This window comes from Achromobacter sp. Root565 (assembly GCF_001427425.1).
In the GTDB taxonomy this organism is placed as follows: domain Bacteria; phylum Pseudomonadota; class Gammaproteobacteria; order Burkholderiales; family Burkholderiaceae_B; genus Achromobacter; species Achromobacter spanius_D.
This window is the reverse complement of the sequence record NZ_LMGO01000005.1, coordinates 736,076-791,016: the sequence shown is the minus strand read 5'-3', so window position 1 is coordinate 791,016 and position 54,941 is coordinate 736,076. Positions and strand designations below refer to the sequence as shown.

At 65.1% G+C, this 54,941-nt stretch carries 54 protein-coding genes and 4 tRNA genes (1 of these 58 cut by a window edge); 23 read left to right on the top strand and 35 right to left on the bottom strand.

The window, feature by feature from the left end:
• From ASD71_RS20280 to ASD71_RS20260, 5 genes are all read right to left on the bottom strand, one after another.
• Window positions 1–507: the 5' portion of a quinone-dependent dihydroorotate dehydrogenase gene (locus ASD71_RS20280; protein WP_056568780.1), read on the bottom strand. 537 nt of this gene lie to the left of the window's left edge; only the first 507 of its 1,044 coding nucleotides appear in the window; it begins with the start codon at window positions 505–507; the stop codon falls past the left edge of the window.
• A gap of 62 nt (window positions 508–569) precedes the next feature.
• Window positions 570–1,307: an arginyltransferase gene (locus ASD71_RS20275; RefSeq protein WP_056568777.1), complete on the bottom strand. Its 738-nt coding sequence runs from the start codon at window positions 1,305–1,307 to the stop codon at window positions 570–572.
• A gap of 108 nt (window positions 1,308–1,415) precedes the next feature.
• On the bottom strand, window positions 1,416–2,162 hold the full coding sequence (gene aat, locus ASD71_RS20270; RefSeq protein ID WP_056568774.1) for a leucyl/phenylalanyl-tRNA--protein transferase: 747 nt from the start codon (window positions 2,160–2,162) through the stop codon (window positions 1,416–1,418).
• Window positions 2,159–2,740, bottom strand: coding sequence for an NUDIX hydrolase (locus tag ASD71_RS20265; RefSeq protein ID WP_056568771.1), 582 nt, complete (start codon window positions 2,738–2,740; stop codon window positions 2,159–2,161). The genes aat and ASD71_RS20265 overlap by 4 nt, the downstream gene beginning before the upstream one ends.
• A 10-nt stretch (window positions 2,741–2,750) precedes the next feature.
• Window positions 2,751–3,683, bottom strand: a complete 933-nt coding sequence (locus ASD71_RS20260) for a LysR family transcriptional regulator (protein ID WP_056568769.1) — start codon at window positions 3,681–3,683, stop codon at window positions 2,751–2,753.
• 132 nt (window positions 3,684–3,815) lie between these two features.
• Between ASD71_RS20260 and ASD71_RS20255 the strand changes: the two genes are divergently transcribed.
• Together ASD71_RS20255 and ASD71_RS20250 are read left to right on the top strand one after the other, a co-directional pair.
• The gene (locus tag ASD71_RS20255; RefSeq protein WP_056569512.1) at window positions 3,816–4,217 is read left to right on the top strand and encodes a DoxX family protein; all 402 of its coding nucleotides are present in this window, start codon (window positions 3,816–3,818) and stop codon (window positions 4,215–4,217) included.
• A gap of 100 nt (window positions 4,218–4,317) precedes the next feature.
• Entirely contained in the window at window positions 4,318–4,773 is a 456-nt protein-coding gene (locus ASD71_RS20250) for a nuclear transport factor 2 family protein (RefSeq protein ID WP_082579003.1), read from the top strand.
• A 15-nt stretch (window positions 4,774–4,788) separates the two neighbouring features.
• Here ASD71_RS20250 and ASD71_RS20245 read toward each other — a convergent pair whose 3' ends face one another.
• From ASD71_RS20245 to ASD71_RS20220, 6 genes are all read right to left on the bottom strand, one after another.
• Complete coding sequence (locus ASD71_RS20245) at window positions 4,789–5,388, bottom strand: DUF2946 family protein (RefSeq protein ID WP_056568766.1); 600 nt, start codon at window positions 5,386–5,388, stop codon at window positions 4,789–4,791.
• Between the two features lie 4 nt (window positions 5,389–5,392).
• On the bottom strand, window positions 5,393–5,728 hold the full coding sequence (locus tag ASD71_RS20240) for a hypothetical protein (protein ID WP_056568763.1): 336 nt from the start codon (window positions 5,726–5,728) through the stop codon (window positions 5,393–5,395).
• 100 nt (window positions 5,729–5,828) lie between these two features.
• A tRNA-Cys gene (locus ASD71_RS20235) sits at window positions 5,829–5,902 on the bottom strand.
• A 55-nt stretch (window positions 5,903–5,957) separates the two neighbouring features.
• Window positions 5,958–6,033: transfer RNA gene (locus tag ASD71_RS20230), tRNA-Gly, on the bottom strand.
• 132 nt (window positions 6,034–6,165) lie between these two features.
• Window positions 6,166–6,241, bottom strand: a tRNA-Gly gene (locus tag ASD71_RS20225).
• Between the two features lie 212 nt (window positions 6,242–6,453).
• A tRNA-Gly gene (locus ASD71_RS20220) sits at window positions 6,454–6,529 on the bottom strand.
• Window positions 6,530–6,734: 205 nt separating this feature from the next.
• On the opposite strand from ASD71_RS20220, the gene murB reads away from it, so the two are divergent.
• Entirely contained in the window at window positions 6,735–7,778 is a 1,044-nt protein-coding gene (gene murB / locus ASD71_RS20215) for a UDP-N-acetylmuramate dehydrogenase (protein ID WP_056568759.1), read from the top strand.
• Between the two features lie 84 nt (window positions 7,779–7,862).
• Here the strand turns inward: murB and dapB are convergent, their stop codons facing one another.
• Together dapB and ASD71_RS20205 are read right to left on the bottom strand one after the other, a co-directional pair.
• Window positions 7,863–8,654, bottom strand: a complete 792-nt coding sequence (gene dapB, locus ASD71_RS20210; protein WP_056568757.1) for a 4-hydroxy-tetrahydrodipicolinate reductase — start codon at window positions 8,652–8,654, stop codon at window positions 7,863–7,865.
• Between the two features lie 15 nt (window positions 8,655–8,669).
• On the bottom strand, window positions 8,670–9,206 hold the full coding sequence (locus ASD71_RS20205) for an outer membrane protein assembly factor BamE (protein ID WP_056568755.1): 537 nt from the start codon (window positions 9,204–9,206) through the stop codon (window positions 8,670–8,672).
• 154 nt (window positions 9,207–9,360) lie between these two features.
• Between ASD71_RS20205 and fur the strand changes: the two genes are divergently transcribed.
• Window positions 9,361–9,780: a ferric iron uptake transcriptional regulator gene (fur, locus tag ASD71_RS20200; protein ID WP_056568752.1), complete on the top strand. Its 420-nt coding sequence runs from the start codon at window positions 9,361–9,363 to the stop codon at window positions 9,778–9,780.
• Between the two features lie 132 nt (window positions 9,781–9,912).
• On the opposite strand, the gene recN is transcribed toward fur, so the two are convergent.
• Both recN and ASD71_RS20190 read right to left on the bottom strand, forming a co-directional pair.
• Window positions 9,913–11,574, bottom strand: a complete 1,662-nt coding sequence (gene recN / locus ASD71_RS20195) for a DNA repair protein RecN (protein ID WP_056568749.1) — start codon at window positions 11,572–11,574, stop codon at window positions 9,913–9,915.
• A gap of 13 nt (window positions 11,575–11,587) precedes the next feature.
• Window positions 11,588–12,487 carry an NAD kinase gene (locus ASD71_RS20190; RefSeq protein ID WP_056568746.1) on the bottom strand — a complete coding sequence of 300 codons (900 nt, stop codon included), beginning with the start codon at window positions 12,485–12,487 and terminating at the stop codon, window positions 11,588–11,590.
• A gap of 141 nt (window positions 12,488–12,628) precedes the next feature.
• On the opposite strand from ASD71_RS20190, the gene hrcA reads away from it, so the two are divergent.
• The 7 genes from hrcA to dnaJ all read left to right on the top strand — a co-directional run bounded on the left by hrcA (window position 12,629) and on the right by dnaJ (window position 19,374).
• Window positions 12,629–13,633 (top strand): heat-inducible transcriptional repressor HrcA, encoded by a 1,005-nt coding sequence (hrcA, locus tag ASD71_RS20185; RefSeq protein ID WP_056568743.1) that lies wholly within the window; start codon window positions 12,629–12,631, stop codon window positions 13,631–13,633.
• A gap of 45 nt (window positions 13,634–13,678) precedes the next feature.
• Window positions 13,679–14,794 carry a ferrochelatase gene (gene hemH / locus ASD71_RS20180; RefSeq protein ID WP_056568740.1) on the top strand — a complete coding sequence of 372 codons (1,116 nt, stop codon included), beginning with the start codon at window positions 13,679–13,681 and terminating at the stop codon, window positions 14,792–14,794.
• A complete protein-coding gene (locus tag ASD71_RS20175; protein ID WP_056568738.1) occupies window positions 14,784–15,020 on the top strand; it encodes a hypothetical protein in 237 nt (78 codons plus the stop codon). Before hemH ends, ASD71_RS20175 begins: the two co-directional genes overlap by 11 nt.
• A gap of 127 nt (window positions 15,021–15,147) precedes the next feature.
• The gene (gene grpE / locus ASD71_RS20170; RefSeq protein ID WP_056568733.1) at window positions 15,148–15,705 is read left to right on the top strand and encodes a nucleotide exchange factor GrpE; all 558 of its coding nucleotides are present in this window, start codon (window positions 15,148–15,150) and stop codon (window positions 15,703–15,705) included.
• A gap of 14 nt (window positions 15,706–15,719) precedes the next feature.
• Complete coding sequence (locus tag ASD71_RS20165) at window positions 15,720–16,124, top strand: thioredoxin family protein (protein WP_056568729.1); 405 nt, start codon at window positions 15,720–15,722, stop codon at window positions 16,122–16,124.
• 84 nt (window positions 16,125–16,208) lie between these two features.
• Complete coding sequence (gene dnaK / locus ASD71_RS20160; protein ID WP_056568727.1) at window positions 16,209–18,134, top strand: molecular chaperone DnaK; 1,926 nt, start codon at window positions 16,209–16,211, stop codon at window positions 18,132–18,134.
• A 109-nt stretch (window positions 18,135–18,243) separates the two neighbouring features.
• Window positions 18,244–19,374: a molecular chaperone DnaJ gene (dnaJ, locus tag ASD71_RS20155; protein WP_056568724.1), complete on the top strand. Its 1,131-nt coding sequence runs from the start codon at window positions 18,244–18,246 to the stop codon at window positions 19,372–19,374.
• A 129-nt stretch (window positions 19,375–19,503) separates the two neighbouring features.
• Here the strand turns inward: dnaJ and ASD71_RS27760 are convergent, their stop codons facing one another.
• The 3 genes from ASD71_RS27760 to ASD71_RS20145 all read right to left on the bottom strand — a co-directional run bounded on the left by ASD71_RS27760 (window position 19,504) and on the right by ASD71_RS20145 (window position 24,305).
• Window positions 19,504–19,680 (bottom strand): DUF4148 domain-containing protein, encoded by a 177-nt coding sequence (locus tag ASD71_RS27760; RefSeq protein WP_082579002.1) that lies wholly within the window; start codon window positions 19,678–19,680, stop codon window positions 19,504–19,506.
• Window positions 19,681–20,883: 1,203 nt separating this feature from the next.
• A complete protein-coding gene (locus ASD71_RS20150) occupies window positions 20,884–21,273 on the bottom strand; it encodes a DUF4148 domain-containing protein (protein ID WP_056568721.1) in 390 nt (129 codons plus the stop codon).
• A 284-nt stretch (window positions 21,274–21,557) separates the two neighbouring features.
• On the bottom strand, window positions 21,558–24,305 hold the full coding sequence (locus ASD71_RS20145) for a pitrilysin family protein (RefSeq protein ID WP_056568718.1): 2,748 nt from the start codon (window positions 24,303–24,305) through the stop codon (window positions 21,558–21,560).
• A gap of 91 nt (window positions 24,306–24,396) precedes the next feature.
• On the opposite strand from ASD71_RS20145, the gene ASD71_RS20140 reads away from it, so the two are divergent.
• The 3 genes from ASD71_RS20140 to ASD71_RS20130 all read left to right on the top strand — a co-directional run bounded on the left by ASD71_RS20140 (window position 24,397) and on the right by ASD71_RS20130 (window position 26,291).
• Window positions 24,397–24,996: a GNAT family N-acetyltransferase gene (locus ASD71_RS20140; protein WP_056569506.1), complete on the top strand. Its 600-nt coding sequence runs from the start codon at window positions 24,397–24,399 to the stop codon at window positions 24,994–24,996.
• Between the two features lie 248 nt (window positions 24,997–25,244).
• Window positions 25,245–25,625 (top strand): hypothetical protein, encoded by a 381-nt coding sequence (locus tag ASD71_RS20135; RefSeq protein WP_056568715.1) that lies wholly within the window; start codon window positions 25,245–25,247, stop codon window positions 25,623–25,625.
• Between the two features lie 108 nt (window positions 25,626–25,733).
• A complete protein-coding gene (locus tag ASD71_RS20130) occupies window positions 25,734–26,291 on the top strand; it encodes a GNAT family N-acetyltransferase (protein ID WP_056568710.1) in 558 nt (185 codons plus the stop codon).
• A 44-nt stretch (window positions 26,292–26,335) separates the two neighbouring features.
• Here the strand turns inward: ASD71_RS20130 and ASD71_RS20125 are convergent, their stop codons facing one another.
• Both ASD71_RS20125 and ASD71_RS20120 read right to left on the bottom strand, forming a co-directional pair.
• Window positions 26,336–27,508: a VWA domain-containing protein gene (locus tag ASD71_RS20125; RefSeq protein ID WP_056568707.1), complete on the bottom strand. Its 1,173-nt coding sequence runs from the start codon at window positions 27,506–27,508 to the stop codon at window positions 26,336–26,338.
• A gap of 25 nt (window positions 27,509–27,533) precedes the next feature.
• Complete coding sequence (locus ASD71_RS20120; RefSeq protein ID WP_056568704.1) at window positions 27,534–28,415, bottom strand: MoxR family ATPase; 882 nt, start codon at window positions 28,413–28,415, stop codon at window positions 27,534–27,536.
• A 175-nt stretch (window positions 28,416–28,590) separates the two neighbouring features.
• On the opposite strand from ASD71_RS20120, the gene ASD71_RS20115 reads away from it, so the two are divergent.
• Entirely contained in the window at window positions 28,591–28,944 is a 354-nt protein-coding gene (locus ASD71_RS20115) for a cytochrome c (protein ID WP_056568700.1), read from the top strand.
• Window positions 28,945–28,956: 12 nt separating this feature from the next.
• On the top strand, window positions 28,957–29,319 hold the full coding sequence (locus tag ASD71_RS20110) for a cytochrome c (RefSeq protein WP_056568697.1): 363 nt from the start codon (window positions 28,957–28,959) through the stop codon (window positions 29,317–29,319).
• A gap of 62 nt (window positions 29,320–29,381) precedes the next feature.
• Here the strand turns inward: ASD71_RS20110 and ASD71_RS20105 are convergent, their stop codons facing one another.
• Window positions 29,382–29,807, bottom strand: coding sequence for a DUF1841 family protein (locus ASD71_RS20105; protein ID WP_056568695.1), 426 nt, complete (start codon window positions 29,805–29,807; stop codon window positions 29,382–29,384).
• A 205-nt stretch (window positions 29,808–30,012) separates the two neighbouring features.
• Between ASD71_RS20105 and icd the strand changes: the two genes are divergently transcribed.
• From icd to ASD71_RS20090, 3 genes are all read left to right on the top strand, one after another.
• Window positions 30,013–31,269 (top strand): NADP-dependent isocitrate dehydrogenase, encoded by a 1,257-nt coding sequence (gene icd, locus ASD71_RS20100; RefSeq protein WP_056568692.1) that lies wholly within the window; start codon window positions 30,013–30,015, stop codon window positions 31,267–31,269.
• Between the two features lie 155 nt (window positions 31,270–31,424).
• Window positions 31,425–32,696 carry an O-antigen ligase gene (locus ASD71_RS20095; RefSeq protein ID WP_056569503.1) on the top strand — a complete coding sequence of 424 codons (1,272 nt, stop codon included), beginning with the start codon at window positions 31,425–31,427 and terminating at the stop codon, window positions 32,694–32,696.
• 214 nt (window positions 32,697–32,910) lie between these two features.
• Window positions 32,911–34,467, top strand: coding sequence for a methyl-accepting chemotaxis protein (locus ASD71_RS20090; protein ID WP_056568689.1), 1,557 nt, complete (start codon window positions 32,911–32,913; stop codon window positions 34,465–34,467).
• Here ASD71_RS20090 and ASD71_RS20085 read toward each other — a convergent pair.
• From ASD71_RS20085 to kdpF, 9 genes are all read right to left on the bottom strand, one after another.
• On the bottom strand, window positions 34,430–35,329 hold the full coding sequence (locus ASD71_RS20085; protein WP_056568686.1) for a 4-hydroxy-tetrahydrodipicolinate synthase: 900 nt from the start codon (window positions 35,327–35,329) through the stop codon (window positions 34,430–34,432). The genes ASD71_RS20090 and ASD71_RS20085 overlap by 38 nt on opposite strands.
• Before the next feature lie 3 nt (window positions 35,330–35,332).
• Window positions 35,333–35,659 (bottom strand): hypothetical protein, encoded by a 327-nt coding sequence (locus tag ASD71_RS20080; RefSeq protein ID WP_235512262.1) that lies wholly within the window; start codon window positions 35,657–35,659, stop codon window positions 35,333–35,335.
• A 140-nt stretch (window positions 35,660–35,799) separates the two neighbouring features.
• On the bottom strand, window positions 35,800–36,561 hold the full coding sequence (locus ASD71_RS20075; protein ID WP_056568684.1) for a TorF family putative porin: 762 nt from the start codon (window positions 36,559–36,561) through the stop codon (window positions 35,800–35,802).
• Window positions 36,562–36,678: 117 nt separating this feature from the next.
• Window positions 36,679–37,371 (bottom strand): two-component system response regulator KdpE, encoded by a 693-nt coding sequence (gene kdpE / locus ASD71_RS20070; RefSeq protein ID WP_056568681.1) that lies wholly within the window; start codon window positions 37,369–37,371, stop codon window positions 36,679–36,681.
• A 9-nt stretch (window positions 37,372–37,380) separates the two neighbouring features.
• Window positions 37,381–40,176, bottom strand: coding sequence for a sensor histidine kinase KdpD (locus tag ASD71_RS20065; RefSeq protein ID WP_056568679.1), 2,796 nt, complete (start codon window positions 40,174–40,176; stop codon window positions 37,381–37,383).
• A 51-nt stretch (window positions 40,177–40,227) separates the two neighbouring features.
• Window positions 40,228–40,836 carry a potassium-transporting ATPase subunit KdpC gene (gene kdpC / locus ASD71_RS20060; protein WP_056568676.1) on the bottom strand — a complete coding sequence of 203 codons (609 nt, stop codon included), beginning with the start codon at window positions 40,834–40,836 and terminating at the stop codon, window positions 40,228–40,230.
• Between the two features lie 49 nt (window positions 40,837–40,885).
• Complete coding sequence (gene kdpB, locus ASD71_RS20055) at window positions 40,886–43,069, bottom strand: potassium-transporting ATPase subunit KdpB (RefSeq protein WP_056568673.1); 2,184 nt, start codon at window positions 43,067–43,069, stop codon at window positions 40,886–40,888.
• 21 nt (window positions 43,070–43,090) lie between these two features.
• Complete coding sequence (gene kdpA, locus ASD71_RS20050) at window positions 43,091–44,869, bottom strand: potassium-transporting ATPase subunit KdpA (RefSeq protein WP_056568670.1); 1,779 nt, start codon at window positions 44,867–44,869, stop codon at window positions 43,091–43,093.
• The gene (gene kdpF / locus ASD71_RS20045; RefSeq protein WP_056568667.1) at window positions 44,869–44,958 is read right to left on the bottom strand and encodes a K(+)-transporting ATPase subunit F; all 90 of its coding nucleotides are present in this window, start codon (window positions 44,956–44,958) and stop codon (window positions 44,869–44,871) included. The genes kdpA and kdpF overlap by 1 nt, the downstream gene beginning before the upstream one ends.
• Before the next feature lie 736 nt (window positions 44,959–45,694).
• Here kdpF and ASD71_RS20040 point away from each other — a divergent pair.
• Both ASD71_RS20040 and ASD71_RS20035 read left to right on the top strand, forming a co-directional pair.
• A complete protein-coding gene (locus tag ASD71_RS20040) occupies window positions 45,695–45,973 on the top strand; it encodes a DUF4212 domain-containing protein (protein WP_056568664.1) in 279 nt (92 codons plus the stop codon).
• Window positions 45,973–48,063, top strand: a complete 2,091-nt coding sequence (locus ASD71_RS20035; RefSeq protein WP_056568661.1) for a sodium:solute symporter family protein — start codon at window positions 45,973–45,975, stop codon at window positions 48,061–48,063. The genes ASD71_RS20040 and ASD71_RS20035 overlap by 1 nt, the downstream gene beginning before the upstream one ends.
• Here ASD71_RS20035 and ASD71_RS20030 read toward each other — a convergent pair.
• From ASD71_RS20030 to trxB, 5 genes are read right to left on the bottom strand one after another with little or no spacing between them, the layout of a single operon-like run.
• Window positions 48,060–49,190 carry a hypothetical protein gene (locus tag ASD71_RS20030; RefSeq protein WP_056568658.1) on the bottom strand — a complete coding sequence of 377 codons (1,131 nt, stop codon included), beginning with the start codon at window positions 49,188–49,190 and terminating at the stop codon, window positions 48,060–48,062. The genes ASD71_RS20035 and ASD71_RS20030 overlap by 4 nt on opposite strands.
• Window positions 49,177–49,890 (bottom strand): hypothetical protein, encoded by a 714-nt coding sequence (locus ASD71_RS20025; RefSeq protein WP_235512261.1) that lies wholly within the window; start codon window positions 49,888–49,890, stop codon window positions 49,177–49,179. The genes ASD71_RS20030 and ASD71_RS20025 overlap by 14 nt, the downstream gene beginning before the upstream one ends.
• On the bottom strand, window positions 49,887–50,216 hold the full coding sequence (locus tag ASD71_RS20020; RefSeq protein WP_056568656.1) for a multidrug efflux SMR transporter: 330 nt from the start codon (window positions 50,214–50,216) through the stop codon (window positions 49,887–49,889). Before ASD71_RS20020 ends, ASD71_RS20025 begins: the two co-directional genes overlap by 4 nt.
• Window positions 50,213–50,887, bottom strand: coding sequence for a Smr/MutS family protein (locus ASD71_RS20015; RefSeq protein WP_056568653.1), 675 nt, complete (start codon window positions 50,885–50,887; stop codon window positions 50,213–50,215). The genes ASD71_RS20020 and ASD71_RS20015 overlap by 4 nt, the downstream gene beginning before the upstream one ends.
• Window positions 50,874–51,833: a thioredoxin-disulfide reductase gene (gene trxB / locus ASD71_RS20010; protein WP_056568650.1), complete on the bottom strand. Its 960-nt coding sequence runs from the start codon at window positions 51,831–51,833 to the stop codon at window positions 50,874–50,876. The genes ASD71_RS20015 and trxB overlap by 14 nt, the downstream gene beginning before the upstream one ends.
• A 42-nt stretch (window positions 51,834–51,875) precedes the next feature.
• Between trxB and ASD71_RS20005 the strand changes: the two genes are divergently transcribed.
• Window positions 51,876–54,257 carry a DNA translocase FtsK gene (locus tag ASD71_RS20005; RefSeq protein WP_156395235.1) on the top strand — a complete coding sequence of 794 codons (2,382 nt, stop codon included), beginning with the start codon at window positions 51,876–51,878 and terminating at the stop codon, window positions 54,255–54,257.
• The gene (gene lolA / locus ASD71_RS20000) at window positions 54,257–54,892 is read left to right on the top strand and encodes an outer membrane lipoprotein chaperone LolA (protein ID WP_056568645.1); all 636 of its coding nucleotides are present in this window, start codon (window positions 54,257–54,259) and stop codon (window positions 54,890–54,892) included. Before ASD71_RS20005 ends, lolA begins: the two co-directional genes overlap by 1 nt.
• Window positions 54,893–54,941 lie beyond the last annotated feature (49 nt).

The window sequence follows — 54,941 nt, the reverse complement described above, 5'->3', positions numbered from 1 at the left end:
GCCGTCCAGGCCGATCAGGTAGTCGTCGGCGGCCCGTTCGATGGGCGTGTCCGCGTTCTTGCCGATGTTCAGGCCCAGGATCCCGCCTTGCTTGCGCCACGTGCTGCGCTGCACATTGGCCAGGAACGCATCCAGTCCCTGGTTGTTGAATCCCAGCCGGTTGATCAGCGCATTGGCGCGCGGCAGGCGGAACATGCGGGGCTTGGGATTGCCGGGCTGCGCGCGCGGCGTGACCGTGCCGACCTCGATGAAGCCAAAGCCCAGGTTGCCCAGCGCGTCGATATAGGCGCCGTTCTTGTCCAGGCCGGCGGCCAACCCGATCGGGTTGGCCATCTGCATCCCCATCAGCGTGCAGGGCGCCTTGGGCTGCGCGTGCATGAGCTTGCGCGTGGCGCCGCATTCGTAGGCGCGCTGCAGGCCCGACAAAGTGACTTCGTGGGCGGTTTCCGCGTCCATGGCGAACAGCGCCGGGCGGGCCAGGGGGTAGGCGTGGAAGAGAATAGACATGGGGCGGGATTGTAGAGCGATTTGATCCGTCCCCACCGATCCCGATCGACGCCGAAGCGGATTCAGAGGGGCGGACGCTCCGGACTGTCGCGCCATTCCCCGTCGACCAGGAACTGCGCTGGACGGAAGGCGGATTTGTAGGACATCTTGCGGCTATCGGCGATCCAGTAGCCCAGATACAGCCACGGCAGGTTCAGTGCGCGGCACTGTTCGACCTGCCACAGAATGCTGTACGTGCCGAGACCATCGGCGATGTCCGGGTCGTAGAACGTGTAGACCGAGGACAGGCCGTCGTCCAGCACGTCGATGATGGAGACCATCACCAGCACGCCCTCGGCGTTGCGGAACTCGACCAGCCGGGTGTTGACGCGGCTGGTCAGCAGGAACTGGGCGTATTGCGTGCGGCTGTCTTCGTCCATGCCGCCGCCCGGATGCCGGCCCTGCTGGTAACGGGTGTAGAGCCGGTAGTGTTCGGGCGACCACGCCAGCTCCGCCACGAACGACTGCAGATACTGATGGTCGCGCCACGCGCGGCGCTGGCTGCGGTTGGGGGCGAAGCCGGCCGTATCTACCCGCACGGGAATGCAGGCCTGGCAACTGTCGCAATGGGGACGGTAGGTAAAGAGACCGCTGCGGCGAAAGCCTTGTTCCACCAGTTGGGAATACGTGCCCGCGTTGATCAGATGCCCGGGCGCGGCGACCTGCGACCGGGCCTGGCGACCCGGCAGATAGCTGCAAGGGTAGGGGGCCGTTGCATAAAACTGCAGCGTGGAGAAGGGGAGTTCTTTCAGCTGGCTCATTGGAGCTGGCTCATGGGAGCGGGCGTATCGGATATCCCGCGTGAAAGCGGCAAACCCGGGACGGGAGTGGCTCAATATTAACGCTTAACGCAGGCTGCAATCCGTCCCCTAGGGTGTATCCGGATGCAGCTGTCCACGCGTGTCCAGCCGGCCGCGCGACCAGGGAATGCCGGGCTGTTGGGTGGCTTGGCGGACGTGCCGCAGAAAGCGTTCCCGAGGCACGGGAGCAGCGCCCATGCTGGCCAGATGGCGCGTCTGCTGCTGGCAGTCGATCCATTCGACGCCCTGCGCATCCAGGTAGCGAACCAGATGCGCCAGCGCGATCTTCGACGCATTCGGGACGCGGGTGAACATGGATTCGCCGAAGAACATGCGGCCGAGGCTGATGCCGTACAACCCGCCCGCCAATTCGCCGTCGATCCAGGTTTCGATGCTGTGCACGACGCCGGCGTCGTGCCATTGCCGGTAGGCCTCCTGCATGGCTGCGGTGATCCAGGTGCCCGGCTGGCCCTCGCGCGGCGCCGCGCACGCGGTCATTACCTGCGGAAATACGGTGTCGACCCGCACCTGTACGCTGGGCGTCGCTTCGTATTCCCGCGCGGCGATCTGGCGGAGCAGCTTGCGCAGCGAGTGCGACGGCGCGAAGTCCTTCACGGGCAGCACCATGCGCGGATCGGGACTCCACCAGAGTACGGGCTCGCCTTCCGAGTACCAGGGAAAGATGCCGTTGGAATAGGCCTGGGTCAGGCGTTCCAGCGACAGGTCTGCGCCCGCGGCCAGCAGGCCGTCCGGATCCGTCAGCGCAAATTCCGCAGGCGGAAACGGGGTGTCGGCGGCAAGCCAGGGCAGTTTCAACGGTGGGATTCTAAGGTGTAGTGATGCGGGCCGAAGGTGCCGCGTTTGCGGTCTTCGAAGAACAGGCGCAGGGTGCTGGCGACGGTGCGAAACGCCAGATCGTCCCAGGGAATCTCGGCTTCGTCGTACCAGCGGGCTTCCAGGCTTTCCGGGCCGGGGTCCAGTTCGGGACCCATCGCCTGGGCCAGGTAGAACACGTGCACCTGCTCGATCTGCGGAACGTCGATGATGGTGTAGATGTCGCCCAACTGGATCTTGGCGCCGGATTCTTCCAGCGTCTCACGGGCCGCGCCTTGCGCCGTGCTCTCGCCGAGTTCCATGAAGCCGGCGGGCAGGGTCCACGTGTTGTAGCGGGGTTCGATGGCGCGCAGGCAGAGCAGCACGCGGTTTTCCCACACGGGCACGGTGCCGACCACCAACCGCGGGTTCTGGTAATGAATCGCCCCGCAGTGATCGCAGATGTCGCGCTCGCGGTTGTCGCCTTCCGGCACGCGGCGGTTTACCGGCGAGCCGCACTGGCTGCAAAAGTGGGAACGGCGCGGGGCGGGGAAGTATTCGAGGGGCGATTTGGCGGTCATGGGTACGATTCTAACGGCTGCGGCGGGTCGTGGCGCGCCGGGCCGGCGGGGTGGGCGTGGGGCTGCCGAACCGCGCTTCCAGGTGCTCGACGAACGACCGCACCTTGGGCGACAGAAAGCGGCGGTGCGGATAGACGGCGACCATGGAGATCGGCGTGTGGGCATAGCCGGTCAGGAGCGCGGTCAAACGGCCGGCGCGTATGTCGTCTCCGACCAGGAATTCCGGCTGCAGGATGATGCCGTGGCCGGCCAGCGCGGCGGTACGCAGCACGTCGCCGTTATTGGCCCGCAGCGCCGCGTTCACGCGCACCAGATGCGTCACGCCGTCTTTCTCGAAATGCCATTCGTTGCCCGTGCTGGCATAGGCGTAGTGCAGGCAGCGATGCTGCTTCAGGTCTTCCGGCACGGCGGGCGAGCCGTGGCGTTTCAGGTACGTGGGCGCCGCGCAGACCAGCAGTTGCTGCGGCGCCAGGGGCCTGGCCACTAGTGACGAATCCACCAGCGGGCCGATGCGCACCGCGACGTCGTAGCCGTCCTCGACCAGATCAACCACGCGATCGTTCAGGTCCAGATCGATCACCACGTCCGGATAACGCTGCAGGTATTCGGCGATGGCCGGCCCCAGATGCAGGATGCCGAAGGACACGGGCGCGCTGACCCGCAACCGTCCGCTGGGCCGCTGGCCTTCGGCCTGCAGCGACAGCTCCAAGTCGGAGACTTCCGCCAGAATGGGCCGGACCCGTTCGTAGAAGGCGCGCCCGGCGTCAGTCATGCTGAGCTTTCGGGTGGTGCGATTCAGCAGCCGTACGCCGTACTTCTGCTCTAGATACGCGATCTGCCGCGTCACCACGGATCGCGCCTGACCCATCTTGTCGGCAGCCGCCGCAAATGAGCCCAGTTCCACGACCTTGGCATAGGTCTGCATGGCGGTATGGGTGTCCAAGATTGTTTCCTATCGAGGAACAATAATTTGCAATTCTGCATGTTTATCTTTGTTTTTGGAATCGCAAGAATACGGCCCATGAAGAATCTGCCCGTTCCGGACGATTCGCATTTCTGCACAAGGATGACTGCAATGATTGATTCCCGTACCGCGCCGTATGCCGCGCTGCTCCTGCGCGTGGCGCTGGGCGTGATGTTCCTGGCCCATGGCCTGACCAAGCTGCTGGTGTTCACGCTTCCCGGCACCGCGCAGTTTTTCGCCAAGATCGGCTTTGCAAGCTGGCTGGCCTATCCCGTCACGTTCTTCGAAGTGGCCGGCGGCATCCTGCTGATCCTGGGCGTGGTGCCGCGCTGGGTGGCTGCGATTGCCGTGGTGCAGCTCTTTGTGGCCTCGACGGTCCACTTCGGCAATGGCTGGGGTTTCGGCAATCCGGGTGGCGGCTGGGAATATCCGATCTTCCTGACGGTGGCGGCTGCCGTGCTGGCGCTGCTGGGCGACGGCAAGTTCGCGCTGGTCAAAAGCGGCCGCCGCTGACCGCTCCGCGCATCACACTGTTGACCGGGCCGGACGTGGCCTGCGCGAGGGCGGGGCCATAGAATGGCCTCGCCCTTTTTCACTTATTACTGGAGTCGCTATGTCACGGCCTGTGTTCATGCGCGCGTTTGCTGCACTGCTATTTTCCGCCCTGGCCTGCACCGTTCAAGCCTCCCCTGAGCAGGAAGCCGCCAACAAGGCGGCCGTGCTGGCGTTCTATGAAAAAGGCCTGAACCAGAAAGACGCGGACGCCGCGCTCGAGTACGTGGGCGATCGCTATGTGCAGCACAATCCCAACGCGGCGGACGGCCCGGAAGGCTTCCGGCAATTCATCGCATTCCTGCGCGACAAATATCCCGCCTCGCATAGCGAAATCAAGCGTGTGTTCACTGACGGCGATTACGTCATCCTGCATGTCCACGCGGTGCGCGAGCCGGGCACGCGCGGCAACGCCATCATTGACATCTTTCGCCTGGAAGGCGGCAAGATCGTCGAGCATTGGGACGCCGTGCAACCCATCCCCGAGAAAGCCGCAAACGGCAACGGGATGTTCTGAGTTCGCGCTGACCCGTCAGGCCGCGGGGGCGTGCGGGGCGGGGTCGAATCCCAGGCGCGCGGCGATGTCTGCCTGCGCGATTGCGTGCAGCGGCGCGGCCGCGTACACGTCAGGCCAGACGGCCGTAATCGAATGGCTAGCCGCCAGTTCGGCCAGCGCGTCCATCAGCGGGGCACCAGCTTGCGTCCGCATCATCTCCAGCAGCGGCTGCAAATCGCGGTCCAGCACGATGCCGGCGCCCATCGGCGTCGATGCGTAGAGCTGGCCTTCATCATCCAGCCACCACGCGCTGACCGCGTCGACGGACGCGTCCGTGTGCGTGATGAGGCTGCGATTGTCATCGGCAAGCCGCAACACAAAGGGCGCCGCGTCCAGGCGCACGAATACCCGCTGCGGGCCGTTCTGGAAAAACCAGCGGCCCGCATCATCGCGCTCGTAGTTGCGGCTGATGAACTCCAGGATCTGCGTATTGGTGATCGGCTCGCCCGGCCCGCCGTCATTGGCCTGGCCTTGCGGATGAAGACGCCAGCGGCCGCGCGCATCCAGCGACAGCCATCCGTAGACGGCCGGCACATTCGGCCAGCGGGCGAGGGCGTCCTTTACCGATTGATCCATGGTCTCAGGGGCGGATGACGATCGTGGGCGAGATGACGATGCCAGGTTGCACCGGCATCACCGGTACCGCCACGGGTTGCGGCGCGTAGCCATAAGCATAGTCGTCACGGCATTTGCGCTTTTCGCTGTAGTCGCCATTGCGCTTCCACTTGCGTTCGACCTTGCAGGCGCCATCCCAATACTTTTCCTTGTACTCGCCGCCCTTGTGGCGGTGGTGATGGTGCTTGTCGTGCGCCTCCGCGGCAAGGGGCGCAAGTGCGATCAACGCGGCGGCGGACAGGCTCAGGAAAGCGGGGCGGGTAGCAAAGCGGCGCGGCTGCGATTCCGGGATGTTGTGCATGGACTCATCGTTCAAATGAAAACGGGGTCACCATAACAATCATCCGGCTGACCGGGCGTAGGGATGGGTAACGAGATGCAGGGGAGAGGGGAAAAGATGCTGGAGGCGCAAGCCGGAATCGAACCGACGTACACGGATTTGCAATCCGCTGCATAACCACTCTGCCATTGCGCCAGCACTTGCAAGAAAAAAGGAAGCGCGGTGTGGGCCGATGCTTCCTCTTTGTATTTGGAGCGGGAGACGAGTCTCGAACTCGCGACCTCAACCTTGGCAAGGTTGCGCTCTACCAACTGAGCTACTCCCGCGGGGGTACTGCTTTGCTGCTGTATTACTGCTATTCACTTATTTTGATGAATGCCTGTTTTGGTATCAGGGCTGTTCACCAAAGACAGCGATTGTACATGCTTTTAAGGGTCTTTGCACTGCAGACCGAAATCTGGAGCGGGAGACGAGTCTCGAACTCGCGACCTCAACCTTGGCAAGGTTGCGCTCTACCAACTGAGCTACTCCCGCATTTGCATACTGCCCTAGTCGCTGATGGCCCGTTTGGATCTTGACGATTCCGGCGGCTGTGCGATCAGCGAGGCGAGAGTATACATTAATTTTTTCATCCCTCAAGCCGGTCCGTGTGTACGGCAAGGCTTGGCCTTCAGGCATGAAAAAAGGGCCTTTCGGCCCTTGCTTTCAACGATCTGCAGAATTGAAAAACGCTGCACATCAAAATCTGGAGCGGGAGACGAGTCTCGAACTCGCGACCTCAACCTTGGCAAGGTTGCGCTCTACCAACTGAGCTACTCCCGCATTGGTTCCGCAAACTGCTCAGAACCGCTTTTCTTATTCACTCTGATCAACTTGGTTATCGATCAGAAGGCGCGCAGTCTAGCACGATTTTTTGAGCTTGTCCTGAGCCGGTCTTGCTGGCTGTGATTTGAACTTCAAATCGGGTCAAGCACTCAATCAAGTAAACTGAGCGAAGACAGAAACTATAGCACACCACGTAGCACCCATGTCAAATTCCTTCGCCGGCCCCGCGCCCGATTCCTTGTCTCCGGCCGTGCAGGACCTCACCCGCCTGAATACGCTGGGACTCGCATCCCGGTCCGACGCGTTCGTCGCGGTGCGCGATCCGGCGCAATTGCCTGCCTTGTCGGCGCTCGCGCAAGCGGCGCCGTCGCTGCTGGTGCTGGGCGGAGGCAGCAACGTGGTGCTGCCTGAGCGCGTGCCGGGCCTGGTCGCTCGTGTGGCTTTCCAGGGCGTGCGCCTCGTGGAAGCGCGGCCCGACGCTTGGATCGTCGAAGCCGCGGGCGGCGAGAGCTGGCACGGTTTTGTGTCGGCGTGCGTGGCGCAGGGCTGGGACGGCCTCGAGAACCTGGCGTTGATTCCCGGTACGGTGGGCGCCTCGCCCGTGCAGAACATCGGCGCGTACGGCGTCGAGCTGCAGGAACGCTTTCATGGCCTGACGGCGTGGGATGTGCGCAAGGCGCGCTTTGTTGAGATGCAGGCGGCCGATTGCCGGTTTTCGTACCGCGACAGCACGTTCAAGCATGACGAGCCCGGCCGCTGGATCATCGTGAGCGTACGCTTCGCGTTGCCGCGGCCCTGGCGGCCGGTGCTGGAATATCCCGATCTGCAACGTCATGCGCGGCTGGCGGCCGGATCGCCCCGCGCGCGCGACGTGTTCGAGGCGGTCTGCGAGATCCGGCGCGCCAAGCTGCCGGACCCCGCCGTCACCGGCAATGCGGGCAGCTTCTTCAAGAATCCGATCGTGCCGGCTGCGCAGCGCGACGCGCTGGCGGCGCGCTTTCCCGGCCTCGTGTCGTATCCGCAGTCTGATGGCCGCCACAAGCTGGCTGCCGGCTGGCTGATCGACCAATGCGGCTGGAAGGGCAAGGCGCTGGGCGCAGCTGGCGTGCACGATCGCCAGGCGCTCGTGCTGATCAACCGCGGTGGCGCCACGGCCGCGGACATCATGGGCCTGGCGCGCGCGGTGCAGGACGCCGTGGCTGAGCGCTATGGCGTGCGGCTGGAGCCCGAACCCGTCGTGGTGTGACCGGCCGGGCCTGAAGAACGGCAGGAACACGGCATGAAAAAAAGGACCCCGAGGGGTCCTTTGTTTTTGGCGCCGTGGATTGGATCAGAGTCCCAGCACGGACTGCATGTCGTACAGGCCGTTGGTCTTGCCTTCCAGGAAACGCGCGGCGCGCAGCGCGCCTTCCGCGTAGGTCGCGCGGCTGGACGAGCGGTGCGTGATCTCGATGCGCTCGCCGATGCCGCAGAACGACACGGTGTGGTCGCCGACGATGTCGCCGCCGCGCAGCACCGAAAAGCCGATGGTGCCGGGTTTGCGCACGCCGGTGTCGCCGTGGCGGCTCCAGGTGGCGACATCGGGCAGCGCGACGTCCCAGGCGGAAGCAATGGTCTCGCCCATCTTCAGAGCGGTGCCCGACGGCGCATCGACCTTGTTGCGATGATGCGCTTCGAACACTTCGACGTCATAGCCGGCGTTCAGGATGCGGGCCGCCATGTCCAGCAGCTTGAGCGTGGCATTGACGCCCACGCTCATGTTGGGGGCGAACACGATGGCCGTCTTTTGCGCAGCGACTTCGATCGCGGCGCGGCCATTGTCGTCAAAACCGGTCGTGCCAATGACGGCTTTCACGCCGTGTTTGACGCAGGCTTCCAGGTGCTTGAGCGTGCCTTCGGGGCGGGTGAAGTCGATCAGGCAATCGGCGCCGGCAAGGGCGTCCAGATCGTCCGTGATGGCCACGCCCGTCTGCTTGCCCAGCGTGGCGCCGGCATCGCGGCCCAGCGAGGCGGAGCCCGGAAGGTCCAGCGCAACGGCCAGTTCCAGGCCATCGGCCTTGAGAATGGCCTCGATCAACATCTGGCCCATGCGGCCGTTGGCGCCGGCAATAGCAATACGCATAAAAAATCCTTGGATTTAGAGCAGCGGCTCGGGCGCGTTGCCCGGCTGGCCCGGATACTGGTTGAGCGGGCTGACGGGCGCATCGGCGTCGCGCTTCTGTTCGTCCTGCTCTTCCTTGACGCGGGTCTCGTCCTGATCCAGGCGCTTGTCGGTCTTTTCGTCGGAAATGGCGTCCGGCGTGTTGATCTGGTAGGGCTGCAGGTCAGGCTGCTTGTCGCCTTCCCAGCGCACGAGGCGGTCGTTTTCGAACCAGACGGTGAATTTGCGCTCTTGCGAGTTGCCGTAACCGGGCTTGAAATAGTACGGGTAGTCCCAGCGGTTGGCGTGCAGCACGCTGGTGAGCGTGGGGCTGCCGAGCGCGAAACGGACTTGTTCGCGGGTCATGCCGGGCTGGAGCAGTGCAACCTGTTCCTGCGTGATCCAGTTACCCTGCTGGACCGGAGCTTTGTACGGAAAGCCCCATTTGTTCGAGGTGCAGCCCGCCAAGGCGACGGCCAGGGCGGCGACGGCCAAACCGGTCTTCAGAGAGCGGGAGGGAATACGTGCAAACATGGACACTACGCGCCCCTATTATTTGGAAGCAAGCAAAACCGTTATCATAAAGGTTTCATAAGGATAGTTCCGCCAGGCGGCATGAATTCGGCGAGCCGGCTTGCGGTGACCCCAGTCCTTGCCCATGCCAACGCGGACGGAGAGCGATTACACCATGAGCGACCAAAGCGAACTGAAAAACATGGGTTTGAAGGCGACTTTTCCTCGCCTGAAGATTCTTGATATTTTCCGCAAATCGGGTGAGCGGCACCTGAGCGCCGAAGACGTCTACCGCGCCCTCATCGGCGAAAACGTCGAAATCGGCCTGGCTACCGTCTACCGCGTGCTGACCCAGTTCGAGCAAGCCGGCATTCTGGCACGCAGCCAGTTCGACAGCGGCAAGGCCGTTTTCGAGCTGAATGACGGCGACCACCACGACCACCTCATCTGCACCAATTGCGGAAAGGTTGTCGAGTTCTCGGATCCCGAGATCGAAAAGCGCCAGCAGAAGATCGCCAAAGACAACTCCTTCGCGCTGGAAAGCCACGCGATGGTGCTGTACGGCGTCTGCGGTAGCTGCCTCAAGGGCCGTTAAGCCCGGCTTGGCAGGCTAAGCGGCCGGCGCCTCCGGCGGCTTAGCCGAAAACAAAAGCCCCTTCAGATTGAAGGGGCTTTTTGCGTCTTGCGCTGGCGCATCGGTCAAACGATGCGCAACGTGGCGCCAGACTCAGGACGCGGTCTGCCCGAACCCTTCCAGCATTTCGCGCGCGTGTTCGCGGGTGGTCGCAGTCAGCGTCATGCCGCCCAGCATTCGTGCGATTTCCTCGACGCGGGCTTGGGCGTCCAGCGGTTCGATGCTGGAGCGCGTGGTGCCACGGGATTCGGCCTTGCTGACCAGGAACTGGTTGTTGGCGCAGGCCGCGACCTGGGGCAGGTGAGTGACGCACAGGACCTGATGGCGTTCGCCCAGTTCGCGCAGCAGCTTGCCGACGGATTCGGCGACTGCGCCGCCCACGCCGCTGTCGACTTCGTCGAAGATCAGCGTGGGGACGCGCGCCGCGCGGCTTGCGATGACCGACAGCGCCAGCGAGATGCGGGACAGTTCGCCGCCGGAGGCGACCTTGGCCAGCGGACGCGGGGTGGTGCCGGCGTGCCCGGCCACCAGGAATTCGACCTGTTCGCTGCCGTGCGCGGAAGGCGCGGACGGCGCGAGTGTCGGTTCGAAGCGGCCGCCCTGCATCGCGAGCGTCTGCATGGCCTGCGTGACCTGCTTGCCCAGATCCTTGGCGATCTTGCGGCGCGCGTTCGTGAGCTTGGCGGCGACCGCGTCGTATTGCGCTTGCGCCGTGGTGGCCTGGGCGCGCAGCGCGTCGATGTCGCCGGCGGCCTGCAGGGCCGCCAGCTCCGAATGCAGGGATTCCCGCAATTCGCACAACGCATCGGGTTCGGTGCGGAACTTGCGGGCGGTCTCAAACACCAGCCCAAGACGTGCTTCCACGTCCGCAAGCCGCTTCGGGTCGAGTTCGACCCGGCTGACGTAGTTGTTCAGGTCGGACACAGCCTCGCTGATGGCGATGCGGGCCGATTCCAGTTCGTCATGGACGCCCTTCAAGCCCGGATCGTGCCGCAGCATCTGCTGCAGGCGCTGGTTCGCGGCGGTCAACCGGTGATGCGCCGAGTCGCCTTCGCCGTCCAGCGTTTCAAGAATTTGCGAGGCCCCGTCCAGCAGCGACTGCGAATGCGACAGGCGCGTGTGCTCGGATTGCAGGGCTTCCCATTCGTCCGGTCCGAGGTTGAGCTGGTCGAGCTCATTGACCCGCCATTGCAGGCTTTCGCGTTCCGACGCCAGGCTTTCGGCGTCTTTTTCGGCGGATTCCAATTGGCGCGCCAGGGCGCGCCATTGCTTCCACGCCTGGCCGACGGCGTGACGCAGGTCGCCATGGCCGCCGTGCGCGTCGAGCAGGTCGCGCTGGGCGTCGGGACGCATCAGGCTCTGGTGCGCGTGTTGGCCGTGGATGTCGACAAGGCTGTCGCCAAGTTCGCGCAGTTGCGCCACGGTGGCCGGCGTGCCGTTGATGTAGGCGCGGCTGCGCCCTTGCGCGTCGATGACACGCCGCAGTGAGAGTTCGTCGTCGGCGTCGATCTCGCGTTCGGCCAGCCACGCATGCAGGGCCTTCGGGGTGTCGAATACGGCGGTGATGTCGGCGCGGGCCGCGCCTTCGCGCAACATGCTGGCGTCGCCGCGCTCGCCAAGGGTGAGCGCCAGCGCATCGACCAGGATGGATTTGCCGGCGCCGGTTTCGCCCGAAAAGACGGTGAAGCCGGGACCGAAATGGATTTCGGTCTGTTCGACGATGACGAAGTCGCGGATGTGCAGGGTGCGCAGCATGTCGGGGCGCTAATTACTCTACGTTGTCGGAGGCTTCGGGCATCAGGTTCCAGTGCAGCTTGCGGCGCAGGGTGGAGAAGAAACTGTAGCCTTCGGGATGCACGAATCGGATGGTATAGGGCGCGCGCTGCACGACGATGCGGTCGCCCGGTTGCAGGTCGGACCAAGTCTGCATGTCGAAGTGCACGCTGGCGCCGACTTCGACGCGGCCCATGGCCGTGAGCGTCATGTTGAGCACGCCCGTGTCCGGGATGACGATGGGCCGGTTTGAGAGCGTTTGCGGCGCCACCGGCACCAGCACCATGGCGTTCATGCCCGGATGCAGGATGGGGCCGTTGGCCGACAGCGCGTAGGCGGTGGACCCGGTGGGCGTGGCGATGATCAGGCCGTCGGCGCGCTGGGTGTACATGAACGCGCCGTCCAGTTCGACCCGGACCTCGATCATGCCGCCGCGGCCTGCGCGGTTTAGGACCACGTCGTTCAGCGCCGAAGCGGAGTACATCTTTTGGTCGCCGCGCCACACGCTGCCTTCGAGCAGCATGCGGTCTTCGATCTGGAAGCTGCCCTCGAGCACCCGCGCAAGCGCGGCGTGCGCGTCCTGAAGTGCGATGTCGGTGATGAAACCCAGGCGTCCGTGGTTGATGCCGACCAGCGGCATGCCGTACGGCGCGAGATGACGGCTGGCGCCCAGCACGGTGCCGTCGCCGCCCATGACCACGGCCAGCGAGGCGGTCTTGCCGATTTCCTCGAGCGTGGCGATGGGGTATTCGGTCAGCCCGGTATTGCGCGCCGTGTCCGAGTCGATCAGCACATGCCGGCCCGCTTGCGTCAGCGCGTGCGCAAGTGCTCTCAGCGGTGTGTCCAGGCCGGTGTCCTGGTATCTGCCGATCAGGGCGACGGTGGGAAAGTGCATGGCTGCGTACAAATGAAAAGGGGCAAAACCGCAAAGCTGAATGCGCCCAGGATGGGCCAATTAGCCGATTATATGGGGCCGTATATCGGGTTGCGGGACAAAAATCGCCCCAACCGAAAAAGATTCCCTAAAATAGCCGCTATGGATGACCGCGCACGCGCATTACTGAAAGCGTTGATAGAACGCTACATCGCCGATGGGCAGCCAGTCGGCTCGCGGACGCTATCTAAAGTCTTTGACTTGTCCCCGGCCACCATCCGCAACGTCATGGCGGACCTGGAAGAGCTGGGGCTGATCCATAGTCCGCATACTTCCGCCGGCCGTGTACCCACGCCGCGCGGTTACCGCATGTTCGTCGATTCGCTGCTGGCGGTGCAGTCGTACCAGCTTCAGCCGCACAACATGGGCGAAATGCTGTCCGCCGCCGAACCGACTCGCGCCGTCAACGCGGCTGCGGCGTTGCTGTCGAACCTGACGCAGTTCGCGGGCGTGGTGCTCACGCCCAAGCGGGCCCAGGTGTTCCGCCAGATCGAATTCATCCGCCTGTCCGACAAGCGCGTCCTGCTGATCATCGTGACGCCCGATGGCGACGTCCAGAACCGCATTCTTTTCGTCCAGCGGGATTACGCCGAATCCGAGCTGCTGGAAGCCGGCAACTTCTTCAACATGCACTTCGCCGGCAAGTCCTTCAATGCCGTGCGGCAGACGCTGTCGACCGAGCTGGCGCAGTTGCGCGAAGACATCTCGCGCCTCATGCAGGCCGCCGTCGAGGCCAGCGCCGAGGCCGCCGAAGACGGCGATGCCGTGGTCATTTCCGGCGAGCGCAAGCTGCTGGACGTGACCGACATCGCGTCCGACATGGACCGGCTGCGCAAGATGTTTTCGCTGTTCGAGAAAAAGACCGACCTGCTCCAGTTGCTGGATGTCTCCAGCCGGGCGCAGGGCGTGCAGATCTACATCGGTGGCGATTCGCAACTGGTGCCCCTGGAAGACGTTTCCGTCATCACCGCGCCGTACGGCGTGGACGGCAAGGTGGTGGGCACCCTGGGCGTCATCGGTCCGACCCGCATGGCCTACGAGCGCGTCATACCCATCGTGGACATCACGGCGCGCCTGTTGTCCAACGCCCTCAGCCACAACCAGTAGTCCCATTCAAAGCTACATCCTCCTTGCGGAGGAAGGGGAGTTTTTGTGTTTCTTCGCCTGTTCAAGTATCTCTGGCCTGAGCGCTACCTTCCTGAACCCGAGCAAGAAGACCCCTTCAATGAAGATCCGCCGCCGCGCGTGCCCGGCAAGGTCGGCGTGCTGCTGGTGAACCTGGGCACGCCCGACACGCCGACGGCCAAGGACATCCGCAAGTATCTGGGCGAATTCCTGTCCGACCCGCGCGTCATCGAGATCCCGCGCTACCTCTGGAAGCCCATCCTGCACGGCATGGTGCTCACGCGCCGCCCCAAGCGGCTCGAACCGCGCTATGCCGGCATCTGGATGAAGGAAGGCTCGCCCCTGATGGTCTACAGCCAGCGGCAGACCGACGGCGTGCGCGCCGCCCTGCAGGCGGCCGGGGTGGATGCCGCGGTCGAACTGGGGATGCGCTACGGCAATCCCTCGATCCCGCTCGCCATCTCGAACCTTCGCAAGCAAGGCTGCGAGCGCATTCTGACGGTGCCCCTGTATCCGCAGTACGCCGCCAGCACCACCGCCACGGTCGTGGACGCGGTCACCCGCTACATGGGCAAGCTGCGTGATCAGCCGGAAATGCGCTTCATCAAGCGCTTCCACGACGATCCCGCCTACCTGGACCCGCTTGCCGCGCGCATCGAGCGGTACTGGACCGAACACGGCAAGCCCCAGAAGCTCGTCATGAGCTTTCATGGCCTGCCGCGTTACTCCATCGAGCTGGGCGACCCCTACTACCGCGACTGCATGGAAACGGCCCGGCTTCTGGCGCAGCGGCTTTCGCTGCCCCGCGACCAGATCGAAGTTACCTTCCAAAGCCGGTTTGGCACCGCCCGCTGGCTCGAGCCATACACCGAGCCGACGCTGAAGGCATTAGCCGCCTCGGGTGTCACCGAGGTCGATGTGGTGTGCCCGGGATTTGTGGCAGACTGTCTCGAAACCCTGGAAGAAATCAGCCTGGAATGCCGCGACGCCTTCCTGGAGGCCGGTGGCAAGCAGTTCCGTTACATTCCTGCCATCAACGACGATCCGGCCTGGATCGCGGGATTGTCGGGGCTGGTGGAACGATACTTGCAGGGGTGGGTTCCAGACACCACGGACTTGAAGGAGAAGGCGCATGCACCATGATCCCAAGACTGGCGAGCCGGTCAAGAAGGGCAAAGTCAGCACTCCCGTCGACGAGGATCGCGTCGAACATGACCTGGATGAGGCCCTGGCCGACACGTTTCCGGCGAGCGATCCGGTCGCGATTCCCTCCGATCCGGATGCCGACGACAGGCGCGTGGACCGCGCCCTGAAGGAAAGTTTCCCCGCCAGCGACCCCGTGGCTCCCGCGCAGCCGAGCAAAAAGTAGGCAAACCGCCGCCCGGTGCCCGGCCGTGGCGCCGGGCCTTGGGGAATATTTCGCTTAACCGGGCTTGAATTAGGGGTATTGGCCCCCATTCATGTCTGCGAAAGCCATTCTTTTTGGAGGATTCCCCATGACGGCACCCCACGAGCCTGCTGACCAGGCGCCCGAAGTCGGCCAGAACGCCGATGCGGCACCCGCCGCCCAGGACGCCGCGCAGGCCGAGCTGAACGAGTTGCGCGCCCAATTGGACGCCGCCCAGGCTACCGTCAACGAGCAGCACGACCAGCTTCTGCGTGTGCAAGCCGAAGCCGAAAACGTGCGCCGCCGCGCCCAGGAAGAAGTATCCAAGGCGCGCAAGTTCGGCATCGAATCGTTCGCCGAAAGCCTGGTTCCGGTCAAGGACAGCCTGGAAGCTGCTCTGGCCCAGCCCGATCAGACGGTCGAAACCCTGCGCGAAGGCGTCGAAGTCACCCTCAAGCAGTTGGCCGCCGCCTTCGAGCGCAACCTGCTCAAGGAAATCGCGCCGGCGCAGGGCGACAAGTTCGATCCGCACCAGCACCAGGCCATTTCATCCATTCCCCACGAGCAGCCCGCCAACACGGTGGTGCAACTGCTGCAGAAGGGCTATGTGATCGCCGACCGCACCCTGCGCCCCGCGCTGGTGATCGTTTCGGCCGGCCAGGGCTGAACCGCCTTCCCGCCATGACCGACCCGCGCTTCGACCCGGCCCAGGTATTCCAGGTGTTCGGCATGCGCCATGTCGACACCGCGGGATTCGACGCGGCCGTGGTGCAGGCGCCCGGGGCGGACCTGCGCTGCGTCTTCTTGTGGGGCGAGGATTGCTACAACTGCAACCTGTTCAAGCAGGCGGCGTTGCTGCACCAGGAAACGCTGGTGGGGCTTGGCCTTACGTGGTTCGAGGCCGATGTCTACGCGGACGAACCGCTGGGCCGCCGGTTCTCGTTGCATGGCGTCCCCACTTTTGTGCTGTACCGGTCCGGCAAGCGCCTTGGGCGCATCACCGGCTGGCCCGGATTGCCCCAGTTCACGGCGGCAATCCACCGCCTGCAGGACCCGGGCCCGGAAATTTCCAGCCCGGCGTCTTGAAAAACCCCACGGGCAGCCCCAGTTATGGGGGGACAAGCAGTTTTCCCCAAATTTTCATAGATTTAATAATCAAGGTAACCCACCATGAGCAAGATTATTGGCATTGACCTGGGAACGACCAACAGCTGCGTGGCTGTCATGGACGGCGGGCAGGTCAAGATCATCGAAAACGCGGAAGGTGCTCGCACCACCCCCTCCATCGTTGCGTACATGGATGACGGCGAGACCCTGGTCGGCGCGCCTGCCAAGCGTCAGGCCGTGACCAACCCGCGCAACACGCTGTACGCCGTGAAGCGCCTGATTGGCCGCAAGTTCGAAGAAAAGGCAGTGCAGAAGGACATCAACCTGATGCCCTACGCCATCGTCAAGGCTGACAACGGCGACGCCTGGGTTGAAGTGCGCGGCAAGAAGATGGCGCCTCCCCAAGTGTCGGCCGACGTGCTGCGCAAGATGAAGAAGACCGCCGAGGACTACCTGGGCGAAGAAGTGACCGAGGCCGTCATCACCGTGCCCGCCTACTTCAACGACAGCCAGCGCCAGGCCACCAAGGACGCCGGCCGCATCGCGGGCCTGGAAGTCAAGCGCATCATCAACGAACCCACCGCCGCGGCGCTGGCGTTCGGCCTGGACAAGACTGAAAAGGGCGACCGCAAGATCGCCGTCTATGACCTGGGCGGCGGCACGTTCGACGTGTCCATCATCGAAATCGCTGATGTGGACGGCGAAAAGCAATTCGAAGTGCTGTCGACCAACGGCGACACCTTCCTGGGCGGCGAAGACTTCGACCAGCGCATCATCGACTACATCATTGCCGAGTTCAAGAAAGAACAAGGCGTTGATCTGTCCAAGGACGTGCTGGCCCTGCAACGCCTGAAGGAAGCGGCTGAAAAGGCCAAGATCGAACTGTCGTCCACCCAGCAGACCGAAATCAACCTGCCGTACATCACGGCCGACGCTTCCGGTCCCAAGCACTTGAACCTGAAGGTCACGCGCGCCAAGCTGGAAGCGCTGGTCGAAGAACTGATCGAACGCACGATCGAACCCTGCCGCGTCGCCATCAAGGACGCCGGCGTCAAGGTTTCCGACATCGACGACGTGATCCTGGTCGGCGGCATGACCCGCATGCCCAAGGTTCAGGAAAAGGTGAAGGAATTCTTCGGCAAGGATCCGCGCAAGGACGTGAACCCCGATGAAGCCGTCGCCGCTGGCGCCGCCATCCAGGGCTCCGTGCTGTCGGGCGACCGCAAGGACGTGCTGCTGCTGGACGTCACGCCGTTGTCCCTGGGTATCGAAACCCTGGGCGGCGTCATGACCAAGATGATCCAGAAGAACACCACGATCCCGACCCGGTTCTCGCAGACGTTCTCGACGGCCGACGACAACCAGCCGGCCGTGACGATCAAGGTGTTCCAGGGCGAGCGCGAAATCGCCGCGGGCAACAAGGCTCTGGGCGAGTTCAACCTTGAAGGGATCCCGCCGTCGCCGCGCGGCATGCCGCAGATCGAAGTCACGTTCGACATCGACGCCAACGGCATTCTGCACGTGTCCGCCAAGGACAAGGGCACCGGCAAGGAAAACAAGATCACCATCAAGGCCAACTCGGGTCTGTCGGAAGACGAGATCCAACGCATGGTCAAGGATGCCGAGGCCAACGCCGAGGAAGATCACCGCGTTGCCGAACTGGCCCAATCGCGCAACCAGGCCGACGCGCTGGTGCACGCCACCCGCAAGTCGTTGACCGAGTACGGCGACAAGCTCGAAGCTGCCGAGAAGGAAAGCATCGAGGCCGCCATCAAGGACCTGGAAGACACGCTGAAGGAAGGCGACAAGGCCACGATCGACGCCAAGGTCGAAGCCCTGTCGACGGCGTCGCAAAAGCTCGGCGAAAAGATGTACGCCGACATGCAGGCGCAGCAAGCCGCCGGCCAGCAACAAGCGGCCGACAACGCGAAGCCGGTGGACGACAACGTCGTCGACGCCGACTTCAAGGAAGTCAAGCGCGACCAATAATGGCCGGGCACTGACCTGCCTCTGCCGCCCGGTAGCCGGAGAAATCCGCCTACCGGGCGTACTCATTCTGTAGCACTGAAAAGAAGGCTCGGTTTCGAGCCCACGGATCATGGCAAAACGCGACTATTACGAAATCCTGGGCGTGGCAAAAAACGCCTCGGATGACGATCTCAAGAAGGCCTATCGAAAGCTGGCCATGAAATACCATCCGGACCGCAATCCGGACAGCAAAGAGGCCGAAGAGAAGTTCAAGGAAGCCAAGGAAGCCTACGAGGTCCTGGGCGATGAACAAAAACGCGCCGCGTACGACCGCTACGGTCACGCCGGCGTCGACCCCAACGCCGCCGGCATGGGTGGCGCGGGCATGGGCGGCGGTTTTGCCGACGCGTTCGGCGACATCTTCGGCGAAATCTTCGGCGGCGCCGGTGGTGGCCGTCGCGGCGGCGGGCCCCAGGTCTACCGCGGCGCCGACCTCAAGTACGCGCTGGAAATCACCCTGGAACAAGCGGCCGCCGGTTTCGACACCGAAATCCGCGTCCCCAGCTGGGAAAACTGCGACACCTGCCACGGTTCCGGCGCCAAGCCCGGCACCTCGCCCAAGACCTGCCGCACCTGCGGCGGCTCCGGCGCCGTGCGCATGCAGCAAGGCTTCTTCAGCGTCCAGCAGACCTGCCCCACCTGCCACGGGAACGGCAAGGAAATCACCGATCCGTGCGCGTCCTGCGACGGCGTCGGCCGCATCCGCCGCAACAAGACTCTCCAGGTCAAGATCCCGGCCGGCATCGACGACGGCATGCGCATCCGCTCCAGCGGCAATGGCGAACCGGGCATCAACGGCGGTCCTCCGGGCGACCTGTATGTGGAAATCCACATCAAGCAGCACAAGATCTTCCAGCGCGACGGCGACGACCTGCACTGCGAACTGACCATTCCGTTCACCACGGCGGCATTGGGCGGCGAACTCCAGGTCCCCACGCTAGGCGGCAAGGCCGAGATCTCCATTCCCGAAGGCACCCAATCCGGCAAGACCTTCCGCCTGCGCGGCAAGGGCATCCGAGGCGTGCGCGGCAGCTACCCGGGCGACCTGTACTGCCACGTCGTGGTGGAAACGCCCGTGCGCCTGAGCGACGACCAGAAGAACATCCTGCGCCAGTTCGAGGCTTCGCTGAACGACGGTGGAGATCGCCACTCGCCGCAAAGCAAATCCTGGACGGACCGCGTGAAGGAATTCTTCAGCTGATCAGTCCGCAGATGATTGCGCTGCTGCCAAGCGAAAAAAGCCGCGACGTGAGTCGCGGCTTTTTTTTGCGGAAAAAATGCCGGGCTTGCTAGTGACGGTATTGCAGGATCAAGCAGAACGGCGAACCGCTTAACGGGCGGCCGGCGGATAGTCGATTTCGCCGAAAGTGTATTGGCCGCTGACCTTGGCTTCTTGCAGCTCGGCCGCGACCTGGGAGCGGGACTTGGAATGTTCAACGCCGGCTGCGTGCGCGCCGGCGCCGGCCAGGGCTAGGGAAACAAACAGCGTCGTGGCCAGGATTTTCATGAGTGAGACCTCCAGATTGTTTTAAGTGATACCGAGCCCGGCGGCCTTCTTTCGTGGCCTATCTTTCGAATCTGATGGCCAGATGCAGCACGCCAAAATCTCGGCATAAACCGGCACGGCGCGCTGGTGACGTTTAGTTTGCTAATGGCCCGCCGTCGCGGGGGGAGGGGCGATGATGGCGGCGCGTCGACGGTCAGCGACAACGTGCCGACCCATACGCGCCGCCCATCGGCACGGGAGTTCAAGTGACGATTAACGTCGGCTGGTTCTGAACTTCCCAAGAGCGTCTGCCGCTGCCGGTGTCTGACACCCTAGGTAGACGCACTTGGTATGAAGCGAATCTCACCAGGGTGTCAGACACCTCATTCGGTCTTACGAATTCGAGGGGTATCAGACACCTCATTCGGTCTTACGAATTCGAGGGGTATCAGACACCTCATTCGGTCTTACGAATTCGAGGGGTATCAGACACCTCAATCGGTCTTACGAACTCGAGGGGTGTCAGACATCTCAATCGGTCTTACGTATCTGCCGGTGTCTGACACCCATCGGGAGATGCTCTTGGTATGTCGCGAATCTCACCAGGGTGTCAGACACCTAGTGCAGAAGCAGCCACACGCGAAGCGGCATCGCTACGACGCAAGACAGCGCGTAAGCCCCCAAAGGCCGCCCGCGCGGCCGGCCGGGGGCGGGCACCGCAAGACGCTTCTCTTCCACCTCGCTGTATGCAAGAACCCAAAGAACCCAAGTCGCCCCAACGACCGTGAGGCTAAAACCACCAAAGCCCGGTGTGGCGTGGGCCTGGGGTGGGCGGGGCGTTTAGATGCGCCCGGCGGAAACCGAAGGGAGCCGAAGGCGTACGAGGTTGAGCCCCGGGGGAGTCCGGAGCGAAGGCTCCGGACCGCAATCGGAGCCCCGCCCGCCCCAGGCCCACGCCGCGCCGGGCGCTCAAGAACCCTGCGGCAGCCCACGGACGCCGACGCAAAAAAAAGAGACCGCGACAATCGCCACGGCCTCTTCGCTACTACCACTTCAACTTCAACTGCTGACTTCAACTTCAACTGCTGACTGCAACTTCAACTGCTGACTTCAACTTCAACTTCAACTTCAACTGCTACTGCTACTTCAACCGCCGCTGTGTGCCGAAAATACCGGCCTCAGGCCATGATGCCACCCGAGGCCGGCCGGGCTACAGCAAGCAGCTCACCGGCTGATCGGCGGGTACTCGAGCTCGCCGAACGTGTATTGGCCGCTGGCCTTTGCTTGCGCCAGTTCCTGCTGGACTTCGGCACGCGACTTTGCGCTGCCCGACGTTGCAACGACCGGCGGGTACTGCAGTTCGCCGAACGTGTATTGACCGCTGACCTTGGCTTGTTGCAGCTGAGCTTGCACTTCCTGCGAGCTCAGGCTGGTTTTTTGGGGCAGGGCGGGCGGATAGTCCAGCTCGCCGAACGTGTACTGACCGCTTGCCTTTGCTTCTTGCAATTCCGTCGCCACTTGGTCGCTGCTCTTTGCTTGTTCAACGCCGGCGGCTTGCGCGCCGACACCGGCCAGGGCCAGGGATAGGAAAAGGGTGGTGGCTAGGGTTTTCATGGTGAGACCTCCAATTCGTCTAAAGAGGGACCGAATCCGGCGGCTCTCCGTCGTGGTTCGTTTGCTGTTCCCGATGGACTGAATTGTGCGCGCCTTCCCACCTGGGATAAACCCTTAATCCCTGAAAACATCTTTCCAAATAACCGAGTAATAGATCAGACGTAAAGAATTGGCCCCACCAATGGAATGGTCAAGCCGTTGCTCAAGATCGGTCCAGCTGGATTACCCACCGACTATGCAAAAAAAACCCCTGCCGGAGCAGGGGCTTTCCAAAAGGTGTTACGTCACGGCTTTTTGAAATCCCCCGCCAGCGCCGTGCTGAACGCGTCAGGGCGCACGTACTTGCGCAGCGCGGCGTTCACCGCGTCTGGCGTCAAGGCGGAAATCTTCTTGTCCATTTCCGCAGACCACGCGAACGTGCGGCCGCGCTCCAGGTAGTCAAGCCACGTGCTTGCCAGCACGTCGTCCTGCGCCCGAGCCAGATTCCGGTAGTTCAGCAGGGCCGTGATGCCCTCCGTGATTTCCTTGTCCGAGAAACCGTCCTTCAGCACGCGCGCCAGTTCCTCGTTGATCGCCTTCTCCAGCCGCTCGCGATTCTGCGGCGCATAGATTGCGTAAATGCTCCAGGTTGCGGCCGGCTCGAACGCCGACACCGACAGCGAGCTGCGCACGTTGTACGACAGGCCTTCCGTCTCGCGCACCCGGTTCCACAAGCGTGACGTTTCCGACGCGCCGAACAGGTAATTGGCCAGGTATAGCGCCGCATAATCCGCGTTCGTATCCTGCAGCTTCAGCGGCAGGCGCGACAGGTAGAACGCATTGGCCTTGTCCGGCGTATCGATGTCGAATTGCTTGGCCGGCACCTCGCGGTACGGGTTCGGCACGCGGGTGTAGGCGGGCGCCTTCGTCCAGCCGGCCAGTCCCGTGCGGAGCGACTTTTCCACCGCTGCGGGTTCGAAATCGCCCACCGCCGAGAACTCGATATCGCCCGCGCCGTAGAACTTGGCGTGGAATTTTGCCAGCGCCTCGCGATTCAGGGCGCGCACGCTCGCCAGCGATTCTTCGAACGTCGGCACGTAACGCAGGTCGTCCGCAGGCCACGGATTATCGTGGCGCGCCAGCGCGCGTCCGGCCAGGGCGGAAGGCTCCGTCATCGCGTTCTGGATCGAGGTTTCAAGCTGACGTTGATATTCCTCCACCTGCTCCTTCGGGAAGCTGGCGTTGCGGATGATCTCCAGCGCCAGCGCCGTCAGCTCAGGCAGATTTTCGCCCTTGGTCGACATCGCCACCTTCAGCGTCGTGCCGCCACCGCTGAAGCCAAGTTCAGCTTGCAGCTTGTCCAGACGGTCCTGGATATCCTGGCGCGACAGCTTGTCCGTGCCGCGCAGCAGCAGGTCCGCGGCCGCGCTGGAATTCACGCGCTGGCCCAGCAGGTCCTTCTCGTTGCCGAACTGGATCAGCATCTGCGCCTGCACGCGGCTGCCGCGCGTCGCCTTGGGCAGCAGCGCCAGCTTCACCGGGCCATTGGGCAGGTCAAGCGTCGTGCGTTGCGTCAGCTTGTCGATGTTGGCCGGCGAGGGATCGAACGCCGACGCCGCCTTGAAGTCCGGATCGCCCTTGTAGTCCTTGAACACGGCGGTGAGGTCCACGCGCTCCGTCTGCGGCGCACGCACCGGCTTTTCGGTCGGAATGTAGCGGCCCTCGATGCGGTTGCTCTGCACCAGATACGTCGTCGCGGCCTTTTGCACTTCAGCCAGCGTTGCCTTGCGCGCGCGGTCGCGCTGCAGGAAGAACAGGCGCCAGTCGCCCGCGGCGATCGCCTCGGACAGCGCCACGCCCACCTGCTCCGGATCGCTATACGTCTGTTCCCACGACGTCAGCCACTTGCTGCGCGCACGGTCCAGTTCCTGTTCCGTGAAGGGCTTCTTGCCGAGCGACTCAAGCGTGCCTGTCAGCGCCTTCATCGCCGCGTCCAGGTCCTTGCCCGGCGTCAGTTGCGCGGCGAACATCGCCAGGCCCGGGTCCAGGTTTTCCATCGTGAAGCCGAACACGCCCGAGGCCAGCTTGGTCGGCACCAGGGCATGGTAGAGGCGACCCGACGGCGTGTCCGCCAGGATCGTGGTGGCCAGGTCAAACGGCACAAAATCCGCGCTGGCGCCGGCCGGAATGTGATACATCGCCGCGACCAGCGGCGTGCCGCCGGTGCGGCGCAGCGTCACCGAGCGCTCGCCGTCCTGCGTCGGCTCCACCGTATATTCCGGCGGCAGCTTGCGGTCGGGCTTGGGCAGCTTGCCCAGCGTGGCCTCGATGTCCGCCAGCGTCGTCTGCGGGTCGAACTTGCCCGCCACGATCAGCACGGCATTATCGGGCTGGTAATACTCATGGTAGAAGGCGCGGAGCTGGCCGATGTCCACGTTTTCGACGTCGGAGCGCGCGCCGATCGTGTTCTTGCCGTAGCTGTGCCACTGGTAGGCTGCGGCCTGCATCTTCTGCATCAGGATGCGGAACGGGCTGTTCTCGCCGCTTTCCATCTCGTTGCGGACCACGGTCATTTCCGAGTCCAGGTCTTCCTTGGCGATCAGCGAATTGACCATCGCATCGGCCTGCCAGCCGAGGTACCACTTCAGCGTCTCGGGGTTGGCCGCGAAGCTGGCGAAGTAATTGGTGCGGTCGCTGGACGTCGAGCCGTTGGCCTGCAATCCGCGGCGCGAGAACTCGCCCATCGCGTTGCGGGTGGTCGACGTGCCCTTGAACAGCATGTGCTCCAGCAGGTGCGCCATGCCGGTCTGGCCGTAGTTTTCGTTGCGCGAGCCCACCAGGTAGGTCATGTTGACCGTGGTGGACGGCTTGGATTCGTCGGGTACCAGAAGCACCCGCAGGCCATTGGCCAGTCGGTATTCGGTAATGCCTTCGATCGAGGCGGCCTCCGTGACGCCGGCCGGCAGGCTGGCGGCTCCGGCCTGAAAGGCCAGGAAGGAGGAAAACAGCAGCACGCCTAGCGGGCGCGGCAGCTTCGACAGGGACAAGCGCATGGCGGACTATTCCTTTGGCATGGCAGAATCCGTTGGAGTGTATACGTTGGCAATGGTTCAGGCGGCCCGCCGCCATGCCGAGGAAGCTGATATGTCCCTGACCGTCGAAGTCGAAACGCCTCGCCTCGTGCTGCGCCAATGGCGCGCCGCCGACCGCGAACCTTTCGCCGCCCTTAACGCTGATCCGCACGTGACGCAGTTCCTGTTGCCGATGACGTCCCAGGAAAGCGACGCCCTGGCCGACAGGCTGGCCGCCGGCATTGACGAGCACGGCTGGGGCCTCTGGGCCGTGGAAGTGCCGGGGGTGGCGCCGTTCATTGGTTTCGTCGGCATCAAGCCGCTGGCGCCCGTTCTGCCGTTTGCGCCCGGCGTGGAGATCGGCTGGCGCCTTGCGCATTCCTTCTGGGGACGGGGATACGCCAGCGAAGCGGCTGACGCCGCGTTGCGGGTCGGCTTCGAGCAGGTGGGCGCGGATGAAATCGTCGCCTTCACGGCCACGGGCAACCTGCGATCGCGCGCCGTGATGGACCGTCTGGGCATGGCCGCGGAACCGGAGCCCTTCGATCACCCCACTGTGCCGGCAGGACATCCGCTACGCGCGCATGTGCTGTACCGCCTGGGCCGCGAGGCCTGGCGCCAGCGGCGCGAGGCGGGCGGCGCCGGCGAGGGCGCCCTATTCGCGGCGGCTTGATGCGCCGCCAAGCCGCGCCCGTGTTGATGGTGCAATGCAGCAGTCCAGTTTTCCCAGGGGATTTGAACCACTTCCGGTCGCGGGTGTAAGCTTTTAAGGACGCATTAGCTGTTGCTGACGGGATGCGCGACGGCCGTCTTACCGGCTTCCCGTCCAACGCCAGACGCTGCCTTGACGCGGCGCCGGTGCTTGTCGTTCGCGCCTTCGCCGCCGGCATCCTGCCGGCGCATTCTACGGAGGAACGACCCATGCTGACCGAAATCGTCACGCGTGCCTTGTCCCAACTGACTGGTAGCGCCCTCAAGGGCGATGGCATCAAGGGACAGTTTCAATACGCTTATGCCAGTGATGACGGCCAATACGTGGCCATATTGACCCATGACATGACCACCTATGTGGTGGACCTGAGTACGCAGCGGTATTTCGCGGAGTGCGGTGGATCGCCTCGCGGATTTGCCGGCCATGTGCTTGAAATGGAGGGCGCCACCGCGCGCTCCCATCCGTGGCCCGCCGCGCAAGATTTGTTCGACCTGGACATGGACGCCGACGAATTGTCTTGGCGGCAGTGCCCCGGTTTGCGCCACATGAGTACGGGCGCGCATCGATCTGTGGAGAGCCGCGCCGCCTGAGAGTGGCCAGAAGCGGCAACGTTTCACTGAACCGGCGTCTTCGCCGGTTTTTTTTCGCCCGTTTCTTGCCGGTAGGCGGCGCGGGCCGCGGTCGCTAAAATTCCGGCCATGAAAACGCCCGCCGAACTCCACGCCCCGCAGGGCGCCACGCTGGTCGACTGCACGCACGAGCGCCACGCCGACCAGATTCTGGCCATCTTCAATGACGCCATCGCGACGTCCACCGCGCTGTACGACTACAAGCCGCGGCCGCGCGAGGCCATGGACGGATGGTTCAAGGCCAAGCAACAGGGCGGGTTTCCCGTCGTTGGGCTGGAAAATGCGGATGGCGAATTGATGGCGTTTGCCAGCTACGGCACGTTTCGCGCGTTTCCCGCCTTCAAGTATTCCGTCGAGCATTCCGTGTACGTAGACGGGCGCTTTCGCGGCCGCGGCCTGGGCGAAGCGATGATGGCCATCCTGATCGAGCGTGCGCGCGCCGGGGGCGTGCACGTGATGGTCGGCGGTATCGACGCCTCGAACCAGGGCAGCATCCGCCTGCATGAAAAGCTGGGGTTTGTGCGCGCTGGCACGATCCGCCAGGCCGGCTTCAAATTCGGACGATGGCTCGATCTGGCGTTCTATCAATTGACGCTGGAGACGCCGGAAAATCCGGTCGACGGCTAAGAACGCCAACCGCGGCGGCAGTATCGCCGCCGCACCTGCGGTGTCTACTTCGACAGCACCCGCATCGCCTGCTCCAGGCCGGCAACCGTGACGGGATACATGCGGTCCTGCATGATGTCGCGCATCAGCGCAATGGACTGGCGGTACTGCCAGGAAGCCGTGGGCTCGGGATTCAGCCACACCGATTTGGGCCAGGCGTCCAGGAGCCGGCGCATCCACTCGGCGCCCGGTTCCTTGTTGTAGTGCTCGACGGAACCCCCGGGCTGCAGGATCTCGTATGGGCTCATCGTGGCGTCGCCGACAATGATCAGGCGCCAGTCGGGGTTGTACTTGCGCAGCACGTCCCAGGTGTCGAAGCGCTCGTTCTGGCGGCGGCGGTTGCTTTGCCACAGGCTTTCGTACGGGCAGTTGTGGAAGTAATAGACCTCGAGATTGCGGAATTCGCTGCGGGCCGCCGAGAACAGTTCCTCGACCCGGCCGATGTGGTCGTCCATGCTGCCGCCCACGTCCAGCAGCATCAGCACCTTCACCGTGTTGTGGCGCTCCGGGATCATGCGCAGGTCCAGATGGCCCGCGTTGCGCGCCGTGCTGGCGATGGTGTCGTCCAGATCCAGTTCCAGTTCGGCGCCCTGGCGCGCAAAGCGGCGCAGGCGGCGCAGGGCCACCTTGAAATTGCGCGTGCCCAGTTCGACCTGGTCGTCGTAGTCCTTGAACTGGCGCATGTCCCAGACCTTGACCGCCGTGCGGTTGCCGGCCGATGCGCCGCCGACGCGGATGCCTTCGGGGTGATAGCCGCCGTTGCCGAAGGGCGACGTGCCGCCCGTTCCGATCCACTTGCTGCCGCCCGCGTGGCGTTCCTTCTGCTCGTCCAGGCGCTCCTTGAAGAGCTCCATCAGCTTGTCCCAGCCGTGCTTTTCAATGGCGGCCTTTTCTTCGGGCGACAGGCTTTTCTCGAACTGCTTGATCAGCCAGTCGAGCGGAATGTCCTTGCCCGCGGGCAGCGCGGCTTCGATGCCGCGGTAATACGCGCCGAAGGCCTTGTCGTAGCGGTCGTAGAGAGACTCGTCCTTGACGAGCGTGGCGCGCGCCAGGAAGTAGAACTCGTCCAGCGTGGGCGACATCAGGTCCTGGCGCAGGGCGTCGACCAGCGTCAGGTATTCCTTGACCGAGACGGGCAGCTTGTGCGCCCGGAGGTGATAGAAGAAGTCGATCAGCATGTGCGGGCCGCCCGTGGATGCCGGATCAGCGGCGTTGGCCGCCGCGCGTCATGGCCGCCAGGCGTTCGAGCAGATGCACGTCCTGCTCGTTCTTGAGCAGCGCGCCGGCCATCAGCGGCACGGCGGTGGCCGTGTGCGCGTCGATCTGCGCGGCCGTGACGTCTTCGGCCAGCAAGAGGCGCAGCCAATCCAGCAGTTCGGACGTGGACGGCTTTTTCTTCAGTCCAGGCGCATCTCGCAGCGAGAAGAACGTGTCCAGCGCGGCGCGCAGCACGTCCTGCTTCAAGTCGGGATAGTGGACAGCCACGATGTCGCGCATCGTCTCGCGGTCCGGAAAGCGGATGTAGTGAAAGAAGCAGCGGCGCAGGAACGCGTCGGGCAGGTCCTTCTCGTTGTTGGACGTGATGATGACGAGCGGACGGTGGCGCGCGGCGATGGTCTCGCGCGTTTCGTACACATGGAACTCCATGCGGTCCAGCTCGCGCAGCAGGTCATTGGGGAATTCGATGTCGGCCTTGTCGATCTCGTCGATCAGCAGCACCACCGGCTCGTGCGATTGGAACGCTTGCCACAGCGTGCCCTGCACGATGTAGTTGCGGATGTCGCGGACCTTCTCGTCGCCAAGCTGCGAATCGCGCAGGCGCGACACGGCGTCGTATTCGTACAGGCCCTGATGCGCCTTGGTGGTGGACTTGATGTGCCATTGCATCAGCGGCCGTCCCAGCGCGCGGGCCACTTCCTCGGCCAGCATCGTCTTGCCGGTGCCGGGTTCTCCCTTGATCAGCAGCGGGCGCTGCAAGGTGAGGGCGGCGTTCACGGCGAGCTTGAGGTCATCGGTGGCGACGTAGCTGTCGGTGCCATCGAAGCGGACTGGCTTGGCGGATGAGGCGGTCTGGGCTGCGGACATGGTCTGATGGCTTCTGTGGTTTGATTGGGATCAACACTAACGCAAGGTATTAATCCTGAGCAATTATCGTACAATCAGGCGGTTTTGCTTTGGGTTCCACCCGCAACGTGTTTGCAGAGGGCCTTTTCGTGTGAGCAGGCCCTAGTCCTTAGCCATACCAAGAAGAGTCATTCCAATGAAGTTGCGAACCTCTCTGAAGTACACGGTTTCCGTGTTGGCCACGATGGCGTCCTGTGCGATCGCCGGCCAGGCTGTTGCTGCAGACGCAGCGCCGGTCGGTAATGTCCAGAATGCCCGAGACAAGGTTTCGATGTGCATCGGTTGCCATGGCATCCCAGGCTACAAGGCATCGTTTCCCGAGCTTTACCATGTTCCGATGATCGCTGGCCAAAACGCCAAGTACATCGAAACCGCCCTCAACGAGTACAAGAAAGGCGCGCGCAGCCATCCCACGATGGACGCCGTTGCCGGCAGCCTGTCCGATCAGGACATTGCCGACTTGGCCGCGTACTACTCGAATCTCAAATAAGGGGGCAAGACCATGAACCGCACCATGCTTGCCCTTGCGGGCGCGACCCTGGCTATCTGGGGCTCTGCCGCCTCGGCGCAGGACCTGTCGGCCGGCAAGGCCGTCTTCGAAAAATTCAATTGCGCCTCGTGCCACGGCGCCGACGCCAAGACGGCCGTGGATCCCGCGTATCCGACGCTGGCCGGGCAGCACGCCGACTACCTGGCACATGCGCTGAAGGCCTACAAGCGGGGCGCCTCCGGCAGCGCAGCCACGGCCAACGTGCGCAAGAACCCGATCATGGGCGCCTTCGCCACGCAGCTGTCCGACCAGGACATTGCCAACGTATCGGCTTGGCTGGCCACGCTGCCCAGCGATCTGGGCGTGCGCCGCTAGAACGCAACGGCTTCGGCTGGAGTGAATGAAAAACCCTCGCTAGCGAGGGTTTTTTTGTTGGGTCAGAGGCTGGCGCGGCGGCGGATCAGGTCGATGTAGGTGTCGCTGTCCAGCGGCGTGCCCAGGCGCTGCGCTTCCCAGACCACCTGGCCCAGGCATTCCATGATTTCGTGCGCGGCGTGGTGCGCATCCGAGCGCGCCGTGAGCTGCTGGTAGGCCAGGCGGATGCCGGGCGGATGGTCGATTGACAGCTGTTCCGCGATGGCCAGATGCATGGACAGGTGCAGGAACGGATTGGTGCGGCCTTTTTCCACCGCGTATTCAGCCGTCATGGCGTCGGGGCTTTCGAGGTCCGCGTGGTATTCGGGATGCTCGATGATCCAGTCCAGCGCGATCGCCTCCAGCGGGGTCAGGACCTCGTTGGCGCGATGCTTGCGCCAGGTTTCGATAAAGAATTCGCGGACTTGGTCGCGGGAGGGATTGAACATTCGGGAGGGGGCCAAAAGCAGGATGTAGTCGCATTATTTTACCGCCCCATGCGGACCGCCGGTTTCGCCCGGCGCTTTGCGATATAGAATGGGTTGCTATCCGCCATCCGGTGTGCGGTTCGCAGGAGGCGGTGTAACCCGCGGAATCGGACGCTGTCCGATCCTGGCGCGTGCAGAAAAACCACCCGGAGCAAATGGAGCATTCATGTCCTACCAACATATCAAGGTTCCCGCCGGCGGCCAGAAAATTGCGGTCAACGCCGATTTCTCGCTGAATGTGCCTGACCAGCCCATCATCCCCTTCATCGAAGGCGACGGCACGGGCGCCGACATCACCCCCGTCATGATCAAGGTCGTCGACGCGGCGGTGCAGAAGGCCTACGGCGGCAAGCGCAAGATCCATTGGATGGAAGTCTATGCCGGCGAAAAGGCCACCAAGGTCTACGGTCCTGACGTGTGGCTGCCCGACGAAACCCTGGAAGTCGTCAAAGACTACGTGGTTTCCATCAAGGGCCCGCTGACCACGCCGGTCGGCGGCGGCATCCGGTCGCTGAACGTGGCGCTGCGCCAGCAGCTCGACCTGTACGTCTGCCTGCGCCCCGTGGCGTATTTCAAGGGTGTGCCGTCCCCGGTGCGCGAACCCGAAAAGACCAACATGGTGATCTTCCGCGAGAACTCGGAAGACATCTACGCCGGTATCGAATACATGGCCGAAAGCGAGCAGGCCAAGGAACTGATCCAGTTCCTGCAGACCAAGCTCGGCGTCAAGAAGATCCGTTTCCCGAACACCTCGTCCATCGGCATCAAGCCCGTGTCGCGCGAAGGCACCGAGCGCCTGGTGCGCAAGGCGGCGCAGTACGTCATCGACAACGACCGCACGTCGCTGACGCTGGTGCACAAGGGCAACATCATGAAGTTCACCGAAGGCGGCTTCCGCGATTGGGGCTATGAGCTTCTGCAGAAGGAATTCGGCGCGCAGTTGATCGACGGCGGCCCGTGGTGCAAGTTCAAGAATCCCAAGACGGGCCGCGAGATCATCGTCAAGGACGTGATCGCCGACGCGTTCCTGCAGCAAATCCTGCTGCGCCCCGCCGAATACGACGTCATTGCCACCCTGAACCTGAACGGCGACTACATCTCCGACGCGCTGGCCGCGCAGGTGGGCGGCATCGGCATCGCCCCGGGCGCCAACATGTCCGATTCCGTGGCCATGTTCGAAGCCACGCACGGCACGGCGCCCAAGTACGCCGGCAAGGACTACGTGAACCCCGGTTCCGAAATCCTGTCGGCCGAAATGATGCTGCGCCACATGGGCTGGACCGAAGCCGCGGACCTGATCATCTCCAGCATGGAAAAGTCGATCCAGTCCAAGAAGGTCACGTACGACTTTGCCCGCCTGCTCGAAGGCGCGACGCAGGTGTCGTGCTCGGGCTTTGGCCAGGTGATGATCGAAAACATGTAAACCGCGGCCAGGGCCCTTCGCAAGGCTGTCCGCCGCGCGACAGGGCCTGATCCCGGGCTTTCGCCAAACCCGCCCGCCGTCATGGCGGGCGGGTTTTATCTAATCACCGGCACGTTGCGCAGTGCGCGTGCCTTGTTCTTTTCAGGTTGATTGTTGTGCCCCGACTGTATGTAACCCTGGCCGCCTGGCTGGTGCTGCTCATGCCCGCGCTGGCGCTGACCAGCCCTGTAGGCGGTCCCGCTGTTCTTTACCTGAGTGCATTGATCGCCCTTGCCGCGATCACCATGAATGCAATCAAGCGCTACGAGCCCATGGATTTCCGCGCCCTCTGGCCCATGGCACTGGCGCTTCTGTCGCCGCTGGCCTGTCTGCTGATCACGTCCGCCGTGAAGGGGATGTGGAGCAGTTCCGAACTTGAAAAACTGCTGCGGTTCGCGCTGGCGCTGCCGGTGCTGTGGCTGCTGCTGCGCGCGCCGCAGCGGCTGCTTCGCCATATCGAATGGACCATCCTGGCCGGTGCGCTGGTGGGCTCGCTCCTGTTGATCTTCACCATGGTCTCGGGCGGCCGTGGCGCGGTGGTCGAAGTGGGCGGACGCTATAACGCGGTGGCTTTTGCCAACATGGTGCTGCTGTTCGGCGGCATGACGCTGCTGTCGCTGGGTTGGGGGCCGGGGTCGCGCTGGCCGCGCCTGGAGACCGCGCTGAAGCTGCTGGCCGCGGCGCTGGCCGTGTGCGCGACCTGGATGTCCGAAACCCGCAGCAGCTGGATGCTGCTGCCCATTCTGGGATTCGTCTTCCTGCTGGGCCTGCGCAACTGGCGGCGGCGCCACAAGGTGTACTGTGCGCTGGCCGTATGCGTGGCGCTGGTCGCCAGCGCGGCTGCCATCTGGACGTTCAGCAGCCGCATGCAGCAGATCACTCACGACGTTCAGGGGTTTTCCACATCGGCCAACCGCGACACGTCGTTCGGCATCCGGCTGCAGCTGTGGCATGCCTCGATTCTGATGTTCGAAAAGAGCCCCATCGTGGGCATCGGCCCCAGCAAGTTTCGCGAAGAGCTTCGCTTGCTTCAGGGGCAGGGCATCGTGACGCAGGAAGTCGTGGATGGATTCGGCGAGCCGCACAACGATCTGCTGGCCGCCCTGGCCGGGTACGGCTTGCTCGGGCTGTTGAGCATGCTGGCGCTGTATCTGGTGCCGGCCGCCATGTTCTTCCGGCGCCTGGCCAGTGACGACCGGGTGATCCGCGTGGGCGCGCAGATGGGGCTGTTGTTCTGCCTGAGCTACTGCGCCTTCAGCATGACCGAGATGATGTTCCGCAACATGCGCAGCGTGCCCACGTACGCGCTGATCGTGGTGGCGTTGATTGCGCTGACGACGGCGCGGCCGGCGCGCGAACCCCTGCCCGCATCACGGTCCGTGGCGTAGCGCCTCGCGGGCTGCGTCCCGCGCAATCGGGCTCCAAGAAGAACGCAAGGTGCACGCGCCTTGCGTTTTTTTATTGGGCTTGAGCTAGATCAAAGTGACTAGTTAAATTTGAATTCAAACGAAGTTTGAAATAGTATGCTCGCCGGTCACATTACATAAAAAGTCACAAACAGCTAGATATTGTTTCGAGTTGGTGGCGGATGGAAGAGCGTCGATGAGTAACTCCAGCTTGCGTAGGGAACTGTTGTGGTTCGTTTTTGCCATTGGCGCCGCCGTTCTGGCGCTGGGCGTGTGGGACGCCTGGCAGCGCCGTGCCGAAATGATGGACGACCGCAAGGTGGAGCTTCGCCATGTCCTGGACATGGCCGAGGGCATCGTCCGCGGCGGCAAGCTGCGTGTGCGGGAAGGCGTGCCGCTGGCCGAGGCCAAGCGCGACGTCGCGCGCCAGCTCTCGCAGATGCGATATGGCGAGGACGGCTATGTGGGCGCGTTTGGCGACAACTACGATCTGCTGGTGCATCCCGACCCGAAGCTGGTGGGCACGAACGTGCGCGCCACGCGCGACAGCCAGGGGCAGCCGCTCTTTGAAAACCTTTATGCGCAAGGCAAGGCGGGCGGCGGCTATGTGCGCTACCTGTTTCCGCGCCCAGGTTCCGAGGACTCGTTGCCCAAGCTGACCTATGCGGCGTACGACGCGGAATGGGGCTGGCTGATGTTCACGGGCCTGTACGTGGACGACGTGGACGCGGCGTTCTACGGCACGCTGTGGCGGCAGGGCAGCGTGACGCTGGCGCTGTTGGCCCTGGTGCTGACCGCTGCGCTGCGCTTTTTCAGCACGCACATTCTGCGGCCGTTGAACGAGGCGGTGGCGGTGTGCGAGCGCGTGGCCAATGGCGACCTGTCCGGCGGCATCGCGCGCCATCACCGTGGCGAGATCGGCCGGCTGTTCGACGCGATGGCGCGGATGCAGCAGCGGCTGGACGCCGCGGTGCGCAGCATCGTGCATTCCACCGCGTCGATCGCGGCCGCGTCGCGCCAGATTGCCGCAGGCAGCGTGGACCTGTCCGACCGCACTGAAAGGCAGGCCGCCGCATTGGAGCAGACCGCGGCAAGCGTGGAAGAAATCACCGCCACGGCCCGCCAAAGCGCCGAGCACGTGCGCGAGGTCAGCGCGTTGGCCGGCGAGGCAGCGCGACTGGCGCGGCAGGGCAGCGACGAAACGCAGCACGCCATCGATGCCATGCGCGAGATCTCGCACAGTTCACAGCGCATCGACGAGATCATCCGCCTGATCGACGTGATCGCGTTTCAGACCAATATCCTGGCGCTGAACGCCGCCGTCGAAGCCGCACGGGCGGGCGAACAGGGGCGCGGGTTTGCCGTGGTGGCCGGCGAAGTGCGGGCGTTGGCGCAGCGGTCCGCCACCGCCGCCAAGGAGATCAAGACGCTGATCGAAGCGTCGTCCGAATCCGTGGCGCGCGGCAGCCAGCGCGTGGAACAGGCGAGCGCCACGATGGGCAGCGTGCTGGAATCGGCAGCTACCAGCGCGCCGCTGATGAGCGAGATTGCCACGGCGTCCAGCGAACAGAGCGCGGGCATCGAGCAGATCAACGTGACCGTGACGCATCTGGACGAGGCGACCCAGCAGAACGCTGCGCTGGTAGAGGAGTTTGCGGCGTCTGCCGCCGCGTTGCACGGTCAGGCGGGCGACCTGGCCCGCGCCGTGTCGATCTTCAGGCTGTCTGCAGCCGGTCAGCCGATGCCGGGATAAGGCTCATGGCGCGCCGCAGCTTCGCGCCCAGTTCGCGGCTGGCGGGCATCATGGGCAGGCGCAGCTCGTCGCAGACGAGGCCCTGCATGGCCAGCGCGCGCTTGAGCGGCGCGGGATTGGGTTCGCTGAACAGCAGCCGGATCAGGGGGCGCAAGGGGTCGAAGCATTCGCGCGCGGCGTCGGTCTGGCCGGCTTGCGCAAGCTGCATCAGTTCGACAAAGCGCTCCGGAAACAGGTGTGCGGCGGCCGGAATGGCGCCGCGCCCGCCCGCCAGGAAATGATCCAGCAAAGCCAGGTCCTCGCCGCACAGCGCGTTGAGCCTGTCTCGCGCATTCAAGGCGGCCAGCACGGCGGGATTGCATTCCTTGACCGCGCCGAAGTTGGGCAGCGCCGCCAGCGCTTCCATCGTCTCGACCGTCATGGCGACGCCGGCGCGCTTCGGGATGTTGTACAGAATGATCGGGCGCTCGGTGGCCCATGCGATCTGCCGGTAATGCCACAGGATGCCGGCTTGCGACGGCCCCAGGTAGTACGGCGGCGGCGCCAGGTAGCCGGCGGGCGCGTAGCGGTCCAGCCGGCGCACCGCGGCGGCCACGCCCCGCGTGTCGACGCCGCCCACGCCCAGCACCAGCGGCAGGGCATGCGCGTCGCTGGCGATGGCTTCGATCATGTCGGTCTTCTCGGGCATGCTGAGGAGGTTGCCCTCGCCGGTGGAGCCAAAGAGGACCAGCCCGGCGATGCCGGCGTTGCGGTAGTAGCGGGCCAGCGCCTGCGCGGCGTCCAGGTCCACGTGGCCGCCGCGCATGGGCGTCACCATCGGCAGCCACAGGCCTTCGAATGCGGGGTTGGCAAGGGTGTCCATGGCTCATCGCTCCGTGATGGCGGTGGCCGGGCGTGCCGGGCCGAATTCGGCGCAGGGCAGGCCGCGCATGATCGCGGCCATCATGGCGTCCAGTTCGCCGCGTTCGCATTGCAGCTCGAGCGTGCTTTGGGCGTGCGCGTGGTCGACCGACAGCAGGTAGACCCCGATGCGATCGCCCAGTGCGCGGTGCAAGGCCAGCCGCACGTTCAAGGCGTCCAGCGTATCGATGCGCACGGTCAGCGCGATCAGGCTGCATTGCGGCTTTGGCGCGGGCTGGGATGCAAGCGTGGCGTCGATGGGGGCCTGGCGGCGGTACGGTCGGGGAATCATGGCGGTGTGGGGGCGGGGCCGAAGGCGGCGACCCGCGTATCCGGTGGGTTGACGACGATTCCACTATAGGAACGGCGCCGTAAATCCTGCCGATAAATGCGGGCGCGCGGTGTAAAAACGGCGTCAACGGCCGCGGCCTTTCAGAACGTCTTGGTCAGCGACAAGAGGCCCGTGGCGCGGCCCATGTCGCGGCCGCGCATATTGGTGTAGACCGCGCGGTCGGCGTTGGTGTCCAGATAGGCCAGCGAGACCGATAACCCCTGGCCGAAGTCCTTGGTCACGCCCAGCTTCCAATCCGTGTAGGAGCCGTTATCGACATTGCGCACGATCTGGCGGCCCGCATGGACGTTGACGACGAGACCCCAGACGCCGGTATCGAAGTTGCCGGACAGGTCGAAGTATTGGCTGTACTTGCTGTCGGCAAAGCCGAACAGGTTGGTCAGCGCAAGGGAGTACTTGAACATGACCGGGCCGTAGCCGATGCCGGCGTAGAGTTCGGTGGTGTCGGGACTGGTGTAGCCCGACGGATAGTCGCCCGGGTAGTAGTACTGCAGCACGCCCAGGTCCACGGGCACGTTGTCCGTGAGATTGCCCTTGTAGCCGCCGTAGAAGTCCATTTCCACCGGCGCGGAGACGTCGCTGTTGCTGTCGTTCAGCCAGCTGATGCTGGAATTCCAGTTGCCCAGGTAAAAGCCGCTGGCGTGCGCGAGGTCGAAGCCGCCTTGAATGGCCGGCTTGTTGTTGGTCTGCATGAGGCCGCGATAGCGGTACTGGCTGGCAAGCGTGACGTTGGCCGTCAAGGAGTAGGGCGACGCGGCATCGGCGGCGCTGGGGGCGTCGGCGGCTTGCGCCGCGGGAATGAGGGAAAGCAGCGCCAGCGCGGCGAGGGTGTTGCGGGGCATGTGAAGCCTCCTGGTGTTGAGCGGACCGCAACAATAGGAGGATCGGCATAAAGGGCGAGACAAGACTCGCGCCCTGCGCGTAAAGCGGGTATCAAAACCGGCATCGAGCGCGCGCGCTCAGCCCGCGAAGCGGTATCCGACGCCGATCTCCGTCACAAGGAACACAGGCTGCGCCGGGTCGGCTTCGAGCTTCTGGCGCAGATGGCCCATGTAGATCCGCAGGTAGTGATTGCTTTCGACATGGGACGGGCCCCACACCTGCCGCAGCAGCTCGCGGTGCGTCATGACCTTGCCGCGATGGGCCAGCAGCGCCGCGAGCAGGCGGTACTCCATCGCGGTCAGGTGCACGTGCTGGCCGGCGCGCTCCACCACGCGCCGCGAAAAGTCGACGCGCACGTCGCCAAACGCGATCTCGGCCGCGTTGCCCGCGCCGCCGCGGCCGTGGCGGCGCAGCAGCACACGCAGGCGGGCCAGCAGTTCGCTCACCCCGAAAGGCTTGGCCAGGTAGTCGTCGGCGCCCGCGTCCAGCGCCGCCACCTTGTCGGCCTCGGCGCTGCGTGCGGACAGCACCAGCACCGGCACCTCGGTCCAGCCGCGCAGCTCGCGGATCAGCGTCATGCCGTCGTCGTCGGGCAGGCCCAGGTCGAGCACGATGGCATCGGGCTGGCGGGTGCCGGCCTCGATCAAGCCGCGCTTGACGGTGTCGGCCTCGTGCACCACGCAGCCTTCGCTTTCCAGGGCCTGGCGGACGAACCGCCGGATGTTGGCGTCGTCTTCGATGATGAGGACTATGGGCTGGAAATCGAACATGGCGCGGACTCAGGCGGTTTCGGGTTGGATCTGGGGCGGAGCGCCCAGCGGCAGGCTGAAGACGAATTGCGCGCCGCTGGCCTGGCCCGGCGCGTGCTCGACCCAGATGCGGCCGTGATGGGCGGCGACGATGGCTTCGCACACCGCCAGTCCCAGGCCGACGCCGGGGGTGGCGGATTCGCGTTCGCCACGCGTAAATTTTTCGAAGATGCGGCGCTCGGCGCCGGGCGCGACACCGGGACCGTTGTCGGCGACGGCCACGCGCATTTCCGCCTCATGCGCTTCGCTCTCATGCACGAAGGCATGGATGCGCAACGTGCTGCCGGCGGGCGTGTATTTGCCCGCGTTCTCCAGCAGGTTGCACAGCACGCGTTCGATCAGCACGCCGTCGCACTCCACCAGCGGCAGTGACGATAGCGGAGCGATCTCGATCCTGTGGCCCGCCAGCGGTTCACGCATGGCCGCCAGCGCGGCGCCGACCAGCTCTTCGATGGATTGCCACTCCATGCGCAGCGGCGCGTCGCGGCTTTGCAGCCGCGCCATGTCCAGCAGATTGACGACCAGCGCGTGCATGCGCTGCGCCTGATCGCGCATGGCGCGCACGGTGTCCTGCACGCCATCGGGCAGCTTGTGCTGCTGGCGCATCAGCGTATCGGTCATGCCGACCAGGCTGGTCAGCGGCGTGCGCAGGTCGTGCGACACCGCGGCAAGCAGCGAGTTGCGCAGCTTTTCGGATTCCATGCTGACCACCGCCTGCTGCGCGACTTCGACGTAGTGCAGGCGTTCGAGCGCAATGGCGATGAGGGTGGCGTACGCCTCGACCTGGCGGCGCGTGTCGGGATTCGTGTAGAGGCTGCGCCGCGGGGCGTCCAGCACCAGCACGCCCCGCGTGCGCATGGGCGCCTTGAGCGGCAGGTACAGCAACGCGCTGTTGGACAGGGTGGCCGTTCCCGCGCCCGCGGGCTGGCCGTGGTCGTAGACCCACTGCGCCAGCGCCGATTCCGGCGCGGGGGTGTCGCCGTTGGCGGGCGAGGCGAGCTTCAGGCGGTCGTCCAGGCCCAGGATGTAGAGCGAGCAGCGCGCGCCGAACGTGGCATGCACAAACGATCCGGCCAGCGCGACGATCTGCTCGGGCAGCAGCGCGGACGACAGTTCGCGCGCGAATTCGTAGAGGCTGCGTGCGTCGGCCTCGCGCTTGACCGAGGCCTGTGCCTGCAGCCGCAGGCCGGCGGTCAGCTGGCCGATCAGCAACCCCACGCCGAGCAGCACGCCGAAGGTCAGCAGGTACTGCACGTCCGACACCGCGAACGACGACAACGGCTGAACGAAGAAAAAGTCGAACAGTCCCACGCTGACCACAGACGCCAGCGCGGCGGGCCCCCGCCCGTGGCGCAGCGCCACCGCGGCCACCGCCAGCAAAAAGAGCATGACGATGTTGGTCTGGTGCAAGGTCGGGAAGGCAAGCGCCGACAGTGCCGTGGCCACGGCGCAATAGCAGAGCGCCCACGCATAGCCCGCCAGCGGCCGCGCCCCGCGTTCGTCGCCGGAAGGGCGGCGGCCCAGCGTGAACGGATCGCGCCCGGGCGGCGCAGGCGCGGGCACCGGGGGCGCGCCCAGCCGGATGATGTCGATCTCCGGGCAGCCGGCAGCCAGCATGTCGGCAAAGCTGTGGCGCCGCCACAACCAGCCCGGCGACATGATGGCGGTGAGCAGCGCGGTCAGCGACAGCCGCAGCCGCTGCCAACCGCCGGCGCGGGTGCGGCCCACGATCGCCTTCGTGATGTTGTGGCGGCGGACGTAGCGGACGACGGCATCGACCATGTCGCCGCCCGCCAGCGTCTCGGTGCGCGCGCCCAGCGCGTCGGCCAGCGCCAGGCCGTGCTGCAGCCGGTCGACCTCGGCGGCAGCGGGCGGCGCGGCGCGCGGCGTGTCGATGGTGACGACGTGCAGATCGCAATCGAGCTGCTGGCTCATGCGATGGGCGCTGCGGATCACGTACTCGGCATCGGCGTCGGAGCCGATGCAGGCGACTATCGCTTCGCGCGTGCGCCACACCGGTTCGATGGCGCGATCGCGGCGGTAGGCCTGCACGTCGTCGTCCACGTGCTCGGCGGTGCGGCGCAGCGCCAGTTCGCGCAGCGCGATCAGATTGCCCTTGCGAAAGAAGTTGCGGGCCGCGTGGCGGGCCTGCTCGGGCAGGTAGACCTTGCCTTCCTTCAGGCGGCGCAGCAGTTCGTCGGCCGACAGGTCAACCAGGATGACCTCGTCGGCCGCGTCGAACACGTCGTCGGGCACCGTTTCCCAGACGCGCACGCCCGTGATGCTGCCGACGGCCTCGTTCAGGCTGTCCAGGTGCTGCACGTTCAGCGTCGTCCAGACGTCGATGCCGGCAGCCAGCAGTTCCTGGATGTCCTGCCAGCGCTTGGCGTGGCGCGAGCCCGGGGCGTTGGAATGGGCCAGCTCATCGACCAGCACGAGGGCGGGGCGGCGCAGCAGGGCGCCATCCAGGTCGAATTCCTTGAGCGTGTGGCCGCGGTAAGCGACGTCCTTGAGCGGCAGGACCGGCAGGCCGTCGAGCAGCGTCGCGGTTTCGCGGCGGCCGTGGGTTTCGACGATGCCGGCGAGCACGTCCGTGCCCTGTGCCGCCTGCGCGCGCGCCGCCGCCAGCATGGCGTAGGTCTTGCCCACGCCGGCCGACGACCCGAAGTACACGCGCAGCTTGCCGCGCACCGCCTGGCGCTCGGCGTCGTCCAGGGTCTTCAAGAGCGCGTCCGGATCGGGACGCTCGCCAGCGATGTCAGCCATGAACGCGCAAGGGAGGGGAGGAAACGGCTGGCAATACTATACGCCGCCGCATCAGCGCGCCACGCGCAGCTTGTCCAGCGCCAGGTTCAGCGTCAGCACGTTGACCGCGGGGTCGCCCAGCACGCCCAGCCACGGGGCGGCGGTGTGAGCCCGGATCAGCGCATCGACCTCGCTGCGCGGCAGGTCGCGGGCGCGCGCCACGCGGCCGGCCTGGTACGCCGCGGCCGCCGGGCTGATGTGCGGATCCAGCCCGCTGCCCGACGCGGTGATCAGGTCGACCGGAACGGGCGCCGCATTGTCCGGATCGGCCGCCTTCAGGGCCGCAATGCGCGCTTCGATGGCCCCGGCCAGCGCGGGGTTGCGCGGACCGAGATTCGAGCCGCCGGAGGCCGCGGCGTTGTACGGCATGGGCGCCGTGGCCGACGGGCGGCCCCAGAAGTATTGCGGCGAGGTGAACGATTGGCCGATCCATTCCGAACCGATCACCTTGCCGTCCTGCTCGATCAGCGAGCCGGCGGCCTGGTGCGGGAATACGGCAGACGCGATGCCGGTGGTCAGGAAGGGATACGCCAGGCCGGTGACGAGCGACAGCGCGGCGAAGAGGGTCAGCGCGGGGCGCAGGAGGCCGCCTTGGCGCGGCGTGGCAGATGCGGGGGTCATGAGGAATTCCTTTGCGTTGAGGGACGGGGGCTAAGGTGGCGCGAGGCCTTTACGCCCAGCCCAGTGCTGCGAGCACCATGTCGACCAGCTTGATGCCGGCAAACGGCACCAAGAGACCGCCCAGGCCGTAGATGAGGAGGTTGCGGCGCAGGAGCACCGAGGCGCCGAGCGGGCGGTAGCGCACGCCCTTCAAGGCCAGCGGGATCAGCACCACGATGATCAGCGCGTTGAAGATCACGGCTGACAGGATCGCCGAGGACGGCGTGGCAAGACCCATGATGTTCAGCACGTCGAGCTGCGGATAGACCGTGGCGAAGGCGGCGGGGATGATGGCGAAGTATTTGGCGACGTCGTTGGCCACGCTGAACGTGGTCAGCGCGCCTCGCGTCATCAGCATCTGCTTGCCGATCTCGACGATTTCGATGAGCTTGGTCGGATTGGAATCCAGGTCCACCATGTTCCCGGCTTCCTTGGCGGCCTGCGTGCCCGAATTCATCGCCACCGCCACGTCGGCCTGCGCCAGCGCGGGCGCGTCGTTGGTGCCGTCACCTGTCATGGCGACCAGGCGGCCTTCCGATTGGTAGTTGCGGATGAGCTTGAGCTTGGCCTCGGGCGTGGCTTCGGCCAGGAAATCGTCCACGCCCGCCTCGGCCGCGATGGACGCGGCGGTCAGCTTGTTGTCGCCGGTGATCATCACGGTCTTGATGCCCATGCGGCGCAGTTCGGCAAACCGCGACTGGATGCCGGGCTTGACGATGTCCTTGAGCTCGACCACGCCCAGCGCGCGGTTGCCGTCGCTGACCATCAGCGGCGTGCTGCCGCGGCGTGCCACGTCTTCGGCCAGGCGCAGGGCCTCGGCCGGCACGGTGGCGTCCTGAGCGGCCAGCCAGGCCTGGATCGCGTCGACCGCGCCCTTGCGGATCTGGCGCTCGCCCAGGTCGACGCCGCTCATGCGCGACTGCGCGGTGAACGGCACGAATTCGATGCCGGTCATGCGGGGGGCGGGCGCATGGATGGCCTTGTCCGCCAGCGCCACGATGCTGCGGCCTTCCGGCGTCTCGTCGGCCAGCGACGCGAGGCGCGCGGCGTCCGCCAGTTCGCGCGCAGACACGCCGGGCGCGGGCAGGAAGGTGGAGGCCTGGCGGTTGCCGAAGGTGATGGTGCCGGTCTTGTCCAGCAGCAGCACGTCGACGTCGCCCGCAGCTTCGACCGCGCGGCCCGACGTGGCGATGACGTTGGCGCTCATCATGCGGCTCATGCCGGCCACGCCGATGGCGGACAACAGGCCGCCGATGGTCGTGGGAATCAGGCAGACCAGCAGCGCCACCAGCACGGTCACCGTGACCGCGGCGCCGCCGCCCGCGGCCGAGACGGCGTAGAGCGAGAAGGGCATCAGCGTGACGACGACCAGCAGGAAGACCACGGTCAGGCCTACCAGCAGAATGGTCAGCGCAAGCTCGTTGGGCGTCTTCTGGCGCTTGGCGCCTTCGACCATCGAAATCATGCGGTCCAGGAAGCTTTCGCCGGGATCGGCGGCAATGCGCACGAAGATCCAGTCCGACAGCACGCGCGTGCCGCCGGTGACGGACGAAAAATCGCCGCCCGACTCGCGGATGACGGGCGCGGATTCGCCGGTGATGGCGCTTTCGTCGACCGAGGCGACGCCGGCGATGACCAGGCCGTCGCCGGGCACGGTGTCGCCGGCTTCGACCAGCACGACGTCGCCGCGGCGCAGCAGGCCCGAGGGCTGGCTGACCGCCTTGCCGCGCCATTGCGCGGGGTCGGCATCCGCCGCATCGGCGTCGCGAAAGCCCTTGAGCAGGCGCGCGTCGATGGTGGTGCGCAGGCCGCGCAGCGTTGCTGCCTGCTGCTTGCCTCGCCCTTCGGCCAGCGCTTCGGCGAAGTTGGCGAACAGCACGGTGAACCACAGCCAAACGGTGATACCCAGGATGAATCCCGGCGGCGCCTCGGCCTGGCCGCGTAGGGCCATGATCCACAAGACGGTGGTAAGCAGGCTGCCCACGTAGACCACGAACATCACGGGGTTCTTGAGCTGCGCGGCGGGCGACAGCTTGCGCAGGCTGTCGACGATGGCGGGGCCGACCAGCGCGCGGGACCACATGCCGAAGGCAGGCGCCGCGTCAGGACGACCCGCGACAGGCTGCGCGGCCGCAGCGGGCGCCCGGGCAGCGCTGCTGCCCGGGCCGGAGGTTTCCATTTCAATCTTGGCCATATTCTTTCCTAGCCTGTTGCATCAGGGTTGCAGGTGTTCCGCGACCGGGCCGAGGGCCAGTGCGGGCACGTAGGTGAGGGCGCCGACCAGCAGCACCGCGCCGATCAGCAGCGTCACGAAGAGCGGGCCGGTGGTGGGCATGCTGCCGGGCCCGGCGGGCAGCCGGCGCTTGGCGGCCAGCGACCCGGCCATGGCCAGCACGGCGACAATCACGGCGAAACGGCCGAACCACATCGCGATGCCCAGCAGCACGTTGTAGAAGGGCGTGTTCGCCGACAGCCCGGCGAAGGCGCTGCCGTTGTTGTTGGCGGCCGACGAGAGCGCGTAGAGGATTTCCGAGAAGCCGTGGATGCCCGGGTTGAGCACGCCGGCCTGGCCGGCCGTCACGGACACGGCCAACGCCGTGCCGCCCAGCACGAGCAGCGGGGTGGCCAGGATGACGATGGACACCATCTTCATGTCGAAGGCTTCGATCTTCTTGCCCAGGTACTCGGGCGTGCGTCCGATCATCAGCCCGGCGATGAAGACGCCCAGGATCGCAAAGGCCAGCATGCCGTACAGCCCCGAGCCCACGCCGCCGTACACGACTTCGCCAAGTTGCATCAGCAGCATCGGCGACAGGCCGCCCATCGCCGACAGCGAGTCGTGCATGCCGTTCACCGCGCCGCAGGAGGCTGCGGTGGTGATCGTGGCAAACAACGAGGTGGCGGCAATGCCGAAGCGCGTCTCCTTGCCTTCCATGTTGCCGCCGGGTGTCACGGACCCGGCCTGGGCGGCCATCGGGTTGGGCTGCTGCTCAAAGTACGCGGTGGACAGCGTGAAGACGGCAAACAGCACCGTCATCGCCGCCAGGATCGCGATGCCCTGGCGCCGGCTGCCCACCATCTCGCCGAAGGTGAAGCACAGGGCGGCGGGGATGGCCAGGATCGCCAGCATCTGCAGGAAGTTCGACAGGGGCGTGGCGTTTTCAAAGGGATGCGCCGAGTTGGCGTTGAAAAAGCCGCCGCCGTTGGTGCCCAGCAGCTTGATCGCTTCCTGAGACGCCACCGGCCCCATGGCGATGGACTGCGTGCGCGTCGTGACCGGGTCGGTGACCGCCGCACCGGCAGCGTCCAGCACCGGCTGGCCTTGCGCGTCCAGGCGAGGCGCGTCGTACTGCAGCGCTTCGACCGTCTGCACTTCCTGGTAGGCGCTGAAGTTCTGGATCACGCCCTGGCTGACCAGGGCCAGCGCCAGCACGAGTGACAGCGGCAGCAGCACATACAACGTGCAGCGGACCATGTCGGCCCAGAAGTTGCCCACCGTGGCGGAGCAGTGCCGCGCCAGCCCGCGTATCAGGGCGAACAGCACGGCAATGCCGGTCGCCGCGGACACAAAGTTCTGCACGGTCAGCGCCAGCATCTGCGTCAGGTAGCTCATCGTGGATTCGCCACCATAACCCTGCCAATTGGTGTTGGTGACGAAGCTGATGGCGGTATTCAGCGCGGAATCGGGCGACACGGCGCCCAGGCCCGCGGGGTTCAGCGGCAACAGCCCCTGCACGCGCTGCAGCGTATAGACGGCGGCAATGCCCACCAGGTTGAAGACCAGCACGGCGGCGGCATAACGCTTCCAGCCCATCTCCGCCTGCGGGTCGATGCCCGCCAGCCGGTAAATGCCGCGCTCAATCGGCCGGCCCCAGGCGGTCAGCCGGGATCGGCCGTCTTCCATGGCGATGCGGATGTAGCGGCCCAGCACGGGGGCGATCGCAAGCAGGACTGCCAGGTACAGGACCAGCAGCCCGACGAATTCGGGGGTCATCAGAATTTCTCCGGTTTGAACAGCGCGCCCAGCAGGTACACGAACAGGAATGCGGCCGTCAGGCCGCTCAGCCAGTAGAGCCAGCTCATGGCTGGTCTCCGGAGGACAAGGCGTCGCAGAACCGGACAAGGGCCCAGGTCAGCCCGGCCATCACGGTGAAGATGGCGCTATAGATGAGATCCACGTTTTTTCTCCCCGGGAGGCATGCTCCCTTCGAACAGGCCTGCGCGGCAGAAAGCGGATGCGCGCCGGGCAGGCGAGGTAACCATTCAGGACACCGGCAGGTTACGGAGCAGGGGGTAAAAACGGGGTATAGCTTGGCGGGCAGGGTGTAAACGGCGCGTAAAGATGATCCGGGATGCTGTCGCCTCATGCCCGGAATCGGGCTTTTCGAGATGCACGGACTTGGACGGCCGGGCCATCCGCCATGATCACTATTTGAGCAGCGCTCAAGAATTAGGGCATCCGCCGGGCGGTTTTGGGCGAAAAATCCCAATATTTAGTACGGCGCCCCCAAAATGCACTTATATGGTGCATGGAATATGTAAATGAATGCTCCGTCTTAGGGCATTCCCCTAGTGTGGCATTCCCGCATCTGGTGCAGAATCTCTTCCCATGCAGGTGAGGAGACAAAGCCCTGCATGGGCAAATACCGGCGGCACCGGTACATAAAAAAAGTAAAGCAGTACTCAAAAAAAGCAAACGCACAACGGCTGGCACCAGGAAGTGCCAGCCGTTGTCGCATAAAAAGCCGGCAAATCAAGCTTCAGGGCTTTTCAAGCGCTGCGTTTGGCGATATTCAGATGGGATCTGCTTATCCACGCTATGCCGCAAACGCGCCTTACTCCGTCCCGGACATCCATCACGCCTTACTGGCGCCGCAACCTGCGGCTGATCGTGCTGCTGCTCGTTGTCTGGGCCGCGCTGACATTCGTCCCCTCGTACTTCGCACGCAATCTCTCCTTCGATTTCATCGGCTGGCCCTTCGCCTTCTGGATGGCCGCCTATGGCGCCCCGCTGGCCTACCTGATCATCATCGCCGTCTACGCCCGGGTCATGAATCGCGCCGATGAGCGCGCCGACGAAACCGGGGAGCAGCCCTGATGCCGTTTTTCAGCGGCGATACGCCCCAGGAATTCCGCATCCGGCTGCGGCGCATCTACGTGCTGTACACGGCCGGCTTCGCGCTGATGATCCTGCTGATGGCGCTGGCCGAGATCCTGGGCATGCCGCGCAACTGGATCGGCTATGTGTTCCTGCTGGTCACCGTCAGCCTGTACGCCGGCATCGGCATCGTCTGCCGCACCTCGGATCAGGTCGAATACTACGTCGCGGGCCGGCGCGTGCCGGCCATCTACAACGGCATGGCCACGGCGGCCGACTGGATGTCGGTGGCGTCCTTCATCGGCGTGGCGGGCACGCTGTACCTGACCGGCTACGGCGGGCTGGCCTACATCCTGGGCTGGACGGGCGGGTACGTGCTGGTGGCGATGCTACTGGCGCCGTATCTGCGGCGCTTTGGCCAATACACCATTCCCGATTTCATGGGCGCGCGCTATGGCGGCAACCTGCCTCGGCTGGCCGGCGTTGCATGCGCCATCCTCTGCTCGTTCACCTATCTGGTCGCGCAGATCTACGGCGTGGGCATCATCACCACGCGCATGACGGGGATTTCGTTCGAACTGGGCATCTTCGTGGCGCTGGGCGGGATGCTGGTCTGTTCGTTCCTGGGCGGAATGCGGGCCGTGACGTGGACGCAGGTCGGCCAGTACATCATCCTGGTCATCGCGTATCTCGTGCCGGTGATCTGGCTGTCGGTCAAACACACCAACATGCCATTGCCGCAGCTGTCGGGCGGGGCGGTGCTGCAGCAGGTGACCGAAAAAGAGGTCTACCTGCAAAACGATCCCTCCGAGATCGAGGTGCGGGGCATCTGGCAGCAGCGCGCCGATGAAATGGGGCGCCGTCTGCAGGCGCTGCCCGAGTCCTGGACGCTGGAAAAGGACAAGCTGCGCAGCCGGCTGGCCCAGTTGAACGCGGGCGATGCGCCCATGGTCGAGATCCGGTCGGCCGAGCGCGAACTGGCTGCCTACCCGCCCACCGTCGAGGACGCGCGCGCCACGTGGTCGCAGGCCAAGGCAACCTTCGAGGCCCGGGCCGCGCCGCCCACGCCGCATGCCGAACCGTTCCCCGCGAAAGACCCCGAGGAACGCAGGAACATGCGCATCAATTTCCTGGCGATGGTGCTGTGCCTGATGCTGGGCACCGCCGGCATGCCGCACATCCTGATGCGCTCATACACGACGCCGTCCGTCATCGAGGCGCGCAAATCGGTGTGCTGGTCGCTGCTGTTCATTCTGCTGCTGTATTTCATGGCGCCCGCGCTGGCGCTGCTGGTCAAGTTCGAAATCTATACCCAGGTCGTGGGCTCGAATTTCCTCAGCCTGCCCAACTGGGTGCATGCCTGGAGCGCGGTCGACACCAATCTGCTCGACGTCAGCGACATCAACCGCGATGGCGTCGTGCAGCTCAGCGAAATCAGCATGGGGGCGGACGTGGTGGTGCTGGCCATGCCCGAGATCGGCGGGCTGCCCTACGTGATTTCGGGGCTGGTCGCGGCGGGCGGGCTGGCGGCGGCGTTGTCCACGGCCGACGGCCTGTTGCTGACGCTGTCCAATTCCCTGTCGCACGACATGTGGTACCGCGTCGTGTCGCCGCGCATGTCGGCGGCGCGCCGGGTGATGGTGTCCAAGATCCTGCTGCTGGTGGTGGCGTTTGGTGCGGCGTGGGTCGCGGCACGCAAGCCCGCGGACATCCTGTTCATGGTGTCGGCCGCGTTTTCGTTCGCGGCCTCGTCATTCTTTCCGGCGCTGGTCATGGGCGTGTTCTGGCGGCGCGCGAACAAATGGGGCGCCACGCTGGGCATGGCGGCCGGGCTAGCCGTGACGTTTGCCTACATGACGCACACGCATCCGTGGCTGCGGGAATCGGTGCTCGGCATCGCGCGTACGCAGCCGGTGGATCTGTGGTGGGGCATCCAGCCCATCGCGGCCGGCGTGTTCGGTGCGCCGGTGGCGTTTCTGACGATCGTGGTGGTGTCGCTGCTGACGCCGCCGCCCGATCGGGCCACGTTGGCACTGGTGGATTACCTGCGTAATCCGGACGCGCGTCACCCGCAGCCAGACAACACTTAGGGCGCGGGGCAGGCGGCCGGGCGGCGGTCTTCGGGATCGGCGCAGGCTGCCCAGGCGGCGTCGGGCATCGCCTGCAACAGCGTCACGACCTGACCCGGCGCCCAGAGCCACTGCACACCGCCGGGCGCGCGGCCCGCTGCCTTCCAGATACGCTGGCGGGCGTCGGCGCTCAGGTCAAAGCGCCCATTGGCGCCGCTGTTGCCGCTGGCCAGCACGGACGACGGATCGCGCTTGGCGTCGTAGACATCGGCGTCGCCGCTCGGCTGTACGATGGCCCAGTCGTAGTGGTAGGAGTCCAGCGCCGGCGGTTTCCAGCCGGGGCCGGGCAGCACCAGGATCGGGTGTTCGCCCTGGACAGCGTGATACGGCAATGCTGCCTGCGCGCCCAGGCCGTCTTCGGTGTCGCGGACCGGCCGCAGGTAGCGTTGGGCGGCCTGGCCCTTGGCGTCATGCACGATGACCTCGTTCGCTTCGCCGGTTTCGGGCGCGTGGCGGATGGTTCGCAGCAGGCGGCCCGCGGCGTCATGCACGTAGCGCACTTGCGGACGGGTGGCGCCGTCGCAGGCCCCCTCGGCCAGTTCCGCCAGCCAGCCATTGGCGTCGTAACGCAGGCAATGCCGGACTGGGCGATTCTCGCGGCCATCCCAGGCGCGCGAGCGGATGTCGTAACCGGTCAGCCTGCTGGCCGCGTCATAGCGGAAGCGCGTTTCGTTGTCCGGCATCGGCAGGGTGGGGCCGGGCTTGGCCCGCGCCTCTTCGACCGTGTGCGGGCTGTATTGGGCGATGCCGCAAAGATGCTGGCTGCCGTCCGCGCCGCGCTCGAAGCGCAGCAGGGTGACGCCAATCCGCGCGGCGGGTTCGGCCGCATAGACGGACCAGTCCACGTGTTCTGCCCGGATGACCGGCGTGGCGCGCGGGCCTTCTGGCACCAGGACGGGCGGCAGCCAGCTTCGGATGCGGGAACCGTCCTTGCCCAGCAGCGTATTGGTGTCGTCGAGCCGGACATCGGCGATGACGGTCAGCCTGTCGCCCGCGGCGAGCGGTTGGCACAAGGCCTGCGCAAGCCCGGGCGCCGCGGACAGTGCGGCCAGGGCAAGCAGGCGCAGGACGAAATCAGTTTGCGGCATTGTGCAGCCACGCAACGAGACCCCACAGCTCGGCGCTGACGCCGCCCAGCCTCAGCGCCCCGTCGCGGGACTCCATCAGCAGGAAGGGATAGGCTTTGCGTTCGAACGTGCCGGCGGGCGGCAGCCGGTAGGGGGTGAAGTGGCCGGACGACAGCAGATAGGTGTTGGTCATGTCGCCAACGTCCACGTGTAGATACCAGACGGCCAGATCCGTGCCCTTGAACGCGGCATCGGCTTCCGGATACGTGCCGCCTTGGCCTGCGGGAATGCCGCTGGCCAGCACGCCCAGGAAGACCGGACGCGGTCCGTATTGCGGGCGGTATTCGCCATCGCCCGTGCGGCGGGTGAAGGCCTCGCGGATGAAGCCGGCGGCTCGCGACCCGGGCACCACGGACTTGTCGAACAGAGCATCGAGTTGCGCGTCGTTCAACGGACCCCGCGCCGCGGCCAGCCGGTCCATGTCCTGCGTGAAAGCGGTCAGCCACGCCCGGTAACGCTTGAGCTCGGCCGCGCGGTCAAAGTCCTGGGCTGAGGCGCTGCCGGCGAAAAGCCCAGCCAGGCACAGGCAGGCCGCCAGCGCGCGGCGCAGAATGCCCTGCGCCAGGATGCCCTGCGCCAGGACGCCCTGCGCCAGGATGCCCTGCGCCAGGATGCCCTGCGCCAGGATGCACCGCGCGAGGACCGCAGCGACCGCCGTCAATGCGAGACGGATTTGGAGAAGACGTTCATCACCACCACGCCGGCGATGATGAGGCCGATGCCGATGAGCGCGGGCGTGTCCAGGTGCTGCTTGAACAGTACCGCGCCCACGATGGAGATCAGCACGATGCCGACGCCGGACCAGATCGCGTAGGCAATGCCCACGGGGATTTCGCGCAGGGTCAGCGACAGGAAATAGAACGAGATCAGGTAGCCGAAGACGGTGATGACGGACGGCACGAGCCGCGTAAAGCCTTCGGAACCCTTGAGCGCGCTGGTGGCGAAGATCTCGGCGACGATCGCCACGCCCAGGTAGAGCCATTTCATTTGCGCGGACCCTCAGACTGCCGCAGCAGCACCAGCAGGGCGCCCGCGCCGCCTTCGCGTTCCGGAGCCTCGGAAAACGCCATGACCTCGGCCTTCTGGACCAGCCAGGTGCGCGCCTTGTCCTTCAGGACCGGCTCCAGGCCTTCCGAGTTGTAACCCTTGCCGTGTACGATGCGCACGCAGCGGATGCCGTGTTCCTGGCATTCGTCCAGAAACGACAGCAGGGCATGGCGAGCCTGCTCGACGCGCAGTCCGTGCAGATCGAGTTCAGCCCCGGCGCGCCATTGGCCGCGGCGCAAGTTGCGCGCGGTGTCGGGCGCCACGTCGCCGCGCACGAAGGCGGTGCCGGCTTCGGACAGCAGATGCGTGATCTCGCCACCGTCCGAGACGCCGGCATCGGCGCGGTTGGGCGTTTCGCCCAGCGCGTTGGCGCGGCGCAGGGCCGGCGCGGGTTCGGCGGCGGGCTTGTGCGTGACGCGTTCCGCGTGCCGGATCGGCGTGACGGACTTCATCGAACGCTTGAACGCCGCGAGATCGTCCTCGGGGGGCGATGCCGCGCGCGCCGGCGCTGCCGCCGCCCGTTGCGGGGCCAGGGCGGCGCGCTCGCGCTCTTCCTGCAGGTCTTTCTTCAGGCGTTTCAGGTCGGCCACGCCGACCTTACTGCCCCGCATTCTCCAACCACCGTTGGGCGTCCAGGGCGGCCATGCAGCCCGTGCCGGCGCTGGTGATGGCCTGGCGGTAGACGTGATCCTGGACGTCGCCGGCGGCAAACACGCCGGGCACCGAGGTCATGGTGGCCATGCCGGACAGGCCGCTCTTGGTGACGATGTAGCCGTCTTTCATTTCGAGCTGGCCCTGGAAGATTTCCGTGTTGGGCTGGTGGCCGATGGCGATGAACGCGCCGGTGACGGCCATGTCTTCAGTCGCGCCGGTGTCCACGTGGCGAACACGCACGCCGGTCACGCCGCTGTCGTCGCCCAGCACTTCTTCCAGCGTGTGGAAGAGCTTGAGCTCCATGTTGCCGTTTTCGACCTTGCTCATGAGCTTGTCGACCAGGATGGGCTCGGCGCGGAACTTGTCGCGGCGGTGGATCAGGGTGACCTTGCGGCAGATGTTGGACAGGTACAGGGCTTCCTCGACGGCGGTATTGCCGCCGCCCACCACGACCACGTCCTGATTGCGGTAGAAGAAACCGTCGCAGGTGGCGCAGCCGGACACGCCGCGGCCCATGAAGGACTGCTCGGACGGCAGGCCCAGGTACTTGGCCGAGGCGCCGGTCGCGATGATCAGGGAGTCGCAGGTGTAGATCTTGCCGGTGTCGCCGGTCAAGGTGAAGGGGCGCTTGGACAGATCGACCTTGGCGATGTGGTCGAACAGCATCTCGGTGTTGAAGCGTTCGGCGTGCTTCTGGAAGCGCTGCATCAGGTCGGGACCCTGCACGCCATCCGCGTCGGCCGGCCAATTGTCGACATCCGTGGTGGTCATGAGCTGGCCGCCTTGGGCCAAACCTGTAACAAGAACAGGGTTCAGATTGGCGCGTGCCGCATAGACGGCCGCCGTGTAACCGGCAGGGCCGGAACCGAGTATCAAAACTTTAGCGTGCGTAGGCGTGGACATGGGCAGGTATCTTTAGGGTAACGCCCAATTATAATGAGCCGCATGCCGCGTATCTCGACTGCTTCTCCGCGCGCCTCGCGCAACACCCGCAACGGACCTTCGCCGCTGCAAACGCGCATTTCCGCGTTGCTGCGCGAAGCCCGCTGGATCCTATTTGCCGCCCTGGCGGCCTGGCTTACTCTGGTGCTCGCCACCTGGAGCGCGTCCGACCCTGGCTGGTCGCACTCGGTTCCAGGCGATGTCGTGCGCAACCAGGGGGGACGCCTGGGCGCCTATCTGGCGGACATCCTCCTCTATCTATTCGGTTTTTCTGCCTGGTGGTGGGTCATCCTGCTGCTGCACCGCGTGCGGGCCGGGTACCGGCGGCTGGCCGCGCAGTTGCGCGTGGCCAATAGCAAACAGCCTGAAGTGCTGCCGCGCGTCCACTGGGAAGAGGGCATCGGCTTCGTCCTGCTGATGGTGGGATCGCTGGGCATGGAAGCCCTGCGCCTGGCCAGCCGCGGCACCCATCTGCCGGGCGCTTCAGAAACGGCCAGCGGCGCCGGCGGGGTCATCGGCCAGATGCTGGCCGGCCTTATCGGCAGCAGCATCGGCTTTACCGGCGCCACACTGGCCTTTCTGGTCATGCTGGCAATCGGACTCAGCCTGTTTTTCTCGTTCTCCTGGTTGGCGGTGGCCGAGCGTGTCGGTTCCTGGCTGGAAGGCCTGGTCCGCAAGATGCGCAATTCCTACACCGCGCGCCAGGACCGCAAGGTCGGCGAAGTCGCCAAGGCCGTGCGCACCGAACAGGTCGTGGCCAAGCAGGAAAAGCTGGTGCACGAGCAGCCGGTGCGTATTGAACCGGCCATCACCGTGGTGCCCAAGTCCGAGCGCGTCGAAAAGGAAAAGCAGCAATCGCTGTTCTTCCCGCCCACGGGCGGCGCCGAAGGTGATCTGCCGGCCATCAGCCTGCTCGATCCGCCCCTGAACAACCAGGAAACCGTCTCGGCCGAGACCATCGAGTTCACCTCCCGCCTGATCGAAAAGAAGCTGGCCGACTTCGGCGTGTCGGTTACCGTGGTTGCGGCGCAGGCCGGTCCGGTCATCACCCGCTACGAAATCGAACCGGCCACCGGCGTGAAGGGCAGCCAGATCGTCAACTTGGCCAAGGATTTGGCACGCGCGCTCAGCCTGGTCAGCATCCGCGTGGTTGAAACGATTCCCGGCAAGAACCTGATGGGGCTGGAACTGCCCAATCCGCGCCGCCAGATGGTGCGCCTGTCCGAGATCCTGGGTTCGCAGACCTACCACGCCAGCCATTCCGTGGTGACCATGGCGCTGGGCAAGGACATCGCCGGCAACCCGGTGGTGGCCGATCTGGCCAAGATGCCTCACCTGCTGGTGGCGGGCACGACCGGTTCGGGCAAGTCCGTCGGGATCAACGCCATGATCCTGTCGCTGCTGTACAAGGCCGACGCCTCGCACACCCGCCTGATCCTGATCGACCCCAAGATGCTCGAAATGAGCGTCTATGAAGGCATCCCCCATCTGCTGGCGCCGGTGGTCACCGACATGCGGCACGCTTCCAACGCGCTGAACTGGTGCGTGGGCGAAATGGAAAAGCGCTATCGACTCATGAGCAAGATGGGCGTGCGCAACCTGGCCGGTTACAACACCAAGATCCGCGACGCGATCAAGCGCGAAGAGCCGATCCCCAATCCGTTCTCGCTGACGCCGGACCAGCCCGAACCCCTGTCGCCGCTGCCGACCATCGTTGTCGTCATCGACGAGCTGGCCGACCTGATGATGGTCGTCGGCAAGAAAATCGAAGAACTCATCGCCCGTCTGGCGCAGAAGGCGCGCGCGGCGGGCATCCACCTCATCCTCGCCACCCAGCGTCCCAGCGTGGACGTGATCACCGGCCTCATCAAGGCCAACATCCCAACCCGCATCGCGTTCCAGGTGTCGTCCAAGATCGACTCGCGCACCATTCTTGACCAGATGGGCGCGGAAACGCTGCTGGGTCAGGGCGACATGCTGTACATGCCGCCAGGCACGGGCCTGCCGGTGCGCGTGCACGGCGCATTCTGCAGCGACGACGAAGTCCATCGCGTGGTCGAGAGCCTGAAGGCGCAGGGCGAGCCCAACTACGTCGAGGGCCTGCTGGAAGGCGGCCTGGACGGCGACGGGGCCGAGGGCGCCAGCAGCGTCACGGGCATTGGCGGCGACGCGGAATCCGACCCGATGTACGACCAGGCCTGCGAAGTCGTGCTCAAGCATCGCCGCGCGTCGATCTCGCTGGTCCAGCGGCACCTGCGCATTGGTTACAACCGTGCGGCCCGGTTACTCGAGCAGATGGAGCAATCGGGTATGGTGTCGGCGATGCAATCCAATGGGAACCGCGAGATCCTGGTTCCCGCAGCTGCCGCCCGAGAGGAAGCATGATGAAGACGTATCAAAGGCTGGCCGCCGTCGCGGTCCTGGGTCTGACGCCGGCGCTGGTTCCGGCCGTGGCGCTGGCCGCCAGCGCGCAGGAGCAATTGCGCGCCTTCGTGACCACGGTCACGTCGGCCACCGGGTCGTTCTCGCAGTACACCGTCAACGATCAGGGCCGGACGCAGCCCGCGCAGACCGGGGTGTTCTCGTTCCAGCGGCCCGGCAAGTTCAAGTGGGCCGTGCAGAAGCCTTATGAGCAGCTCGTCATTTCCGATGGCCGGCAGGTGTTCCAGTTCGACCCCGATCTGGCGCAGGTCACCGAGCGCAAGGTCGACGCCGCCATCGGCACCTCGCCCGCGGCCATTCTCTTTGGCTCGGGATCGCTGGAGCAATCGTTCGATGTATCTGCGCTGCCTGCCAAGGACGGCGTGGACTGGCTGCGCGCCAAGCCGCGCACGGCCGACGCCGGTTTTTCGCGCGTCGACATCGGCATGAAGAACAACCTGCCCGTGCGGGTGGAATTGCTCGATTCGTTCGGCCAGACCACGCGCGTCGACCTGTCAGGCATCCAGGCCAACCCGCAACTGCCCGCCAAGGAATTCCAATTCACCGCGCCCAAGGGCGTGGATGTGGTGAAGATGTAGCGCGGTGTTGCCGCCAGCCCAATGCAGAATGCCCGGTGGAAACCGGGCA

Excerpts from the sequence above, each read along its gene's own strand:
- lolA (WP_056568645.1), top strand. The coding sequence starts at position 54,257 with ATGAAGACGTATCAAAGGCTGGCCGCCGTCGCGGTCCTGGGTCTGACG.
- ASD71_RS20135 (WP_056568715.1), top strand. The coding sequence starts at position 25,245 with ATGCTGACCGAAATCGTCACGCGTGCCTTGTCCCAACTGACTGGTAGC.
- recN (WP_056568749.1), bottom strand. The coding sequence starts at position 11,574 with ATGCTGCGCACCCTGCACATCCGCGACTTCGTCATCGTCGAACAGACC.
- ASD71_RS20245 (WP_056568766.1), bottom strand. The coding sequence starts at position 5,388 with ATGGATCAATCGGTAAAGGACGCCCTCGCCCGCTGGCCGAATGTGCCG.
- kdpC (WP_056568676.1), bottom strand. The coding sequence starts at position 40,836 with ATGACCCCCGCATCTGCCACGCCGCGCCAAGGCGGCCTCCTGCGCCCC.
- ASD71_RS20145 (WP_056568718.1), bottom strand. The coding sequence starts at position 24,305 with ATGCGCTTGTCCCTGTCGAAGCTGCCGCGCCCGCTAGGCGTGCTGCTG.
- ASD71_RS20120 (WP_056568704.1), bottom strand. The coding sequence starts at position 28,415 with ATGTCCGCAGCCCAGACCGCCTCATCCGCCAAGCCAGTCCGCTTCGAT.
- dnaJ (WP_056568724.1), top strand. The coding sequence starts at position 18,244 with ATGGCAAAACGCGACTATTACGAAATCCTGGGCGTGGCAAAAAACGCC.
- kdpF (WP_056568667.1), bottom strand. The coding sequence starts at position 44,958 with ATGAGCTGGCTCTACTGGCTGAGCGGCCTGACGGCCGCATTCCTGTTC.
- dnaK (WP_056568727.1), top strand. The coding sequence starts at position 16,209 with ATGAGCAAGATTATTGGCATTGACCTGGGAACGACCAACAGCTGCGTG.
- grpE (WP_056568733.1), top strand. The coding sequence starts at position 15,148 with ATGACGGCACCCCACGAGCCTGCTGACCAGGCGCCCGAAGTCGGCCAG.
- ASD71_RS20205 (WP_056568755.1), bottom strand. The coding sequence starts at position 9,206 with ATGTTTGCACGTATTCCCTCCCGCTCTCTGAAGACCGGTTTGGCCGTC.
- ASD71_RS20015 (WP_056568653.1), bottom strand. The coding sequence starts at position 50,887 with ATGCGGGGCAGTAAGGTCGGCGTGGCCGACCTGAAACGCCTGAAGAAA.
- ASD71_RS20085 (WP_056568686.1), bottom strand. The coding sequence starts at position 35,329 with ATGGACACCCTTGCCAACCCCGCATTCGAAGGCCTGTGGCTGCCGATG.
- hrcA (WP_056568743.1), top strand. The coding sequence starts at position 12,629 with ATGGATGACCGCGCACGCGCATTACTGAAAGCGTTGATAGAACGCTAC.
- ASD71_RS20255 (WP_056569512.1), top strand. The coding sequence starts at position 3,816 with ATGATTGATTCCCGTACCGCGCCGTATGCCGCGCTGCTCCTGCGCGTG.
- kdpB (WP_056568673.1), bottom strand. The coding sequence starts at position 43,069 with ATGGCCAAGATTGAAATGGAAACCTCCGGCCCGGGCAGCAGCGCTGCC.
- fur (WP_056568752.1), top strand. The coding sequence starts at position 9,361 with ATGAGCGACCAAAGCGAACTGAAAAACATGGGTTTGAAGGCGACTTTT.
- ASD71_RS20265 (WP_056568771.1), bottom strand. The coding sequence starts at position 2,740 with ATGACCGCCAAATCGCCCCTCGAATACTTCCCCGCCCCGCGCCGTTCC.
- ASD71_RS20190 (WP_056568746.1), bottom strand. The coding sequence starts at position 12,487 with ATGCACTTTCCCACCGTCGCCCTGATCGGCAGATACCAGGACACCGGC.
- ASD71_RS20090 (WP_056568689.1), top strand. The coding sequence starts at position 32,911 with ATGAGTAACTCCAGCTTGCGTAGGGAACTGTTGTGGTTCGTTTTTGCC.
- ASD71_RS20125 (WP_056568707.1), bottom strand. The coding sequence starts at position 27,508 with ATGCTGATCGACTTCTTCTATCACCTCCGGGCGCACAAGCTGCCCGTC.
- ASD71_RS20020 (WP_056568656.1), bottom strand. The coding sequence starts at position 50,216 with ATGAAATGGCTCTACCTGGGCGTGGCGATCGTCGCCGAGATCTTCGCC.
- ASD71_RS20030 (WP_056568658.1), bottom strand. The coding sequence starts at position 49,190 with ATGCCGCAAACTGATTTCGTCCTGCGCCTGCTTGCCCTGGCCGCACTG.
- kdpA (WP_056568670.1), bottom strand. The coding sequence starts at position 44,869 with ATGACCCCCGAATTCGTCGGGCTGCTGGTCCTGTACCTGGCAGTCCTG.
- ASD71_RS20140 (WP_056569506.1), top strand. The coding sequence starts at position 24,397 with ATGTCCCTGACCGTCGAAGTCGAAACGCCTCGCCTCGTGCTGCGCCAA.
- ASD71_RS20080 (WP_235512262.1), bottom strand. The coding sequence starts at position 35,659 with ATGATTCCCCGACCGTACCGCCGCCAGGCCCCCATCGACGCCACGCTT.
- ASD71_RS20240 (WP_056568763.1), bottom strand. The coding sequence starts at position 5,728 with ATGCACAACATCCCGGAATCGCAGCCGCGCCGCTTTGCTACCCGCCCC.
- ASD71_RS20115 (WP_056568700.1), top strand. The coding sequence starts at position 28,591 with ATGAAGTTGCGAACCTCTCTGAAGTACACGGTTTCCGTGTTGGCCACG.
- ASD71_RS20075 (WP_056568684.1), bottom strand. The coding sequence starts at position 36,561 with ATGCCCCGCAACACCCTCGCCGCGCTGGCGCTGCTTTCCCTCATTCCC.
- ASD71_RS20150 (WP_056568721.1), bottom strand. The coding sequence starts at position 21,273 with ATGAAAACCCTAGCCACCACCCTTTTCCTATCCCTGGCCCTGGCCGGT.
- ASD71_RS20035 (WP_056568661.1), top strand. The coding sequence starts at position 45,973 with ATGCCGTTTTTCAGCGGCGATACGCCCCAGGAATTCCGCATCCGGCTG.
- ASD71_RS20250 (WP_082579003.1), top strand. The coding sequence starts at position 4,318 with ATGTCACGGCCTGTGTTCATGCGCGCGTTTGCTGCACTGCTATTTTCC.
- dapB (WP_056568757.1), bottom strand. The coding sequence starts at position 8,654 with ATGCGTATTGCTATTGCCGGCGCCAACGGCCGCATGGGCCAGATGTTG.
- ASD71_RS20105 (WP_056568695.1), bottom strand. The coding sequence starts at position 29,807 with ATGTTCAATCCCTCCCGCGACCAAGTCCGCGAATTCTTTATCGAAACC.
- ASD71_RS20130 (WP_056568710.1), top strand. The coding sequence starts at position 25,734 with ATGAAAACGCCCGCCGAACTCCACGCCCCGCAGGGCGCCACGCTGGTC.
- kdpE (WP_056568681.1), bottom strand. The coding sequence starts at position 37,371 with ATGTTCGATTTCCAGCCCATAGTCCTCATCATCGAAGACGACGCCAAC.
- ASD71_RS20110 (WP_056568697.1), top strand. The coding sequence starts at position 28,957 with ATGAACCGCACCATGCTTGCCCTTGCGGGCGCGACCCTGGCTATCTGG.
- trxB (WP_056568650.1), bottom strand. The coding sequence starts at position 51,833 with ATGTCCACGCCTACGCACGCTAAAGTTTTGATACTCGGTTCCGGCCCT.
- murB (WP_056568759.1), top strand. The coding sequence starts at position 6,735 with ATGTCAAATTCCTTCGCCGGCCCCGCGCCCGATTCCTTGTCTCCGGCC.
- ASD71_RS27760 (WP_082579002.1), bottom strand. The coding sequence starts at position 19,680 with ATGAAAATCCTGGCCACGACGCTGTTTGTTTCCCTAGCCCTGGCCGGC.
- ASD71_RS20275 (WP_056568777.1), bottom strand. The coding sequence starts at position 1,307 with ATGAGCCAGCTGAAAGAACTCCCCTTCTCCACGCTGCAGTTTTATGCA.
- ASD71_RS20165 (WP_056568729.1), top strand. The coding sequence starts at position 15,720 with ATGACCGACCCGCGCTTCGACCCGGCCCAGGTATTCCAGGTGTTCGGC.
- ASD71_RS20065 (WP_056568679.1), bottom strand. The coding sequence starts at position 40,176 with ATGGCTGACATCGCTGGCGAGCGTCCCGATCCGGACGCGCTCTTGAAG.
- ASD71_RS20040 (WP_056568664.1), top strand. The coding sequence starts at position 45,695 with ATGCCGCAAACGCGCCTTACTCCGTCCCGGACATCCATCACGCCTTAC.
- ASD71_RS20005 (WP_156395235.1), top strand. The coding sequence starts at position 51,876 with ATGCCGCGTATCTCGACTGCTTCTCCGCGCGCCTCGCGCAACACCCGC.
- ASD71_RS20175 (WP_056568738.1), top strand. The coding sequence starts at position 14,784 with ATGCACCATGATCCCAAGACTGGCGAGCCGGTCAAGAAGGGCAAAGTC.
- icd (WP_056568692.1), top strand. The coding sequence starts at position 30,013 with ATGTCCTACCAACATATCAAGGTTCCCGCCGGCGGCCAGAAAATTGCG.